A 57,671-nucleotide genomic window follows, 5' to 3' on the forward strand; every position below is an offset into this window, starting at 1 on the left:
GTTTACGAGTAAGAAGTGCGGCAAATACAAGTAGCGCAGTTCTAGGAAACTTAAAAAATGGCGAAAAAGTAACAGTGTTAGGAAAAGCAAATGGCTGGGCAAAAATTAGTTATCAAGGAAAAGAAGGCTATGTATCCTTAGAATTTGTGAAATTAGAAGCAGGAAAACAAGAAGAAAAGCCAGCGGAAAACATTACAAATGGAACACAAGAAGTAGGAATGATCAATGCGACAAGTTTACGAGTAAGAAGTGCGGCAAATACAAGTAGCGCAGTTCTAGGAAACTTAAAAAATGGTGAAAAAGTAACAGTATTAGGAAAAGCGAACGGCTGGGCGAAAATCAATTATCAAGGAAAAGAAGGTTATGTGTCGTTAGAATTTGTAAAATTAGAAGTAGGAAAACAAGAAGAGAAACCAGCGGAAGAGATTACAAATGGAACACAAGAAGTAGGAACAATTAACGCGACAAGCCTCCGAGTAAGAAGTGCAGCGAATACAAGTAGTTCAATTTTAGGAAACTTAAAAAATGGTGAAAAAGTAACAGTACTAGGAAAAGCGAACGGCTGGGCGAAAATCAATTATCAAGGAAAAGAAGGTTATGTGTCGTTAGAATTTGTAAAATTAGAAGCAGGAAAACAAGAAGAGAAACCAGCGGAAGAGATTACAAATGGAACACAAGAAGTAGGAACAATAAACGCGACAAGCCTCCGAGTAAGAAGTGCGGCAAATACAAGTAGCGCAGTTCTAGGAAACTTAAAAAATGGCGAAAAAGTAACAGTGTTAGGAAAAGCGAACGGTTGGGCAAAAATCAGCTATCAAGGAAAAGAAGGCTATGTATCGCTAGAATTTGTGAAATTAGAAGCAGGAAAACAAGAAGAAAAGCCAGCGGAAAACATTACAAATGGAACGCAAGAAATTGGAATGATCAATGCGACAAGTTTACGAGTAAGAAGTGCGGCAAATACAAGTAGCGCAGTTCTGGGAAACTTAAAAAATGGTGAAAAAGTAACAGTATTAGGAAAAGCGAACGGCTGGGCAAAAATCAGCTATCAAGGAAAAGAAGGATATGTATCATTAGAATTTGTAACACTCGGTAAAGATTCAACTGATCCAACGAATCCAGAGCAAGTAACAGAAGAACGAGCTGTTGTAAATGCTTCCCTATTAAATGTTCGTAAAGGCCCATCAACAGGTGCGGCAGCTGTTGGTCATTTAAAGAATGGAGAGACTGTTACAATTATAGGGAAAGAAAATGGTTGGGCAAAAGTCCATTTTAATGGTGGTGAAGGTTACGTTTCATTACAATTTTTAAAGGTTAAACAAGGTTCAACCTCTTATGAAATTGTTACTTCATCACAAAAGGTTCAAAAGCCAAATGAAGTAGAAGCAACGCAAATTATGCAAAATTTGAAAGAAGATGCGTATATTAAAAGCGACGGTAAAGTTGTAAATATGAAGCAAGGTTTCGTTCGTGCAAATGGTGTTATTAATATTTATGATATTGCGACAGGGAAGAAGCTCACATATGTAAAAGGTGGGGCCGACTTGAAATTTGTGAAAGCTGCTGGTGATCGTATTCATGTCCAAATTGATGGTATGACAGGTTACGTGAATATAAATGATGTTACATTACATCCGGCAATGACTGGTGAGAAAACATCGTATTATGCAACTAAAAATGGCAAGTTATATCATTATGTATACAACCCTGCAAATGGTAAATATGCAACGTATCAAATTGGTAATGCTCCGAAACATTTAAAAGAAGGGGAGCGTTACGAAGCTTTTGATAAGAAGCAAATCGGCGGACAAGATAGTTATCAATACTTTGAATATATGCCACTCCGTGCAACATCTACTTATACAGGAGATGAAATTGATAACTTCTTAAGCAAATCTAATGCAAATAGTCCACTTATTGGATTAGGAAAATATTTTGTAAGTGCAGCAGAGAAGTATAAGATGAATGCAGGATACTTAGTGTCACATGCAATTTTAGAATCTGGCTGGGGAACGAGCCGTATTGCACAAGATAAGAAAAATTTATTTGGTTTTAGAGCAGTAGACTCAGATCCATATAATGGTGCAACTGGATTTAAAACATGGGAAGAAGGCATTGATTTTTGTGCTGCATATATAGATAAACATTACTTAACACCGGATGGAAATACATACAATGGTGGAAACTTAGGTGATAAGGCAGAAGGAATGAACGTCATGTATGCAAGTGATGAAAACTGGGGTCAGCAAATTGCCTCACTTATGCATAGAATTGATTCCATGAATGGAAGTAAAGACTTAAATAAATATCGACTTGGAACGTTGAGAACAGGTTCCCCAGTATTCAAAAACTTAGCTGAAGGCCAGACTGGAACGACATCCCGGAACATTATGGTAGCTATTAAGAAAACAATTAACACACCACAAGGATTATATTATGAAATCGTTTCAGATAATAAAGAATACAACAGTGTCTACGTAAAAGCTGGGTCTGTAAATCTTGTAAATTCTTATTAAAGGAAAGCATCATCATTTCAATGCAGAAGAATGAAATTCATAATGTTAGAGGAAGTGGCAGTGTGAAAAAATATATCGCATTTGATATTGGTGGTACACAGATTAAATATGGGATTGTTTCAGAACTTGGGATATTATCAAATCATAAAACTATATTAACAGAGGCTCATTTAGGCGGAGAACAAATCGTTCAAAAGCTTATTAGTTTGGCGGAGCAATTAATGAATGAACATGTTGTTTCTGGAATTGGTATTAGTACAGCTGGAATTGTAGATATTCATAAAGGAATCATAACTGGCGGCGTGGATCATATTCCACGCTATGCCGGTATTCCTATTATTGATAGATTACAAACAGTATTAAAAGTTCCTATATCCATTGAAAATGACGTCAATTGTGCTTCATTTGGAGAGCAGTGGCAAGGTGTTGGAAGGGATGAAAGTAATTTCATTATGCTTACCCTTGGAACGGGAATAGGGGGCGCAATTGTTATTAATAAGAAACTGTACAGAGGTCATTCATTTAGTGCTGGTGAATGGGGAAATATGTTGATTGAAGGGAAGCCATTTGAAGAAGTTGCCTCGATTTCAGGATTAATTTATCTTGTGCGGAAGTATAAAGGTAGCGGTAATTGGAATGGTGAAACAATTTTTGAATTATATGATCAGAAGGATAAAGAAGTTATACACGCCGTTCAAATATTTTTTAAACATTTAGCAATTGGAATTAGTAATTTGGCTTATATCTTTAATCCACAAGCAATTATTATTGGTGGGGGGATTACTGATAGAGGCAATCGATTTTTAGAAGAAGTAAAGGCAGAGGTACGAAAATATTTGAATCCTGAAATTTATAGTAATTGCGAGATTAAACTCGCGCAAAATCGTAATCATGCAGGAATGATTGGTTCTATTTACCACTTCTTACATCATCATAAATAAATTATATGAATGTTTTCATATAACTGAGAATTTATCCTTTTTCTCACTAGATAAATAATGCTACAATATAAGAGAAGAATACAATATTTTCCGATTCGGAAAATGCTTTGTAGAAAGGAAGAAACTTCATGCCTATTATTTTAGAAAAAGGACAAAAGATCGATTTAACGAAAGGACAACCGAGAGTAGCGAAACTGCAGGTTGGCTTAGGCTGGGATCCAATTGGGCAATCAGGTGGGTTTCTGTCTTCTTTATTTGGAAGTAAACCAAGTGTAGATTGTGATGCATCTGTTGTTATGTTAGAAGGGGATCGTTTTTTAAACAAAAATGATCTAGTTTACTTCGGTAACAAACTTTCTACTTGTGGTAGTATCATTCATTCAGGAGATAATTTAACAGGTGAAGGTGCTGGTGACGACGAAACAATTTTCGTAGAATTACATAAAGTCCCGAGCCGTATTAATCGTTTAGTATTCGTTGTAAATATCTATGACTGTGTAAATCGTCGTCAAGATTTTGGGATGATTCGCAATGCATATATTCGTATTCAAAACCCACAAACAGGTGAAGAATTAGCACGTTATAACTTGTCAGATAATTACGCTGGCAAAATGACTTTAATTGCAGGGGAAATGTATCGAGACGGAAACGAATGGAAGTTTTCAGCAGTTGGAGAAGGAACACAAGATAAAAATTTAAGTGAGATTGTATCACGTTACCAATAAGATAAATTGAGGAGGAATCGTATATGGCATCAATTTCATTGAAAAAAGGACAAAAGGTAGACTTAACAAAAACAAATCCAGGTCTTTCGAAAGTTCTTGTAGGACTTGGTTGGGATACGAATCGTTATGACGGACAAAACGATTTCGATTTAGATGTTAGTATCTTCTTAGTAGGTGCTAACGGTAAAGTTTCAGGAGCAGAGGATTTCGTCTTCTATAATAATCCAAAAGGTGCGAATGGTGCTGTAGAGCATTTAGGAGATAACCGTACAGGTGAAGGTGAAGGCGACGATGAAACAATTAAAATAGACTTAAAAAATGTTCCTGCTCACATTGAGCGTATTTGTTTCACAATTACAATTTATGATGGAGAAGGCCGTAGCCAAAACTTCGGACAAGTTTCTAACTCTTTCGTACGCATTCTGGATGAAGAAAAGAATGCAGAATTAATTCGTTACGATTTAGGAGAAGATTTCTCTATTGAAACAGCTGTAGTAGTAAGCGAATTATACCGTCACGCAGGTGAGTGGAAATTCAATGCAATCGGAAGTGGATTCCAAGGTGGATTAGGTTCTCTATGTAATAACTTTGGTTTAGATGTAGAGTAATAGACTTATATATCCATCAGTGAAACGCATATATACTGATGGATATATTTTTTGAAATTAAAATATAGAGGTGAATATATATGGTTATTCAATTGCAAAAAGGACAGAAGATTGATTTAGGTAAGACAAGCCCTGGTTTAACAAAAGCAGTAATTGGTCTTGGATGGGATATTAAATCTTATGATGGTGGATCCGATTTCGATTTAGATGCATCTGCCTTTTTATTAGATGCAAATGGAAAATGTACGAAGGAAACTGATTTTATTTTCTATAACAATTTGCAGTCTCCTTGTGGATCTGTTCTGCATACAGGAGATAACCGTACAGGTGCAGGTGATGGTGATGATGAACAACTTGTTGTGGATCTGAAAAAAGTTCCAGCAGATGTGCACAAAATTGCAATCACAGTTACAATTTATGATGGAGAAGGCCGTAATCAAAACTTTGGACAAGTCGGAAACGCATTCGTTCGTTTAGCAAATGAAGAAACAAATGAAGAAGTTCTTCGTTTTGATTTAGGGGAAGATTTCTCCATTGAAACAGCAGTTGTCTTTTGTGAATTATACCGTCATAATGGACAGTGGAAGTTTAATGCAGTAGGAAGCGGTTTCCAAGGTGGTTTAGGTGCGCTTGTAAGAGCGTATGGCTTGGATGCATAAGAAGGGAAACGAACTTCGTTTCCTTTTTTTGACCTTTCTATAAATCTAGCAAAGAATAGGGGATAAAGGTAAGATGAGTATTTTGCAAGGAATCCTTGATACGTATGCTCAGTTTTTCGACTTGGACATGTGGATTAAAGTGTTGCAAGATCCAGTATCTTGGGGATTAATTGGTACACTTGTTGTACTTGAAGGCTTACTATCTGCTGATAACGCACTTGTGTTAGCAGTAATGGTAAAACACCTTCCAGAAGAAAAACGCAAAAAAGCATTATTCTATGGACTTATTGGAGCTTATGTATTCCGCTTTATTGCAATTGGAATCGGAATGTTCTTAATTAAATTGGCATGGGTAAAAGTGCTAGGTGCGCTTTACTTAGCTTGGCTTTCAATTAAATATTTCATTGATAAAAGAAAAGGAACTTCAGAAGAAGAGGAAGCTCATGGTGTGAACCAAAATAGTGTTCTCTTCAGAATGTTCGGTGTTTTCTGGGGAACGGTTGCGATGGTTGAATTAATGGATATCGCTTTCTCTGTAGATAGTGTACTTGCTGCATTTGGTGTATCGAATGAAGTTTGGATTCTGCTATTAGGCGGAATGCTTGGTATTTTAATGATGCGTGGTATTGCTGGTGTATTCTTAAAATTGTTAGAGCGTATTCCAGAATTGGAAACGACAGCTTACATTTTAATCTTAATTATTGCAGCAAAAATGCTATTGTCTGTCATTCATATTGAAGTAAGTCATACAGTGTTCTTTATTGTTTTAGTTGTAGCGTTTGGAGTAACATTTATAATTCACTACATGAAGAATGGTGGACAAGCTAGAGAAGAAGTTGCAGCTACTAAAAATGAACATAAATAATTGAAATGGGTTTGCTCGTTATGCGAGCGCCCATTTTTTATAACCAAAAATAGTTTATAATAGAAGAAAGACTTTAGAAAAAACGTAAATGTTTTTGGAGGTGAACTGTTGTGTTTTCACGTTTTACACTTCAACCATGTGCATTAAAAGATGAATCAGATTTAAAACAATTTGAAACGCTTTTAGAAAAACGCCCACAATATGAACTAACAGAGAATGAGATGAAATTTAGTTATTTAGCAAGTCGTATTCTTGGTGTTCCCAATGATGTAGATGAATATTTCAATGAGCTATTTGATTATAGTGAGGCGAAAGGGATCGAGGTTTTGCATGAACAAAATTTAAATAAGGTGATTGATCCCGAAAAACTGCGCCATATTCAAGAAGTTTTTGCATTACATCAAGAAGCGCCAAATGGACTTACAGTAAATAGGCTTGTAGCCCATTTGTCTGGAAAACAACTATTACCGCAAGTAGACAATCCTGATTTGCAGCATTATATACATACGACATTTATTTCTGTATTGAAATTGTATGAAAAACAGCATAATCAATCATTAAAAACAGAAGGGTTCCGTCGTTTCTTAATCGATATGATTAAATTAAGCGAAAATTATGTAGCGAAGTGGTTCTCTACGATTAATTATAAGAAACAAATGCCACGTATCGTTTGGTATGGTGATGCAACGGAGAGTCGTATATATTTCTTATACTTTCTTATTATGCTCGGTTGCGATGTACTTTATTATCACCCGGAAGGAAAAGATGGCTTTGAGAATATTGATGAAGCGGGAAGAACTTTTGTTGTGTCTCATTCAAGTCGTATTTCTCTTGAACCATTCCCCGATCGTCGCCGTGAGCGTGTTGCAACAGTAGCGTATCAGGCTTCGAAAGAAATTGAACAAGTACTTCACCACGATAATTCACTCTTGTACAAGCCGTGGCAATTCCGTTCGTATACACCTGTAGCACGTACATTAAAAACAACATACGATGAACTCTTTTTAATTACGAAAGAAAAGGCGTTTGTACGCCCAACATTCTTTGTTGAAAATAAACACATTTATATCCCTTCTTTATTTGCGAAAATATCAGGCGTTTCAAAGAATGATAAAGAATATTTTCAGCGATTAAAGGCTGTTACATCATTTGATAATAGTTTATTAATTAATACATTTCCGTTTACGAAAGAACAAAAAGCGAATTTCCAATATCATTATCGAGATGCATTGGATCGCGGGGGGAAGTTACATCCAGATTTAATTATGAATAGTCATTGGTGGCCACATAAGCGTTTACCAGAAGGATTACAACATGGTATTGCAGAGGCAATCATCCATGCGTGTGAAAGTGAAATGTGTAAACCAATTGCAAAAGAGACGAAACAAGATGTAGCATTATATGTCTTTGCACAGCTTTCTCAAATACCACCGAATATTTTAGAACAGCTTGAGAAATTTGATTATTCGCAAGAAGTGCCGAAAATTGTTATATTTAATAATGAGAAGAGCGGAGAATTAACTCGTTCTGATGCTGTTTTATTACTGTTTTTAAATCAAATTGGAGTAGATGTATTCCACTTTAATCCAACGGGGAGAAACGATATTGAACCGTATATTGAAGCAGGAGCATTTGATTCACATTGGCTTGAAGAAGTTAATTTTGATCTTGAGTTTCATGGTTCATCAGCCTATAAAAATTTATCACAAACAATAAAAGGACTATTTCGTCCGTTTTTATAAGGAAAGGGAGAATATCATATGAATAACCCAGTCGTACTAGATTCGAAAACAGAATTGAATGAGCAAACTGCACAAGATGTTCGCTTGCAACTTAGACAAGATGCGGAAGTACAACGTATTTATAACGCCGTAGATATTAAAGACCAATTAGAATTAATCGAGCTTGGAAAAGAGCCTTCTATGGAAATTTCACGTTTCGCAGATCAAATTTTACATACAATGTCTTTATCGAAAATAGAAGACTCTGGTGAATTATTAAAACAGCTTGGTAAAATTATGGATAGATTTGATAGTAAAGACTTTGCGGAAGAGAAAAGTGGTTTCTTCTCACGCATGTTCAAAAAAGCGGATAAAATGATTGAACAAATCTTTAGTAAGTATCAGACAATGGGTCGCGAAATGGATAAAGTATACGTAGAAATTACGAAGTATCAAGATGAAATGAAAAAATCAATTGGTACGTTAGATGGCCTGTATGAACAAAACTTAAAGTATTATTTAGATTTAGAAAAATACGTAGTAGCAGGGGAAATGTTATTAGAGCGTTTAAATACAGAGTTAGTTCCGATGTACGAAGAGCGCGTACGTAATAATGATCAGTTAGCAGGTATTGAATTAGAATCACTTAAAAACTCAGTTGAAATTTTAGAGCAGCGTATTGATGATTTAGAAAAGGCACGTATGGTGGCGCTATTAACAGCACCACAAATTCGTATGGTTCAACGTGGTAACAACAAATTAATTGGTAAAATCAATACAGCATTTATTACAACGATTCCTATCTTTAAAAATGGTATCATTCAAGCGGTAAATGCGAAGCGTCAAAAGCTTGTTGCAGACTCTATGGCTGAACTTGATCGCCGTACAAACGAATTACTTAAGAAGAATGCACAAAATATCGCGACTCAAAGTGTGGAAGTAGCGAGATTATCAGGTTCTTCTAGTATTAAGATGGAAACACTTGAGGAGACTTGGAATATTATTTCAAGAGGTATGCAAGAAACACAACAAATTGAAGAACAAAATAAACGTGAACGTGAAGAAAGCCGTAAGCGTATGGCTGCATTAACGGAGAACATCAAAAAAGAATTACAAGGATAAATGAAAAGGCAATGAGGAATATTCCTCATTGCCTTTTTTGTTTCGTTATTTGAAGGCAGTAAGGATCCCATCTCAAGATGCGGCTGTAAAGCAAAGAAGTTAGACGGGAATCGGGCTTTTAATCAGTGGAGGAAGGAACGAAATCCCCCCGCTGATTAAAGTTTCACTTTATTTTCTCTTAAATAATTTAATGATTTCATTCACAACAAGCGGAATGATACTTAATAAGAGAACAAATCCCCAATCTTGTATTGTTAATGCGTGTACACCAAATATATTTGCAAGAGGAGGGATGGAGATAATACAAACTTGCATAAGAACACCGATAAGAAGTGAGAAAACTAAATATTTATTTGTAAATATCCCGATTGAAAAAATTGATTTCGTTCTTGAACGTAAGTTGAATGAATGAACGAGTTGAGAAAAACTAAGGACGACAAATGCCATCGTTTGAGCATGTAATAGAGCGTCTTCATCAATTTGATCTGGGAAGAGAGGAAATAAATTAGTATCTTCTGTATAGAGCTTTGCCCCAACGATAAAGGCTGTTAATGTGAGAAGTCCAATTACAACGCCATTGAAAATAAGAAAAGGAACGCTACCGCTAAATAAGCTTTCTTTTGCATGACGTGGTTTTTCCTTCATTACATCAGGATCTTCGGGATCAACACCGAGTGATAATGCAGGTAGTGTATCTGTAATTAAATTTACCCACAGAATGTGAATAGGGCGTAGTGGTGTTGCCCAGCCGAGTAAAATAGCTAAAAATAAAGTGATAATTTCTCCAAAGTTACAAGAAAGTAGGAAGAGAATAGACTTTTTAATATTACGGTAAATATTTCTACCTTCTTCAACAGCTTTAACGATAGATGAGAAGTTATCATCTGTTAAAACTACATCAGCTGCGCCTTTTGCGACATCTGTTCCTGTGATTCCCATTGCTACCCCAACATCTGCTTGCTTTAAAGATGGAGCATCATTTACACCATCACCAGTCATGGAAACGATATTTCCTTTAGCGCGTAATGCTTTTACAATCTTCACTTTATGTTCTGGAGAGACTCTAGCAAAGACATTTAAATGATTAATTTTACTTGCTAGTTCTGTATCTGAAATGTTATCTAATTCAGTTCCAATCATAATTTCAGATTTTTCTTCAGCAATACCAAGTTCTTTGGCGATTGCAAAAGCGGTATCTTTATGATCGCCAGTAATCATGACAGTGCGAATACCAGCTTTTTTACATTCTGTAATAGAATCTTTTACTTCTGTGCGTGGAGGATCAATCATACCGACAAGACCGATAAATATAAGGTTTTCTTCGAGATGATCTATATCCACATGGTCTGTCTCATATTGTTTAAATGCGAATGAAAGTACTCTTAAAGCTTCTTGTGACATCGCTTGTGCAGCTTCTAATATTTGTGTTTTATGAGAATCTGTTAGGACCTCAACTTTGTTATTTATAAAGATATGGGTACAGTGAGGTAAGAGTTTATCAATGGCACCTTTAGTCATGCTATAGTAGCTTTCATCATATGTATGTACTGTTGACATCATTTTACGATTAGAATCGAAAGGCAGTTCGTTAACACGTTCATGTTTATTTTCTAAATTATCTTTTTGAATGTTAAAAGAGCTTCCGGCAACAAGAAGGGCAATTTCTGTAGGATCCCCTGTTTGTGATTCGTTACTATAAGAGGCATCGTTGCATAAAACCATATTTTCTAATAATAGATGGTGTACATCGTTATTTACGTTCAAATTTTCTAGCTGATTGTATGTTTGATCACTATAAAAATGAGTAACGGTCATTTTATTTTGAGTTAATGTTCCTGTCTTATCTGAACAAATAATTGTAACGGAACCAAGAGCTTCAACAGCTGGTAGTTTGCGAATGATAACGTTTTGTTTAATCATACGTTGAACGCCGATGGCAAGAACGATAGAAACGATAGCTGGTAAGCCTTCTGGAATGGCTGCAACAGCTAAACTAATAGCAGTCATAAACATTTCTAAAGTATCTCGTCCTTGTAAAAAACCGATGAGAAACATAATGACACAAATAGCTACAGCGACAAAGCCTAAATATTTACCTACTTGCGCTAAGCTTTTTTGAAGTGGTGTCATATCATCTTCAGCTTCATGCAAAAGAGTTGCGATTTTCCCAATTTGTGATTTCATTCCAGTTTCAACAGCAACACCGACGCCGCGCCCGTATGTTACTAGCGTTGACATAAAGGCCATGTTTTTTTGATCGCCTAGTGGTACTTGCTCATCCCTTTGCATGGAAGGGTTATAGATTGCATCTTTATCGACAGGGACAGATTCACCAGTTAGAGCAGATTCTTCAACTTTTAAGTTCGCAGTTTCAATAAGCCGTAAATCACATGGTATATATCGTCCGGCATCAAGCATAACGATATCACCTGGAACGACGTGCTCAGATGGGATCTCTTTTAGTTCACCATCTCGTTTTACGATAGCTTTTGGCGTGGCCATCTTTTTTAATGCTTCTAAAGCTTGTTCTGCTTTAGATTCTTGGATTACACCGATAACAGCGTTTAAAATCACAACGAGCGCGATAATACTTGCATCGGCCCATTCACCTACAAAGGCGGAAATAAGGGCAGCTATGATAAGGACATATACGAGGACGTCATTAATTTGGGCGAAAACTCGCTGCCATAAAGTACGTTTTTGTTTTGTAGCTAATTCATTAGGACCATATTGCTTTAAACGTTCATTTACGATTTCATCGGTTAAACCGTATTGTTCATTTGTTCCTAAATCGGTTAATGTTTGATCTTTCGTCTTACTGTACCAATTGCTCATAAGTAAGCACCCCCAGTAAAAACAGTTAGCAATGGTAGTGTGGCAATTTTTTTAGAGTAGTATGTATGGAGAAATAATCTAAGGTGAGGTTCTACTTTCATTGTACAGTATTTTAGAATGGGATGAGGAAAAGGGAAGAGTTGTCATGAATTTGTTGAAATTAAAAAGAGCCTCTCTTATGAGGCTCTTTGCTATTTTTTAATTAATGTACCTAATTCCTCTGTAATAGCTTGCATTTCACTAATGCTGAATGTTTCGCGCTTCATAACATGCTCATAAATGTCGCGTAAGTCTTCGTACATTTCTTCGTTAAAGCTAGCAGCTCTCATTGCTCCAGCATTAACCATGCGTAATTTTTCTTTAATAGCTTCTACCATATATTCAACGTTTTCTTCTGATTTTACGGATAAATCCACCGAAGTGTCCCCCTTTAAAATAACATAAGGATATCTTAACATTTTTTATCATTTTCGTTAATGAAACTTTTCAATCCTATTAAATTAGTAGGGATTTCCTTTATAATTAATAATTGGTTGTTTATACTATAAGTATATATTAAGAAATGCACCAAGAAGGGAAGAAACAAAAATATGGTTCAAGTATTGTTTGTTTGTCTTGGGAACATTTGTCGTTCTCCAATGGCAGAAGCAATTTTTCGAGAACTTGTCGTAAAAGAGGGACTCGAAGAGAAAATTGTCATTGATTCTGCCGGAACTGGAGATTGGCATATTGGTCATCCACCACATAAAGGAACACAAAAAATTTTAAAAGAAAATGAAGTCTCTTTTGAAGGAATTAAAGCACGTCAAGTAGAAAAAGAAGACTTAACAAAGTTTGATTATATTATTGCCATGGACAACAAGAATATAGCGGATTTAAAAAGTTTAGGTAAAACTGGAGGCTATATTGGTAGGCTGTCCGATTTTGTTCCAGGCGGTGGCTGGACAGACGTTCCTGACCCTTACTTTACAGGGAACTTCCAAGAAGTGTATGACCTTGTAACAGAAGGGTGTGAAAAGCTACTAGCTTTCATTCGAAATGAACAAGGAATATGAGGAAGCTTAGAAAGAAATACTTTCTAACATAAGAAATGAAAGGGTGAAGGAATATGGCAAAGAAAAATAATATTGCTCGAAACATTGCGATTGGTGTAGCTGCAGGTGTAGCTGTATCCATGTTAAAGAAAGAAAATCGCGAAAAAGTAAAAAATACAGCAGAAAAAGCAAAAACAAAGATGATTGAAATTGGTGAAAATGCGAAGATAAAAGAAAAAGTGCAAACTGTTACAGATAAAGGACGTGAACTTGCTGATTTCAATGTAGTAAAAGCGAAAGTAGCAGAAATTAAAAAATTGACGCCGTCTGTTGTAGAAACGTTAAAAGAAACGAAAGAAATTTTTAGTAAGAAAAAAGTTGAGCGAGAAGAAAAGCCAGAAACGATTGAAATTCAAGCTGTGTCCCCAAAGGTAGATGAGCTTAAAGCTGAAGAAGAGCCAGTGGTAGCTGAAGATGGCGGTATGAAAGAGGCACGTGAATTATTTATGAAGGACTCAAATGCAGAGGGAAAAAAAACTGAAGCATATATTGAGCTAAAGCAAGATAAAGAAGAGAAGAAAAGCGTTTAAAAATATATGAGAAAATTTTTAGAAAAAGCAAAAAGAAATCGCACTTTTTCGTTTGGGAAAGACTTATACGATCGAACGATGCGCGATGATGTAGCGGGCTTAGCAGCACAGCTCGCTTATTTCTTCTTGCTTGCGATTTTTCCTGGGCTTGTTTTCTTAATTACGCTTCTTGGATTTATTGACCTTCAAACAGAAAGTGTGCTCAACCTATTAGAACCGTACGTACCGGAAGATGCGATGAACTTAATTGAAGTAAACGTAGATAAAGTTGTAAATGAGCAAAACGGTGGTTTACTATCATTTGGTTTACTATCGATGCTATGGTTTGCTTCAAATGGAGTGAATGCGGTTATGAATGCTTTTAACCGTGCTTATGATGTAGCAGAAACCCGTTCCTTTATTAAAACAAGAGCTTTATCGATTGTGTTTACACTAGCGATAATTTTTATGATTGTGTTTGCACTGATTGTCCCGGTGTTTGGGCAAGTAATTGGGGCAGCTGTGTTTAAAGCAATTGGTTTATCGGATAGTTTTTCTTACGTTTGGAGTATTACGCGTTTAGTAGCGAGTTTCTTTGTTTTGTTCGCTTTATTTAGTTTCTTATATACGTTTGCACCTGATCGGAAATTAAAAAGAAGAGAAGTTATTTCAGGAGCAGTATTTGCTACTGTAGGATGGATTGTGGTATCGTACTCATTTGCCTATTATGTAGATAAATTTGCAAATTACGCTAATACATATGGTGGTCTTGGTGGTATCATTATTTTAATGTTATGGTTTTATTTGACCGCGTGGGTCATTTTACTTGGCGGAGAAATTAACGGTTTACTTCATCACTATAGAACGAGTGACAATAATTCCCGTAATGAAAAATAAACTTCTGTTCCATAATAAAAGGGAACAGGGGGGATATTTCATGAGCAATAATAAAAAGAACCACAATAATAAAAATAACACTAAGAAAAAGAGCAGTTCGCATCCAAAGCATAAAACAAGCAGCAGTGCGAACGGTCATAATAGCTACCATTAAAAAAATGGGTCCCTTATCAGGGACCCGTTATTTGTTTCCTTTTAATAATCGTAAGCCATTCAAAATTACAAGAATGGTACTTCCTTCATGCCCAATTACACCGAATGGAAGAGCTAAAAACTGTAGAAAGTTTGAACAAATTAGCATTGCAATGACAGCTAAAGAGAAGACAACGTTTTGCTTAACAATGCGATTCATTCGCTTTGATAGACGAATTGCTTGAGAAAGACGAGATAATTCGTTTTTCATAAGAACAACGTCTGCAGTTTCTAAAGCTACGTCTGTTCCTTCCCCCATCGCAACACCTATACTAGCGGTAGCGAGTGCGGGTGCATCGTTTATACCATCTCCAACCATTGCGACTGTGCCGTATTTTTCTTTTAATTGTTTTATCGTTTCAACTTTCGTTTCTGGTAGACATGATGCGTAATATTCTTTTATATTACTTTCAGCAGCAATTGCTTTTGCAGTTTCTTCATTATCACCTGTAATCATGATTGCTTCTACACCAATACTTTGTAAATCGCGAATAGCAGCTATTGTTTCTTCGCGAAGGGTATCTTTTAAAGCAATAAGCCCAAGAATACCATCTTCATCACTAATATAAACGACAGTTTTTCCCTCTTTTTCAAGTGAGGCAGAAATGCCATTATGAAATGTTTTTGTTTCTTCACCGATAAAATCAGCTTTCCCGATTTTATAAGCTTTGTTTTCTAATACTCCTTTTAGTCCAAAACCAGTTACATCTTCAACATTTTCTGGTTTTTTTAGCGTAATATCATAAGCGTGTCTTGCATATTTAACAATTGCTTCTGCTAAAGGATGTGTAGAGTGACTTTCAATCGTTGCTGTAATAGAAAGTACTTCACTTTCTGCTATGCCTTCTCGAACGTATACATCTGTTACAGTAGGTTTTCCCTGTGTTAATGTTCCAGTTTTATCAAAGGCAATCGCTTTAACTGAAGCTAGACGTTCTAAATGAATACCACCTTTAAAGAGAATCCCGTTTCTTGCTCCGTTAGAAATTGCTGATAAAGTCGCTGGTGTAATGGCAGCAACTAGTGCGCAAGGAGAAGCGACTACAAGCAAGATCATAGCGCGATAAAATGTTTCATTCCAACTCCAGTCAAGTAAGAAATGAGGAATGAACATCATAAGTGTGACAACGATTAATACACCTTTTACATATGTTCCTTCAAACTTTTCGATAAATAGTTGTGATGGTGATTTTTCACTTTGTGCACTTTGAACGAGACGAATAATCTTTTGGAATAATGTTTGATCGCTCGGCTTTGTAATTTTAACTTCAATAGCACCACGTAAATTTACGGTGCCGGCAAAAACTTCATCACCAAACTTTTTCTCATTTGGAATAGGTTCCCCTGTAATAGCTGCTTCATCAATATTTGTTTCACCATTATGAATTGTGCCATCAGCAGGAACACGCTCACCTGGCTTAATTAAGATAATATCGTTAATTTGTAATTGTCCGACTGGAATGCGTTCTTCTATGCCATTAGAAATACGCAATGCTTCTTCGGGTTGTAAGTCAAGAAGGGCTGAAATTTCTTTTTGGCTTTTGCTTAGTGTATAAGATTCCATTGCTCCACTTAATGCAAAGATGAAGATTAAAATCGCACCTTCTGCCCAGTAGCCAATAATTGCAGCACCGATAGCTGCAAAGAGCATGAGCATTTCAACATTTAGCTCTTTCTCTTCAATTGTGTCTTCGATACCTTCTTTCGCTTTTGCAAATCCCCCAATTATATAAGCAAGGATATAGAAAGTAATACCTGCATTTATTGCCTCATTTTTTGTGAATAACCAACCAGCTAAAATGAAAATACCAGATGCGATTGCAAATATAAGTTCATAATGTTTCTTTAATGTGTCCCATAAAGAGGGATGAGAAATATCTTTTGTTGCTTGTAATGTTTTTACTTCTGAGTTCATTAATACTCGCTCCTTCCGAATTCTTATTGAGAAAAAGAATCAAAATCGAAACCCCTATAAAACGACGAAAGCTGCCATCCATAATGGATAGCAGCATTTCTGTTGAATCTGATTTTAATAGTTATTATATTGTAATTATTCTATAGTATAGCATATGTTTTTATTAGATGATATGTTTTTGTTTCTATTATAGACTGAAAACTTGTGTTTTTGCACCTCCTTTGGTATATATGGATATTGTTCATAAAAAGATCGGAAAGGAAGACAGCAAGTTGAAGACAGAGAAATTTTTTACCCATCCGATTGGCGTATTTATTGCTGCAATAGTGGCAACATTTTTATGGGGAAGCGCATTTCCCTTTATTAAATTAAGTTATGCTGAACTTGGAATTCAGCCACATGAAGTCGGAGAGCAAATATTATTTGCTGGTTATCGATTTTTCTTATCAGGTGTAATGCTCTTATTCTTTTTTAAAGCGTTAGGAAAAGATATGCATTTCAAAAAAGGAACAGGGAAGCAGTTAGTACAAATCGGCTTGTTCCAAACTTTTCTTCAGTATATATGTTTTTATATTGGAATGAGTTATAGCTCAGGAATTGAAGGGGCGATTATTTCAGGAACATCATCCTTCTTTCAAATTTTAATCGCACATTTTTTATATAAAGATGATGCTCTAAATATGAGAAAAGTAATTGGAGTATCTATCGGTTTTTGTGGTGTGATTTTAGTGAATGTACCGAGTGATGGAAGTTTGTCATTCCATTTTGGAATCGGTAGTTTATTACTTCTTGGCGCAGCAATGATGTATTCATATGGAAATATATTAGCGAAAGAAGGTAGTAAAACGTTAGATATTGGGTATATGACAGCATACCAAATGATCTTTGGATCAATTGGGTTACTATGTATAGGTGCATTTCAAGTTGGAGTGATGCCATTTACATTTAACCTACATGCAATACTTATGCTTATATATTTATCTTTCTTATCGGCAGCGGGTTTCTGTATATGGAATACAATTATGAAGTATAACAAAGTAGGCAAAGTATCGATGTATATGTTCTTCATACCAGTGTTCGGCGTATTATTATCAAGTATGATTTTAGGAGAAGCCATTCATTCATTTGTACTATTTGGTTTAGCATGTGTCGCAGCGGGAATTATTGTGGTAAATCGTACTCCGGCTAAACAGAAAATTGAGCAAGAAAAACAGGTAGCATAGAGAACAGAAAATCTATTAAAATGGAAGAACAGTACTGTTCTTCTTTTTTTACGTAGAAAAAGGAGAACTGACTATATATAACGAAAAAAGATACAAATAAAGCATTTATTGAGGAGAAAATGTTATGAATGTACTTTACATTGTGTTAATCGGGCAAATAATTATTTTTTTAACAGGAGCAATTTATGCAATAGGACAGACAAAAAGAACAAGAGAAAATATGCCGTTACCTTTAGCAGTGCGTCTAATTCTTAGTTTTTCTTTAACAGGTAGTGCAATTTGGATATGGTTACAAGATCCATCGGTAGAGTACAGTACGTGGGTTGCACTCGGTATGACTTTATCCACTGTAGGGGATTTATTTATGGCAGGATTGATTCCGATTGGCCATCGATTAATTGGAGGAATGGTTACTTTCGCTCTTGCCCATTGTTTCTATGTGAAAGCATTTTTGCAAACAGGTATTTCATGGAGTGGTTTTTGGATCGGCCTACTTGTATACGGACTCTTTCTAATTATAGGATGGTTTTTCTTTATTAGAAATGAAAAGCAAGACAAGCTCTTTACAATAGGGGCTCTAATTTACGGTTTGTGGGTTGGAGGAATGGCATGTTTTGCATTCGCCTTATATTACGAGAATACAGGAATATGGTGGGTGCCAGCACTTGGTGGTTTATTGTTTGTGATTTCTGACTTTATTATCGGTGTTACAGATATCGGAGGGCGCAAATTGAAGTATGAACCACTTTGGATTTGGTTTACATATGTCGCTGCGCAGATGTGTATTGTATATGTGGGATTATAAAAAAGATACTCTCAAAAATAGTTGATGGACTATTTTGAGAGTATCTTTTTTCATTTCTATGCTACGATATTTTTTTGTTGCAGAGCAGAGAGGCTATAGTCATCAGCTGCTTTATAACCTTGAGCTAATAAATCATTGATGTAGAGTTTGTTGTAAATAAAGCAGAATACTAGGTTAGAGAATCCGAATGTAAACATGCTAGCGAGTAAGATAATTAAAAACCATTTCCAATCTCCGCGGAATATAGCAGGGAAAAAGCCAAAGAAAAATACAGTCCAACTAAAACCGATTTTTGCTTGTTTAATTTGACCTGTATTATCATTTTTTAACATAACTTTCATAAAAAAGAAATCCTCCTAGTGAATATGAATATTTGTATAAATAAAGACAAATATAGTATATCAAAATAATGTATATACGGATATTATTTTTTGTGCATTTGTAATATTTTTTATTTTTTTGTTTCTATATTCGGAATTTTATAGAAAAACTATCTGGGAAGTATTTATAATAAATGTAAAAAGAAAATGAGATGGTGGGATAATGCAAAAGAAAAGCCGATTGCGTGAGTTCTTTGAAGTATTTGCGATTGCATGTTTAATAGTTTTTTTTGCGAAAATTTTCGTGTTTTTTCCTACAACTGTAAAAGGGGCATCCATGAGGCCGACGTTACAAGATGGAGATAAAGTAATCATTAATAAACTTGCAAAACGATTTGAAAGTTATGAGAGATCGGACATTATTGTCGTGAAGACGGATAACTTCTATGTGAAGAGAATTATTGGATTACCAGGAGATGTAATTGAGATGAAAAATGATCAATTATATGTTAATCATCAAGTGAAAAATGAAGAGTATTTAAATAATAATAAAAAACAGGCAGAAAAATTACTTATCAATTTAACTGAAGACTTTGGACCGATTACAATTCCTAAAAATAAAATTTTTGTGATGGGAGATAATCGTTTAGTAAGTAGGGATAGTAGGAATGGCTTAGGCCTCATTGACAGAACAGAAGTATTAGGAAAACTAACGGCAGTGTATTATCCATTTGAACATGTGAAAATTGTAAATTAGAGATAAGAAAAACCAAGCAAATTAAGTTGCTTGGTTTTTCTTATTTAAACAGTTGGTGTTTCACTTTATTACTTCTTGTGAAGCAATGTTTTCATTGTTGCGGTCAATATTTAACATGAACTTTCGTTGCAACAATTGCAATTTAAACAGTGTTAAAGGATCATGATAAGTTTCTGGATTTGTTCTTAGCTTTGTTAATGTTTGCTCGTCTTCTTGTATTTCAAGTTGGGCCGCTTCTACATTTTGCTTCAATATGCTAAGAGGGTCTTTAAAGAACATCATGATATCACGTTCTAGCGCACCTTCAAATACTTCAAATTGAAGGAAGAATTGCTTCGAAATTGCATGAGCAACTTCTGTATAATCTTCTGTTTCAATATATTGTTTATACTTATTTGATAGCATAGATTGATTTTTTTGCATATTACCGAATAATTTCCCTGCACTTTTCAAGAAAAATTGTGTTGGTGTAAAGCGTAATAAAATATTGATGTTAGCCACTGTAATTCTATTTGTCATTCTTACAACATCTCTATTCCAGTCATCTAGTAATTTGAAATCACAAGGAAGATTAATACGCTCTTCTTCATAGAGTTTATTAAAGGTATCGCCCATTTCATCTAAATAAGCTTGCGCTTGAATGAATTCATTATGTGCAGTTTCAATCCATTCTTGAATGGATTGAGTAAATTTAGGAAGAAGCACTTGCTGTACATGTTTTTGAATTCTTTCATTCATTGCTACATTTAGTTCTTCATGGACTAATTTGAAATCACTATCCTCTTGAACGAGATCTGAGCAACTCTGTAACAATTCAGGAATTTGAGAATGTATATCCTGTGTAATTTCTTCTTTCGTTAAGAGATAAGATTCTGTAATAGAACGAACTTTATCTTTTTGAATGGCTGTAAGATTATTAATAAAACCATCAAGTTTAACTAAAATATGTTTGTTCCAACGGACTGATTTTACTAATGTATTTTCTAACTCCACACGTTCATTTAAAAGGTAGGCAATCGTCTTTTGGATAAACCATAACAATTTTTCAATACGTTCTTTTTCCATGTTGCGCTGAGCAAGGTTAGTGATAATAGAGTCTGTTACGTTGCCTAGTTGCTCACTACTCTCTTGTGAAGGAGAGTAAGGGAAAAAGTGTGCATTTGGGAAATGTACAAGTATTTTCTTTTTAATATTGTTCGTGATGTTTTCACTAGTAGTTGTATCAATTGTTTGTAAGACGAATTGAATTTGTAAATTTGGTACTTGCTCACGAATATATAATAATGTATCAAGCTCTTCATCATGTAATGGCGAAGCTGAATTTAGTACATAGATAAGACTATCTGCTGCCTGTAAGTATTCGAAATGAGAGCTGTTTTTGTTAAGTTGTCCATGCACAGTAGGTGTGACAAGGAATGAAAACTTATTTTTTCTTAAAAATCTACTCGGTAATTTAATTTCAATACATTTTTTCTCTAGTTCTGACTGAGAAGGTACAGCTTGTATGTTATGAAGTTCAGCAAAGTTTGGTATATTTCGTATATCTAACTCTGTAAACTCAGTTATTTCAGTTTGACTATTATCTTTAAATGTAATAGAAGTTGTTAGAGTTTCAGTTAATATATTTTCTCCTAGTATAGAGTTGATAAAGGCTGATTTATCATAATCACTAGTTCCTGCTACTAGAAGTTGTGTAACAGTTAAATCGTATAGCTCACGAACGAGTAGTGTGAATTGATGACCTAAATCTACATCATTCTTCTCAGCCCATACAGCAATCGTTTCAAATAATGCTGATACATCTGCCATATCAACATTTGCATAAGCTGATGAATTTGAAAGTAAGGCACCTGCGCTTTTTACGAGTAATGATTCTAGAGTTGTAGGTGAAACCTCGTTCCATGCTAATACTGCTGCAGAGACAAGTAAAGAATCTTCCGCTTTCGTTAAACTAAACCAATTCGTTAATAAATCTGGAACAAGTCCTTGTAATTCATGCATGAAATGTTGCCCAGTAATTAATTCAAAATACGTCTCTTGATAGCGGGCAGAAATTTCATTCCAATCGTCATTAGCGTCTACTTCAATATGTAAGAATAAGTGATTTATTGTTTGAATCCAAGGTAGATGTAATGATTCATTTTCATAGCTGTTCCAAAGTGAAATAACAAGCTCTTTAAATTGAACTTGATCAATTGTATATAAGGCTTTTAAAGATTCATAGAAATACTCAGGTTTAATTTTATTAGTAAAGCCTCTGTTCACATAATTTATTAACGTATCGAACCAATGTAATGATTTTGTTCGAATCCCTTCTTGAACCGCTAGTTCAATAGCATTATTCCAATCTTCTTGTTTCTCATAAAAGGATCGAGCGATTGCAGTAATATTCGGATAGTCTGGTTGGAATGAAACAGCTTCACTAATTGTTTTAAAAGCAAGACCTAAGCGGTTTTGATCGATGTAAAGAGAAAGAAGTTGTAGGGAAACTTCCATAGTAAGAGTCGTATCTTCTGATTGAATAGATTTATAAATTTCCTCTGCTTTTGGCAAGAAACCTAATTCGAAGTAAGCATCTGCAATATTCTTCATGGCCCAGAGAGCAAGTTCATTGTTTACTTTCTCCCATTTAAATATAGCTGCTTCAAAGTCTTTGTTTTGAAAGTAAACTTCACCTTGTGCGAAGCGAATATTAGATATATTGGAGAATTCATTTTTTGATTCATTTATATATGCTTCACCGAGTACTTCCGTTACCGGAATGGAAGTATCTTCTGTTAAAAATGTTTTATAGTAAACCTTTTGGATAAATTGTTTTTCAATGGTCATGTTCGTTCCCCCTGTATAATTTAGAAAAATGATGTTGTATGTAAAAGGGTACCTGTTACTCTAATAGGTAGAAGTTGCATTATATAGACCAAACTATGTTTTTGCTAGATATATCATTTTTCCTGAGAGTTAAACCGTTGCGAAAAGTAACTTTCCTTTATTGTAACAAAAAAACAAGCCTATGAATTTTTATTTTTTAATCCCGCTATTTGTGGGCAGTAAGACTCCCACCTCAAAATTTGGCGAATGCGAGGAAGTTAGGTGGGAGTCAGGCTACCCGTAAAAGCCCAATTGGTGTGGGCTAATAATCAGTGGGGATGGGCAAAACCCCCACTGATTAAAGTTTCACTTTATCTCTGTTAAAGGAATGAATAGAAGTAGAGTTCAATATAAAAACAATGTATATTGAATATGTATACCATGTTTGTCTTAAAGATAGAACGGGCACAATATGGAATAACGATCGTGCATAGGATGTGTCTTCCGAATGGAACAACATATTGGCGAGTTAATCTCACATTATGGGTATTTTGGAATTATTATAGCTTTAGCTGGTGGGATAGTCGGATTACCGATACCAGATGAGTTTTTATTGACTTTTATTGGTTATAATATTTCAAAAGGAGTTATGTCAGGAGCAGCTGCTTTTTTAAGTGGAATGGCAGGTGCGATGATTGGCATTACGTTAAGTTATATATTAGGTTTAAAACTTGGACTCCCTGTTTTAAAAAAATATGGTCCGAAAATTAGAATTAAAGAACATCATATTGAAAAAACACATATTTTATTTGAAAAATACGGCCCGTTTCTTTTAATTATTGGCTACTTTATACCAGGAGTACGTCACTTAACAGCATATTTTGCTGGGGTTTCGAATTTAACATGGTGGCGTTTTTGTCTGTATGCTTACGGTGGGGCGCTAATTTGGATAAGTGTTTTTATTGGCCTAGGTTGGAAGCTAGGAGAGAAGTGGCGCTTTGTTGAGTATAGTTTACATCATTATGGAATATGGATTTTATTTATTTCGGCAATTGTAACATTGATTGTGTGGATTTACATAAGGAATAGAAAAAACCGCTAATAATAGCGGTTTTTTAGCTGAAAGCAATAAATAATACACCAGCTGTAATAAAGACTACACCAATACCAGTCATAAAGTTTAACTTTTCACCCAATATAATCATCGCGAGAATAATGGAAAATACTACACTTAATTTATCGATAGGTGCTACTTGTGAGACCTTTCCTGTTTTTAGTGCAAGAAAATAAAATAGCCATGACGAAGCACCAGCGATTCCACTTAATGTGATAAATAGCAGTGCTTTTTTATTTAGGAGGACATCACCGATATTTTGAAATTTACCTTGAATAATAATAACTCCTACCATAAATAATGCCATAATTATAGAGCGAATAGTTGTTGCAACGTTGGCATCGATTCCATCTAAGCCAATCTTTCCAAAAATAGATACGAGGGCGGCAGCAATTGCTGATAATAGTGCGAATAATAGCCATGAACTCATAGTGAAATTCCTCCAATCTTACATTATTATACATGAAAATCATTCTCATGTATAAATGACGAAATAAACCCCCACCTTATATTTTTAATAAGGTGGGGGTTTATTATGCTACTCTGCGATTTCTTCATATAAAAAGTACGTTACATTATAAATATGTTCTACTTCATCGTCTGTCATAAATAATAATTCGTCACGTTCAATCCCTTTTTTCTTTTCAATAAACTCAATCATGTTTTTTCGTTCTTCTCTTTTCATCAATTTTATTTCTCCCCTCATCTGTTTTAATACAGTTTATTTAAGTTACTGCTATTATATAACAGAATCTTTAGAAAGTTCCACCTATTTTATTGTTTTTTTCAAAAGAACTTTTCGACAAAACAAGCCCACTTAAAAGGCTTGTTTTCGTTTTAAAGTCGTAAAAACTCAGGCTCGGTCGTACCGGCACTATCGATGTAATAAATTGTGTCGGGATTGATTTTAATTAGTACATAATTAGGATCTTCCGCACCAAGTAACCAGCGTTTTAAGCTATTAGTCCAAAATTTATTTTTTAGCGTTTGATCTTCTTCGATGGAAGCTATACCTTCAACTTCAATGTAAGCTTCATCTAATTTCTTTCCTTCTCGCCCAAGTAGTACATGTACATTTGGATTCTTTTCGATATCTGTTATCTTTTTTGAATTTCGATCTGTTGCAACATATAGTACAAAATCTTCGTGGAAAAACATCATAAAGGCGCCATGTGGCTTATCGTTACGTACAGTAGATAATACACCTGTTCGTTGACCTTGAATAATAGTTGCGATTTTTTCTTTTAAGTGCATGCTTTTAACCTCTTTTCAAATTTTTAATTCTTTCTGTCTAAACAAGACAATTTAAATATCTTTCATACTGTTTTCCTCAATCCGATTTTTTAAACGTAATTGTGATGAAATCGGACAAGTTAGGAGAAGAATAATAATAATATTGAGGAGAAATACATACGATGGAAGGGTGGAAAGCATGTTTAATAAAATATTTCTTATAGTAGCGCTTATAGGTGTACCACTTTCTGTACTCGGAAAAACACTTCATTGGCCTCAAACAATTATGTTTGCTGTATATTGCATTACTATTATCGCATTAGCGGGTTTTATGGGGAGAGCAACAGAAAGTTTAGCAATCGTTTCTGGGCCCCGGATAGGTGGCTTATTGAATGCAACTTTTGGTAATGCTGTTGAACTTATCATTTCAATTTTCGCACTTCAGGCAGGGTTAATTGAAGTAGTGTTAGCATCTTTAACTGGTTCTGTACTTGGAAACTTACTATTAGTAGGAGGCCTATCCTTCTTTATAGGAGGCCTTAAATATAAAAGACAAAGCTTTAATGTTTACGATGCAAGGCATAATTCAGCCTTATTAATATTTGCTGTTGTCGTAGCCTTTGTTATTCCAGAGATTTTTTCAATGAGTATGGATGCTGGAAAGACGTATCAATTAAGTATTGGTGTTTCTATTATCATGATCATTATGTATCTTGCTGCATTGCTATTTAAGTTAGTTACGCACCGCGGTGTATATCAACATAAAAGTGATGAAGTGGCGCACGAGGAAGAGCCTGAGTGGTCAAAAGGTAAAGCGCTACTCATTTTAGCGATAGCAACAATTGCGGTAGCGTATGTTTCAGAGGCACTCGTACATACTTTTGAAACGGTCGCAAAGTCATTTGGCTGGTCAGAGTTATTTATAGGGGTTATCATCGTTGCGATTGTTGGTAATGCAGCAGAACATGCATCTGCAATTATTATGGCGTATAAAAATAAAGTGAATATCGCAGTTGAAATTGCAGTAGGTTCTACATTACAAATCGCCATGTTTGTTGCTCCTGTATTAGTACTTCTCTCGATGTTTTTTGCACAAAAGATGCCGTTAGTATTTACAATACCAGAACTTGTTTCCATGATTACAGCTGTTTTCTTAACCATTGCTATTTCAAATGATGGGGATACAAACTGGTTTGAAGGAGGCACTTTATTAGCTGCGTATGTCATTATGGGAATTGGTTTTTATTTATTATGAAAAATAGGGATAACAATGAGTTTGAGGGAAAACAATAAATACAGTAATTTATATACCTTTACGTAGGAAGGAGCCAGACAGGTGAAACGAGTGTACAGCATATGTCTTTCAACTATGGTCTCGTTTATTTTATTATTTCCTAACAGTAGTTTTGCAAAGACGACAGTAGAAGTAAAAATGCCTTCATCTGTTTTAAATATTTCAAAAGACAATACATTTCCAAATGACGCACAAGATTTGCCGCGTTTACAGCCAAGTAAGTTTGCTCAAGAACTATTGAAAACAGCAAATATCAGAATTGAAAACCCAGATTTAATTCGTATGTTTAATGAAACGACGATTTCGAATGCACCACTTGCAGTAGGGTACCGTGCGAAAATTTATTTGGGGCAATGGGCATTAAATTATGAATCAATAGATACATCAATTAATTGGGAATATAAGCAAGTAAATCGAAATATATACGATAATCGCGGAGGGGATCGATTATATCCACTTCGCTACAAGCAAGAAACTCAAAAGACAATCGAAGGCGATTTAACAGCGGATATGAAAGATGCCTCAGATGTGAAAAAAATGATGCTTTTAAAAGCGCTTGAAAAAGTGCAATTGCCACTTTCATTTAAAACAACTATTGGTTATGGTACTGGGCATGAGCGCGTGTATAATATTAGTCCAAGTCAACTTGGATATTTATATGCGTATACACCGGCAGTAAATGAAAAAGGAAAAGTGACATTTGGGGAAGTATACCTCGTGTTAAAAGGAAATCAAAAAAGGCTTGTCGTGAAAAATATTACATCTCAAGGGATTGGAGCAGCTATTCCAATTCATGATCATTTATTTTTTAAATTTGTTTCTTCATCGCATTCACAATGAAATAAAAAACGTCAGCGCACAGGCTGACGTTTTTTATTTATAACATAATGTTTGATGTTTTTGATAAGAAATCTTCTTTCGGATAGTAGCTATTTTTTACAAGAACATTTGGTCCAAGACATTTCACAGCAGGACAATGACAACTTAATGATTTTGCTGTTTTTGAGTCACACCATTTGTCATAAGCTTCTTGTAGTGTATTTGTTTGCACATTACCTAGAAGAGGAACGTCACCGAAATCGGTCACGATAATATTTCCGTCGAAAATATTTACGTTTAAACGGGAACGGCCATCTGGATCGTTACGGACAGTTACATTTTTACTCTCATGTAATTTCTTTAGTGTAACTAAATCGCGTTCATCATCACTGCATGCATAGAAAGGTAATGTACCGAATAACATCCAGACATTTTCATCACGAATTTCCAGTAAATGTTCAATCGCATTTCGAATTTCGTCTTTTGTTAAAATTTCAAGTGTGCTAGCGAAGTCACTCGGATACATTGGATGCACTTCATGACGCTTACAGCCCATTTCTTCAACGATTTGACGATGAATATGTTCAATGTGTGGTAGGGTTCGTTTGTTCAGCATAGTTTCGGCTGATACGAGTACACCTGCATCTGATAGAGCTTTACTATTTGTAATCATTCTTTCGAATAATTTTGCGCGTTGTTCATAAGTAGGTTTACGCTCCATCATTGCAAATCCGCCTTCAACGAAGTCATCAATTGTTCCCCAGTTATGTGAAATATGCAATACATCTAAGTAGGGAATAATTTGTTCGTAACGTGCTAAATCTATAGTTAAGTTTGAGTTGATTTGAGTGCGAACGCCGCGTTCATGGGCATATTTTAAGAGTGGTGTTACATAGTTGTCGACGGATTTTTTTGAAAGCATAGGTTCTCCGCCTGTAATACTTAAAGAACGCAAATAAGGAATCTCATCTAATCGTTTTAATAAAAGCTCCATCGGAAGCGGATTTGGATCTTTCGGCTGTAATGTGTAACCAACAGCGCAATGCTCGCAACGCATATTGCATAACGTCGTCGTTGTAAACTCAACGTTTGTTAATAGTAGTTTGCCGTACTCTTCAAGGTCCATATACGCTTCCCATGGATCGTAAGAAGGAGTAATCGGCTTCATTATTTGTGATATCGTCATATGAAATACTCCTTTGACTATTGAAATAACAATTTGTCCATTCTCTATAATAGAAGAATATGTGCTTTTTATAAAGTGAAACTTTTTTGTGAAAAAAGAGAGAAGGCTTACATTATAATAAATTACTGTGACAAAATTGATGAAATTTCATGCCCATAGCAATCATTTTTGCGGTATAATAAAAGCAACTCGAATTAAAAGGAGAGTGCCTTCATGGGAAAAGCAATTCAAGATAAAGATTCACAATTAGTATATTTGAAAGAACGTTTAAATATGTTCATTGAAGTAATTGATACGATTGAACCCGAAGAGGTAGAATTAGAAGATGTAGATCGTCTTCTTGCAATGTTAGATGAACTAGAATTGAAATGTGAGCAATTTAAAAAAGACGAATAATATATTGAAACGGTTGCCAATGTGAAGTTGGCAGCCGTTTTTTTGTAAGGAACTTGTTTGATTAAATAGAAGGAATATAGAAAAAAAGGTATAATCAAGTTGTGAAAAATTTCATTAAACCTTTAATGGCGTGAAATAAATAAAAAGCTGAAGAGTATAACAATGGAATTTTCATTTCATAACGTTTTGGTAGCGTTCACAATTGAGGGGGAAGTAACAATGGAAAAGCTTCAAGAAAGCATGTATCAACTAATTGTTGAAACGTCAACGAACTTACCGAAAGATGTTCGTCGCGCAATTCAACAGGCGAAAGAACGAGAAAATGCAGGAACTCGCTCTGCAATGGCACTTGGCACAATTACAAATAACATCAAAATGGCAGATGATAATATCTCGCCAATTTGCCAAGATACAGGGATGCCAACGTTTAAAATTTATACACCGGTTGGTGTGAATCAATTAAAGCTGAAGGAAGCTATCTATAGTGCGCTTGAGCGGGCAACAAAAGATGGTAAACTTCGTCCGAACTCTGTTGATTCTCTTTTTGGAGACAATAGTGGAAACAATTTAGGACCAGGTACACCTGTTATTAAGTTTGAACAATGGGAAAAAGATTACATTGATGCGCGTTTAATTTTAAAAGGTGGCGGCTGTGAGAATAAAAATATTCAATATAGCTTGCCTTGCGAAATAGAAGGACTTGGACGAGCTGGACGTGATTTAGAAGGAATTCGTAAATGCCTTCTTCATGCGGTATATCAAGCGCAAGGCCAAGGGTGTAGCGCAGGGGTAATCGGCGTCGGTATCGGGGGAGACCGCACATCAGGTTACGAATTAGCAAAAAATCAACTATTCCGTACATTAGATGATGTAAATCCAGTTCCAGAATTACAAAAGCTTGAAGAGTACGTATTAGAGAATGCGAATAAGCTTGGTATTGGTACGATGGGATTTGGCGGAGAAACAACTTTACTAGGTTGTAAAATCGGAGTGTATAATCGTTTGCCAGCTAGTTTCTACGTATCTGTTGCGTATAATTGTTGGGCATATCGTCGTCTTGGCGTAACAATTCATCCTGAGACAGGTGAAATTATGGATTGGTTATACCAAGAAGGTGAAGATACACTTCAGCAAGACGCTGCGCAAGAACAAACAGAGCAACGTGAAATCGTATTACAAGCTCCAATTACAGAAGAGCAAATTCGTGAACTTCGTGTTGGGGATGTTGTTACAATTAACGGTATGATGTATACAGGACGTGACGCAATTCATAAACACTTAATGGATAATGATTGCCCAGTAGATTTAAATGGACAAATTATTTATCACTGTGGTCCAGTTGTAGTGAAAGATGAAAACGACAATTGGAAAATTAAAGCGGCAGGTCCAACGACAAGTATTCGTGAAGAGCCATATCAAGGTGATATTATGAAAAAGTTCGGTATCCGTGCTGTAATTGGTAAAGGCGGTATGGGTGCGAAAACATTAGCGGCATTAGAAGAACACGGTGGTGTGTACTTAAATGCAATTGGTGGTGCGGCACAATATTATGCTGAATGTATTAAAGAAGTGAAAGATGTTGATTTCTTACAATTCGGTATCCCAGAGGCAATGTGGCATTTACGTATCGATGGTTTTAAAGCAGTTGTAACGATGGATTCTCACGGTAACAGTCTACATGCTGATGTTGATAAAACATCACTTGAAAAATTAGCGAGCTTTAAAGAACCTGTATTCAAGTAAGTAGAAATGCATCTCGAATTATTCGAGGTGCATTTTTTGGTATATATAGAAAAACATGTTCAGCATGAAAGAAAGAGCAATAACAGAAACTACAGGTACGATTATATATGGAAAGGAGACTATTTATGAAATATAAATGGTTATATATAGGTCTCATTTTTTCAATTATGATGGCACTTGTTCCAGTTTCAGCATTTGCTTATACGAATACACCACATAACTGGGGAATCCCACGCCCTAAAAATGAAACGGTGCCAGATGCAGGGAAATTATATACAGAATTACTACAAAAAAATGGCGGTTTTTACTTAGGGGATACAAAGAAAAAAGACATATATTTAACGTTTGATAATGGGTATGAAAATGGATATACAGGAAAGATTTTAGATGTACTAAAGGAGAAAAAAGTACCAGCAACTTTCTTTGTGACGGGACATTATATAAAAACACAAAAAGATTTACTATTAAGAATGAAAAATGAAGGACATATTATTGGTAATCATTCTTGGAGTCATCCTGATTTTACAGCTGTAAATGATGCAAAACTTCGTGAAGAATTGACTAGTGTAACGGAAGAAATAAAAAAAGTAACAGGACAAAAAGAAGTGAAATATGTACGTCCTCCGCGAGGCGTGTTTAGTGAAAGAACGCTAGTTCTTACGAAAGAAATGGGATATTATAACGTGTTTTGGTCGCTTGCATTTCTTGATTGGAAAGTAGATCAGCAAAGAGGATGGCAATATGCTCATAATAATGTAATGACTATGATTCATCCAGGGTCTGTTTTGTTACTTCATGCGATATCGAAAGATAATGCAGAGGCACTAGCGAAAATCATTGATGATTTGCGCGAGAAAGGGTATCATTTTAAAAGCCTAGATGATTTAGTAAAAAGCAATCAACCGTAAGCATGTATGCTTGCGGTTTTCTCATGCTATAATGATGTGTAAAAAGGATGGGGAAACGTATGTGGAGCGAACATGTTACGTTAGAATATCCGTACCACTTTGAAGAAGTGCTAAAGCGTTTATCTTTCGACCCGTTAAACGTCATTCAGTTAGACGAGAAAGTAATTTATATCCCGCTTTCTATAGACGAAGAACAGATTGTTGTTCGGTTGCAGGGGATTGGTACTGTTCAAAATCCACAGTTTTGGCTCTCTAGTCAGACAGGAGATCAAGAGAAAGTAATGAGACGAATGAGGTCCATTTTTCACTGGAATGACCCGTTTCAAAATATACAAAATCATTTTTTAAACACATCATTACGTCCACTATTTGAAACATATGCTTATACTCCAATTATTTTAGAATTTGATTATTTCGCTTGTCTTCTTCGTTGTATTATTCATCAACAAATAAATTTGAAATTTGCTACTGTGCTAACAGAGCAATTTGTAAAACGATATGGGACAGAAAAAAACGGCGTTTTATTTTTCCCAACACCAGAAAGAGTAGCGAATATTCCAATAGAGGAATTGAGAGAGCAGAAGTTTAGTCAGCGAAAAGCTGAATATATGGTAGGATTAGCAAAGCATATTGTCGACGGTAAATTAGATTTAGCAAGGATAGAAAACGAAACAGAAGAAGAAGTATCGGCACAATTGTTACCAATAAGGGGTATTGGAGCATGGACAGTACAAAACTTTTTAATGTTTGGGCTTGGACGGAAAAATATGTTTCCGAAAGCAGACATAGGGATTCAGCGTGCACTTCAAGGTGTATTCCAATTAGAGAATAAGCCTGATGATGCATTTTTAGAAAAAGTGAAACAAGAGTGTGAACCATATTGCAGTTATGCAGCGTTATATTTATGGAAAAGTATAGAGTAGAGGTGTAATAATGATACAAAAGCAACAAGAGAGTAAGTTGGAAGTTGGTCAAACGTTTCCTGTGACAATTAAACGTCTTGGGATTAACGGAGAAGGCGTTGGTTATTTTAAGAGACAAGTTGTTTTCATTCCAGGGGCATTACCAGGAGAAGAAGTTGTTGCTGAAGCAACGAAAATTCAGCGTGGCTTCGCTGAAGCGAAAGTGAAAAAAGTTCGTAAATCATCACCACATCGTGTGAAAGCACCATGTTCAGTATATGAGGAGTGTGGTGGCTGTCAGCTACAACATTTAGATTATAAAGAACAATTAAATCAAAAGCGTGATATCGTTGTACAAGCATTCGAGAAGTACATGAAGAATAGTATGGAAGAGAAAATTCGTCCGACACTTGGTATGGAAAATCCATGGCATTATCGTAATAAGAGTCAATTACAAGTGGGACGTAAAGATGAAAAGGTTATTACAGGATTATATAAACAAAACTCACATCAGTTAATTGATATTTCTCATTGTATGATTCAACATAAAGCAACGAATGAAGCGACAAAGGTTGTAAGACGTATATTAGAAAAATTAAATGTCTCTATTTACAATGAGAAGAAGCAAAAAGGTTTAGTACGTACAATTGTGACACGTACTGCAGTTCAAACAGGGGAAGTACAAGTCACACTTGTTACAACAAAAGAAGAATTACCGAATAAAGAGCAATTTATCGCAGAAGTACAAAAACAGATGCCAACTGTTAAATCAATTATGCAAAACGTAAACTGGCGTAAAACATCTGTTATTTTCGGTGATAAAACATTTAAATTAGCAGGGAAAGAAGTAATTCAAGAAACACTTGGCGATTTATCATTTGAACTATCAGCTCGTGCTTTCTTCCAACTAAATCCAGAACAAACAGTTGTTTTATACGATGAAGCAAAAAAAGCAGCCGCTTTAACTGGAAGCGAGAAGATTGTGGATGCATATTGTGGTGTTGGTACAATCGGCCTTTGGCTTGCGAATGATGCAGCGGAAGTACGTGGTATGGATGTAATTCCAGAAGCAATTGAAGATGCAAAGAAAAATGCAAAACGCCACGGATTCACAAATACAAAGTATGAAGCTGGTAAAGCGGAACAATGGTTACCGAAATGGGTGAAAGAAGGCTGGCGCCCAGATGTGATTGTTGTTGATCCACCGCGTACAGGTTGCGATGATAAATTACTTGAAACGATTTTAAAAGTAAGACCGAAACAAGTTGTTTACGTATCTTGTAATCCGTCATCGTTAGCACGTGATGTGAATGTATTAATGAAGAGCTATGAAGTGGAATATGTACAACCTGTTGATATGTTCCCGCATACAGCTCATGTGGAGAATGTGGTTAGATTAACGTTGAAATAGAAGAATTAAAAATGTTGATGAAGTAACAATATGTTATAGTTCCCTCATATGGCAAAGCTATATGAGGGATTATATTTTTGGGCCTATTAAAGGCAAGGAGAATACGATGAACAATTATAAATTAACGATTCAGTATGACGGTGCGCGGTATAAAGGGTGGCAACGTCTTGGTAATAACGATAATACGATTCAAGGGAAAATCGAAAGTGTAATATCTGAAATGATCGGGAAAGAAATTGAGATTGTCGGCTGTAGTAGAACGGATGCTGGTGTACATGCTTTGAATCAAGTAGCTAACTTTAAGAGTGATGAGAAGTTAGTGGAACATAAAGTGAAAAAGTATTTAAATCAATATTTACCAAACGATATTAGTATTACGAATGTAGAAGAAGTGTCAGATCGTTTCCATGCTCGTTACAATTCTAAAGCAAAAACATATCTTTATAAAATTTGGAATGAAGAGCATACGAACCCATTTATGCGTAAATACAGCATGCACGTTAATAAGAAATTAAATGTGAAAAGCATGAAAGAAGCTGCGAAACATTTAGTTGGTTCACATGACTTTACTGCTTTTTCAAATGCGAAATCAAAGAAAAAGTCTATGGTTCGAGAAGTATATTCACTTGATGTGATGGAAGAGGCTGGATTTGTACAAATTAGAATAAGTGGTAACGGCTTCCTTCATAATATGGTACGAAAAATTGTTGGGGCATTAATTGAAGTTGGATTAGGACAATTAGATGCTGAAGCAATTCCACACATTTTAGAGGCGAAACAACGTAATCAAATTAATTGTCTTGCTGAGGCAAGTGGGTTGTATTTGGAGAAGGTTGAGTTTTAATATTAAACAAAAAAATCGAGCTGAGTGAGCAGGCTCGATTTTTTATTTTAAAACATTTTTAGATTAAGAAGATTTCTCTCTCTTCATACGCAACTTCAAATTCCAAAAAGCAGCAAGCATAATAGCTGCAAACGAGCCGCTAATTGTTCCTAATAGCTTTGCATAAGGAAAGCTGCTCATATCAGTATTAATGAATAACATCATACATAGAACGGCAGGAAGAAGGTATAAGTATTGTAATAACTTTAACTTTTTATCATTACTCATATATATCGCCTCTTTCTAGCATGTTATATGTTTATTATAACATATTTTACCAAATGTTAGTTTGCACTTGGAGAAAGGTTCATTTCATATGTGTAAATGCAGTTTTTTAATTCGATATTGTAAATTTTGTCTACTCAATCCTAAAAATTTTGCGGCTTGTGAGATATTACCATTATTCTCTTTAAGAATTTGATTGATGTAGTTCTTTTCCATTTCTTCTATTGTGTGCTTTAAAGTTTTAGGTGCATCAGTATTGTGACTAGTTAGGGAAGCTTGCATATTGAATTCTTTTTTTATTAGTTCGCGAAAGCGAGTTGGTATATGAAAAGCTGTAATGATATGTTCATCTTCTATTAAGTTCATTGAACCTTCAATTATATGTTCCAATTCTCGTACGTTTCCGGGCCAATCGTATGCATAAAAAAATTCTTTTACAGTTACATCTACATCCGTTACGCCGAGCCCAAATTGAATGTTATACTTTTCGATAAAGTGCTGAACAAGAGCTAAAATATCTTCTTTTCGTTCCCGTAAAGGTGGAAGGCATAAAGTAACGACACTTAATCGGTAATATAAGTCTTCCCTTAATCGATTGTGTGTAATAGCTTCAAGAGGGTCTTCATTAATAGTTGCTATAATGCGAACATCAATTTCTTTTTCTTGTGTGCCCCCAATTCTTCGTATTGTTTTTTCTTGTATAGCTCGTAGTAATTTAGCTTGAAGCGCTGGGCTTAATGAGTTGATTTCATCTAATAACAAAGTTCCTCCATTTGCTTCTTCAAATAAACCAGGTTTATCTATTGCCCCTGTAAAAGCACCTCGGTTCGTACCAAATAATAAGCTTTCCATTAGGGTATCAGGTATAGCTGCACAGTTTTGTGAAATAAACGGTTTGGTTGAACGTTGACTTTCATTATGGATGCTTTGTGCAAATAGCTCTTTGCCAGTTCCTGTTTCTCCTACGAGAAGTATGGATGAGGGAGTACGAATTACTCTCTTTGCTTCTGCAATGACCGATTGAATAGCTCTAGAATCACCGATTATGTGATTAAAGGTAAACTTAGTATTTTTTTTTCGAGAAAGGTTCGTTTTCATTGTTTGTTTTAAGTGACTAATCTCTTTTGAGATTTCAATAGCGCCTTTAATTTTTCCATTTTCTATTATAGGGAAAGTATTGTTAATCGTCGTAATTTCTTGTCCTTTATTGTTAAAGTATGTTTGTTTTATATTTTTGTTTGTTTTTCCGAATTTTAATGCCTCTATAAGAGTACTATTTTTATTTTCTTCAAATGCAAATACTTCTAAAGGATTTTTATATAGCACATCTGAGCGGTCCATTGATTCAATTTCCATCATTTTGCGGTTATAAATAATCGTTTTACTTTCCTCATTAATAATATGAATCCCGATATCGAGTTCATTGAGTAAAGTTTCATATAGCATGTTCATTTCAATAATTTGTTTAAAATTAATTTCTTCTGTATGCATGTATCATCTTCTCCTCGTTTCACCCTATGAAGACTGACTTTTTATAATTTTATTAAAATTCTCATAAAATCGCAAAAATTTTTTGCTATTTTTCTCTTAAAACTTTTCAAACGATAGAAAAATTTTGCGGTTAGGCAGATTTTTTTGAGCCAAACTCTCATTTTATATACGAATTGGAGGTTGGTACGTATTTTGCATAAATAATAGTCGAAATCTCTAGAGGAGGGAATATGAATCTTTATAGGATATGCAACGTTCCAGTGCCAATTAATAAGAAGGAGGAGTTTATAAAGTGAAGACGGTTATAGAAGGCGTGTATAGTCCTTGTTACGGGAAAGTAGAGAAGTTATTTGTTACTGAAAGTTCTTACGTATACGAGTGGGAGAAATTAGCGTTAATTGAAACAATAGATAAACAGAAAGTAGAAATTAAGGTAGGAATCAGTGGTTATATCGAATCATTAGAAGTAGTAGAAGGACAAGCTATCGCTGATCAAAAATTATTAATAACAGTCAGGGATGACCTTTTAATAACAGGTAGTGATTAATATAAGTGATATGTGTTTTTGCTCTTTTAAATATTTTTTTCCTATGAAGGATTTTAAAAGCGCTTACATTAAATGGGTTTGCAAAGTGAAAAGGGGGGATTTATATGATGGATCAAAACCAAGGATTAAAAAAAGAATTAAAAAGTCGGCACATATTTATGATTGCACTCGGAGGAGTTATTGGTACCGGACTATTTTTAGGATCCGGTTATACAATTCATGAAGCTGGGCCTGGAGGAGCAATTGTAGCGTATCTTGTTGGTGGATTTGTTATGTATTTAACGATGCTTTGTCTTGGGGAGTTAGCAGTTGCGATGCCCGATGCAGGATCTTATCAAACGTATGCTACAAAACACATTTCTCCCGCAGCGGGTTTTGTAGTGGGATGGATGTCTTGGTTAAACTGGTCTGCTACGATAGCCATTGAATTAATTGCAGTTAGTATTTTAATGAAACGTTGGTTTCCAGATGTACCTTCGTGGATTTGGTGCGTAGTGTTTGCAGTGCTGCTCTTTGCTATTAATGCACTATCTTCAAGAAGTTTTGCGGAAGTGGAATTTTGGTTTGCAAGCATTAAAGTAATTACAATTATAGCATTTATTATTTTGGGCGGGGCAGCGATGTTTGGTTTTTTAGATATGAAAGGAAATGAACCAGCACCGATGCTTTCTAGTTTTACTGATTATGGTGGATTGTTTCCAAATGGATTAACAGCTATTTTAGTTACGATGATTGCGGTTAACTTCTCCTTCCAAGGAACAGAGCTAGTTGGTATTGCAGCGGGAGAGAGTGAAAATCCAGAGAAAACTATCCCGAAGGCAATTAATAATACAGTTTGGCGCATACTTGTTTTCTTTGTACTATCTATTTTTATCCTTGCGGGATTATTTCCGTGGCAGCAAGCGGGAGTGATAGAAAGTCCATTCGTAGTTGTATTTGATAAAATTGGTATTCCTTATGCGGCAGATATTATAAATTTTGTTATTATTACAGCGGTACTATCAGTTGCGAATTCAGGGCTATATGCAACTTCTCGTATGCTATGGTCTATGTCTAATCAAGGAATGATTAGCCCGATTTTTAGTAAGTTATCTAAAAATGGTGTTCCTATTTATGCATTGATTGTAAGTACAATTGTAAGTTGTCTCTCATTACTATCAGGTATTTATGCGGAAGATACAGTTTATTTATGGCTTCTTTCTATTGCTGGGTTCGGAGCGATATTAGTTTGGGCATCTATTGCTCTATCTAACTTATTAGCTAGAAGGTCATACATTAAGCAAGGTGGAGATGTTAAGGACTTGAAATTTAAAACACCATTGTATCCATTTGTACCACTTCTTGCATTAACATTAAATTTAACAGTAATAGTTGCTATGGCTTTTATCCCAGAACAAAGAATGGCATTATATTGTGGCATTCCATTTATGATAGTTTGTTTACTGTTTTACCGTGCTACAAGAAGTAAGAAAGTTAAAATAGAACGTATTGAAAAGACGAATACAACAGAATTAGAAAGTTTGTAGTGGTGAATTATGTAGAGACTGTAAAATTGTAAACAGTCTCTTTTTTTGTGAAAATAAAGCTGGAAACATACTATGTATGCAAAGGGGAATTAGCGATGAATCAAGAAGTTTCACAGCTGCTAAAACAGATAGATTTAAGAAAAGAAGAGTTAATAGAACTTACAAAAGCATTAATACGTTTTGAGACACCAGCACCACCAGCGAGAAATACAAATGAGGCGCAAGAATTTGTTGCGGAGTTTCTAAGAAAACGAAATTTTAGTATTGATAAATGGGATGTATATCCGAATGATCCGAATGTTGTTGGAGTCAAAAAAGGAGTAGAAAGTGAGTCGTACAAAAGTTTAATTATTAATGGGCATATGGATGTAGCTGAAATATCGACAGATGAGATGTGGGAAACAAATCCTTTTGATCCATTTATTAAAGACGGTTGGTTAGTTGGACGAGGTGCGGCAGATATGAAAGGTGGACTAGCTGGAGCTTTATTTGCTATTCAGCTTTTACAAGAAGCTGGCATTGAACTACCAGGAGATTTGATCTTTCAATCAGTAATTGGAGAAGAGGTTGGAGAAGCAGGGACACTTCAATGTTGCAAAAGAGGTTACGATGCTGATTTTGCAGTCGTAGTGGATACGAGCGATTTACATATGCAAGGACAGGGCGGCGTAATTACTGGATGGATTACTGTGAAAAGTCCGCAAACGTTTCATGATGCAACACGTAGACAAATGATCCATGCTGGTGGTCGTTTGTTTGGCGCGAGTGCAATTGAAAAAATGATGAAAATCATCCAAAGTTTACAGGAGCTAGAACGTCATTGGGCGGTAATGAAAACATATGAAGGATATCCATCAGGAACGACGACAATTAACCCAGCGGTTATTGAAGGTGGGCGTCATGCAGCATTTATTGCGGATGAGTGTCGATTATGGATTACAGTTCATTTTTATCCAAATGAAACGCATGAACAAATAATTGAAGAAATAGAAGAGTATATAGGAAAAGTGGCAGCGGCGGATCCATGGTTAAGTGAGAACCCACCACAATTTAAGTGGGGCGGAGAATCAATGATTGCTGATCGAGGTGAGATTTTTCCTTCTTTAGAAGTAGATAGTAATCATCCAGCCATTCAGAAGCTAAGTTCTGCGCATGAAGCTATATTGAATAAAGTCGCAACTTTAGATATGTCTGCTACAGTAACTGATGGGGGATGGTTTAGTGAGTTTAACATTCCAGCTGTTATTTACGGACCAGGTACATTAGAAGAAGCTCATTCTATAAATGAGAAAGTTGAAGTTGAGCAGTTAGTTGAGTTTACAAAAGTAATTATTGCTTTCATATATGAATGGTGTCATACGAAAAAATAAGAGAATAATACATTTTTTGATTGAACTATTCCAGAGGTAAATGTACACAACATCTGAAATAGTTCTTTATGCTTTCCTATGTTTTTCGTTGGACTTTAGTCAATTTTTCTTTAGCTAATTCAACAGCAATCGCATCATCTAAGTAGCCAATTGGAAAAAGATAATCGGGGATAATGTCTGTTGATAAAATGAAATATAGTAAGGCGCCGCCAAGAATTGCCCGTTCTTCTTCTGAGATGTTTTCCTTGCAAAACTGTTGATACATATCTGTTAATTGTTCAATGAAAGGGCCAGCGCTATCAATTTGTTCTAGTTTACTTGCGAAACTTTCATGAATACGTTTTTCACCTTCGGTTGTTTTTGCGTAGCGTTCGTAATTTTCAAGCTCTTGCTTTACGCGAGTCGTTGTGTAATCGAAGTCAAATAAGTTAGAGGACTGTAATGTTTGTTGAATTGTATCAAGAGATGTGTACATATCTGTTTTTTCTTTGTTTATGTGCGGAGAATCAGGATACATTTCATCAAATAACAATTGGGGTGGAACTTGTAGGCATTCTGCAAATTTCTGTAGGTGTTTCTGTTTCGGTTGTTGTTTTCCATTAATAATTCTTGAAATTGTCGCAGGATCAATATTTGTAAGTGTTCCTAATTGTCTCATAGATAAGGCGCGTTCTTTTAATAATTTTTTTATTAATGTACCAAGTCGATCATTTGGATTTTCATTAGACATAGTATAGGCACTCCTTTTTCGAATTTTATTATTGAAAAAATGTTGAGTGTTTATTACAAGTATATGAAACGGACAGGCACAGTTGCTCAACATTTTCATAATATGCATGGAAAAGTGAGAAAAGAGGTGACTGTGCAATGAGTACAGCAGGTTTATTGTCAATTTTATTAATCGGAATTGCTTCTAATTTAGATAATGCGGGTGTAGGAATTGCTTACGGTATTCGTAAAATCCGGATTTCATGGTTTAATAACTTTGTCATTGCATTTTTTGGATTTTTATTTACTTTATTAGCTGGATTTTTTGGGAATTGGATTTCATTATTTATTTCAGATTTTACGGCAAATCTTATCGGGGCAGCTGTGCTAGGAATAATTGGTGTGTTTATTTTATGTCAGCCATTTTTCAGTAAAAAAGAAACAGTAGAAAATAAAGATGATGGTGTACTTATGGGGATTTTACGTAATCCAGAAAAAGCGGATTTTGATGGTTCTAAAACAATTAGTTTTTCAGAGGCACTTGTATTAGGAGTTGCATTGTCAATTAATAATATTGCAGGTGGATTTGATGCAGGGGTAACAAATTTAAATCTTTGGCTTACAGCAATTATTTCTGGGATATTTAGTTTCATTTGCATTAGTGGGTTTGCGTATGTTGGGAAAAGATTTTTAGCGGAATATTTAGGGAAATGGGCAACAGTTATTGCAGGGGTGTTATTAATTCTTATTGGAATAGATCAACTATTATAAGAAAAGTAAAAAGCAATATTCGAGTATTTCCTTGGAAATACATCAAAGGGCTGCATATATCGACAGTAGTTTTTGCATACTAATTATTGAACGCTTTAATGAAAGGGGAATCTATATGGGACGTGGAAAATCATTTGATCATAAGAAAAAAGGTGATCATAAGCCTCCTAAAGGTGCTTTCATTCATAAAGATGTAAATGAACATACTTTAGAAGAAGAAGAGCTACCTGTTAATATTGAAACGTATAAAAATAGTTTGAAAAAACATTAAAAGCACCTACATAGGTGCTTTTTAGCGTATATCTTCAATTAGTTGTTCAGATTCTTCGTGCATGCTGTATTCACTTAAAACTTGAATACAAAGCCATTTTAGCTCTTCAATACTATGCTCAAGTTCTTCAGGCAGCACATGGTGAATATCTTCAAGTCCCATTCCGAAATGAATAAGTTCTAATACTTGATCATCGATGTTCCGATCCATTAATAGTTCAAGCACTTCTAAATTGAATATGTATCGGTGTGCTTCATCGAGTGAAACAACTTTTAGCTTCAAACTTTCTACAATACTCAATATAAAAAGAAGAATTGTTTTTTCAAGAACAGGTTGTTTCGCCATTTGAAATATAAGTTTCATCTTTTACACCTCCACATATAGCGCTAGGTTGTACTATATTATTCAGGAGGGGGGAGCAAATATGCATAATAAAGAGAAAATTTCCTTAATGTTTTTGGGCAGCGTATTAATGCCTAGTGGAACTGAAATTTTCATGAAATAAAAAATCCTGCTAGTATAGCAGGATAACTTCCGAATTAAAATATGCTCCAACTTTCTTGAGCAGAAAGGAGTTCAAGAATTTTAAAACCAGCGATACTATTTCCGTTTGCATCTAAAGCTGGTCCGAAGATCCCGATTCCCATTTCACCTTTTACGCAACCGAAAATACCACCGGCTACACCACTTTTCGCAGGGATTCCAACACGTATTGCAAATTCACCAGATTCGTTATACATTCCGCAAGTAACCATAAATGTTTTACAAATCTTTGTAATATGTTTTGGGATAATTTGTTTCTTCTTATATGGATCATATCCGTCCATTGCAAAAATTAAACCAATACGTGCTAAATCGATACAGTTAACCTCAATTGCACATTGACGTGTATATAAATCCATAAGTTCTTCAATATCGCTATCAATAATACCGTTTTGTTTCATATAGTAACAAAGTGAACGGTTTAAGTAAGCTGTCTCTAATTCAGAAGTGGCAACTTTAGAAGAATAATTAATAGTAGGATTATCTGTTATATCACGTACAAATCGAAGAATGCGTTCCATCTTTTCTTCGTTATTATTACCAGCAAGCATACTTGTAATAGCTAATGCACCTGCATTAATCATTGGATTAAGAGGTTTGGAAGGGCTTGTTGTTTCTAGTTTAATAATAGAATTAAATGGATCACCAGTTGGTTCCATTCCGACTTTAGAAAATACATATTCTTCACCACAATCTAAAAGGGCAAGGGCAAGTGTAATTACTTTGGAAATACTTTGAAGAGTAAATAATGTTTGTGAGTTACCAGCATGAATATATTCTGTCTCTTTATGGAAAATGGCAATACCTAAATCATCTGGATTTGCATTTCCTAGTTCGGGGATATAAGTAGCAAGTTTTCCTTTTTTCGTATATGGTTTTACTTGTTCTAACAACTGTTGTAAGTTGTTTGTTTCAATGCACTGCATAGTACCAACGCTCCTATTTCGAATTGACTAAGTTTACTATTCCCGATATGCTCGAAAATAAATAATAACATGAAAAAGTGGAATGATAAAACGAAAGTTATCTGTGCTATAATAAGTTTTTTTGCCTGTATATTTTGTAGTTAGTAAGGAGAATTTCCCTTTTATATAACAGTTTGGAAATAGAAAACTTATCCATAAAAAGTTCGGAAATAAAAGCTACACATCTATACAACTATATGTTATTATGGATATGTAATAGAAAGCGTTTTCTAAAGCGTAATTATAATGATAACGATTTCACAAATTTGATAGGGGGAATTAAAATGTTGCAGTTTTTACAACGTATTGGTAAAGCGTTAATGCTTCCAATCGCCGTGCTACCAGCAGCAGGATTATTGCTTCGTTTAGGGCAACCAGATGTATTTGATATTCCTGTTATGGCACAGGCCGGTGCAGCTGTTTTTGATAATTTAGCACTTATTTTTGCAATTGGTATTGCAATCGGTCTTTCAGTTGATGGTAGTGGTGCCGCAGGTCTTGCAGGTGCAATTGGTTATTTGGTTATGAAAAACAGTATTGATGCACTTAGTAAGGGATATTCTACTGCAGAATTACAAGATAAATTAGGTAAAGTTCAAGATTTAATAGGTAATAGCGCAAATGTAGATCCATCTAAGCTTGCAGATACAATGACACAAGTATCTAAGGCAGCCGAATTATCGACTAAAGTGGATATGAAAGTTTTAGGTGGTATTATTGTCGGTGTTATAGCAGGATTCCTTTATAATAAATTCCATAAAATTAAACTTCCAGAATGGTTAGGTTTCTTTGCTGGAAAACGTTTCGTTCCGATTGTTACATCGGTTGTGATGCTAATATTAGGAATTCTATTCGCACAAATTTGGCCAGCGATTCAAAATGGAATCGATGCATTAGCGCATGGAATTGTTAATTTAGGTGCAATTGGTTCAGGTCTATTCGGTCTATTAAACCGTCTATTAATTCCAATTGGTTTACACCACGTAATGAACACATACTTCTGGTTCGTGTTTGGTGACTTTACAAATGCAGCAGGTAATGTTGTAAATGGTGATATCGCTCGTTTCCTTGCAGGGGATAAAACAGCAGGTATGTTTATGACTGGTTTCTTCCCAGTTATGATGTTCGGTTTACCAGCAGCATGTTTCGCAATGATTGCAGCTGCTAAACCAGAAAAACGTAAAATGGTTACAGGTATGTTAGGTGGTCTAGCATTAACTTCATTCTTAACTGGTATTACAGAACCAATCGAATTCTCATTCATGTTCTTATCACCAGTATTATATGGTATTCATGCAGTATTAACAGGTCTTTCTTTATTCATTACAACAACACTTGGCATTCACGATGGTTTCACATTTAGTGCCGGTGCAATTGATTACTTCTTAAACTTTGGTATTGCAACAAAACCAGTGTTACTAGCGGGAATCGGTTTAATTTACGCAGCAATTTACTTCGTAGTATTCTACTTCTTAATTAAGAAGTTCGACTTAAAAACTCCTGGTCGTGAAGATGACGATGAGTTAGTTGAAGATGGTGATGCACCAGTTGCTGGTTCAATTGGTGAAACTTATGTAGCTGCTTTAGGTGGAAAAGACAATTTAACAGTTATTGATAACTGTGCAACGCGTCTACGCCTACAAGTGAAAGATGCAGGTTTAGTAAATGAACCAGCATTAAAACGCGCAGGTGCAAAAGGTGTTATGAAATTAAGTAACACAAGTGTGCAAGTTATCGTAGGTACAAATGTTGAGTCTGTTGCTGACGATATGAAAAAGCACGTATAAATAATTAGATAAGAGGATATCCCGAAAGATTGATAATAACGGTCTTTTAGAGGATATCCTCTTTTTTTATGTTAAAAAAATAACGCGAATCTTACTTTTGTAAATTTTCTTTTTCTTTTTTGTACATATAGGTTGGTAATATGTTCGGTGCGTGATAAAGTAGGGATGACATAGAATGGAGTGTCTTTAATCTACAGAAATGATGTGGAAAAAGTCTTGTGTAGATGAATTAAATTATCGGTAAATAAGGGGAAAAAGGTAATCATGGATCAGGAAAAAAATACTATTAATGGGAAAGCAAATCGGTCGATTGTATACATAAAAAGAACAATTATTCTAGCCCTACTATTTTCACTTGTATATTTCATGTATACAAAAATTGTTGCGCATCATAAAAAAGAGGAAACTTTAAAAGCAGCAGCAGAAATGAAGAAACAAGAAGAGATAAAAAAGCAAGAAGAAATGAAAAGGCAAGAGGCTCAAAAACAAAAAGAACTGAAAGAACAGGAAGAACTAGCAAAGCAAGCACAAGTAATTGAGAAGCAGGCAGAAGGACCACCTCAAGAAATTAATGAAAACGCTCAATTGGATCAATATTTGCAGGGCACAGGTTTTAGTGGGACAGCCATTATTGTGAAGAATGGGAAAGTCCTTTTGAATAAAGGATACGGTATGGCGAACAAAGAGAAGCAAGTACCGAATAATTCAGAAACAACTTTTTATATTGGCTCTATTTCGAAGGCGTTTGTAGCGACTGCTATTATGCAATTGAAAGATCAAAATAAATTACAAGTAGAGGATACGGTAGCGAAGTATATTCCGGATTTTCCTCAAGGTAATGCTATTCAGCTAAAACATTTATTAACACATACATCAGGAATTCCTGAATATGAGCAGGGAAAAGATGATATTTCTCATGAGGAATTGATAAGGCGAATAGGAAACCAGAAGCGTATTGGGGCTCCAGGAGAGAAATGGAAGTATTCAGATTCGAATTACTCCATACTTGCCTACATTGTTGAAAAAGTAAGTGGGCAACCATTAGAAGAATATATTAAACAGCACATCTTTGCTACTGCTGGTATGAAGCATTCTGGTTTTGGTAAAGCGTTAGAACAAACAAGATTCCCATCAACTGGTTATAAAATAGTAAATAATAATATGACAACACCTAATATTCCGAGCATGTCACAACTATATGGTTGCGGTGATATATATACAAGCGCGCATGATTTATATTTATTTAATGAAGCGTTATTCTCTGGAAAATTAATTTCAAAAGAGAGTTACAATCAAATGTTTACAGCTGTGAAAAAGGATTATGGATTTGGATGGTATGTAGATCCGGGAAGTTATTCGAATCACGGTGTAATGCCAGGTTGGAATTGTTTAAATGGATTTAGTAAAAATGGAAGTGTGTATGTTGTTTTATTATCTAACATTCAAAATAACATAAAATCCTTTGGTAAAGTGAATAATGACATTTACACGATGTTACGAAAAATAGAAGTGTAAAAGACTGTCCTTTTTGGATAGTCTTTTTTTTCAAAGAAGCGCTTGGAAATAGAAATAGAGGAGTTATATAGCGGTTCTGGAGGAGTGCTGGACTTAAAAGCCCACACTGATTAAAGCTTCACTTTATCTTATTGTGAAAAGAAGTGTACCTAATAGGTACACTTCTTTTCAGTCTGCTATAAAAAACTATAACAGATTAGGAGATAAGAGTATTACAGCTCTACAATGGGTATCGTTCTTATATTACAAAATAGGACTCGTATATAAGGGTACAAAAAAATACAATCAAAGAAAGGGCTAATTACAAAGGATTTAAAATGAAGTTTACACTATGTATATAGTAGTTTGCTCAACATTTCACAAACATGTCACAACTATTTCGTCCACTTCCGAAAAAAAGTAGTATTCTAAGTGTGTAAGCTGTTATATAAAAAATCTTAGTCCTGTACTAATCAAAAATGGAGGAGATTAGGATGACTCAAGTATTAGAAAACGTAAAAAACGCGTGGGAAAACTTTAAAGGTGAAAAGTGGAAAGCAGAGATTGATGTTCGCGATTTCATTTTAAATAATGTAAACGTTTACGAAGGAGAAGACTCTTTCTTAGCGGGAGCAACTGAAGCAACGAAAAAACTTTGGGATCAAGTAATGGATTTAACAACAAAGGAACGTGAAAACGGTGGCGTTCTTGATATGGATACAAAAGTTGTTTCTTCTATTACATCACATGAACCAGGATATTTAAATAAAGATATTGAAAAGGTAGTCGGTTTCCAAACTGATAAACCATTTAAACGTTCTTTACAACCATATGGTGGTATTCGTATGGCAGAACAAGCTTGTGAAGCTTATGGATATGAAATGGACAAAGAACTTAGTAGTATTTTCAGAGACTGGCGCAAAACTCATAACCAAGGTGTATTTGATGCCTATACACCAGAAATGAAAGCAGCTCGTAAATCAGGCGTTATTACTGGTCTTCCAGATGCATATGGACGTGGACGTATTATCGGTGATTATCGCCGCGTAGCGTTATATGGTATAGACCATTTAATTGAAGCGAAAAAAGCTGATTTTAATTTAACTGGTGGTGTAATGAGCGAAGAGACAATGCGTTTACGCGAAGAATTATCTGAGCAAATGCGTGCACTTCAAGAATTAAAACAAATGGCTGCTTCTCATGGCTTCGATATTTCTAAGCCAGCAACAAATGCACAAGAAGCATTCCAATGGTTATACTTCGCTTATCTTGCAGCAATTAAAGAACAAAACGGGGCAGCAATGAGCCTTGGACGTACTTCTACATTCTTAGATATTTATATTGAAAGAGATTTAGCAAATGGTACTTTAACAGAAGAAGCAGCACAAGAAATTGTTGACCATTTCATTATGAAATTACGTCTTGTGAAATTTGCAAGAACACCTGATTATAATGAACTATTCTCTGGAGATCCAACTTGGGTAACTGAATCTATCGGTGGTATTGCACTAGACGGTCGTCCATTAGTAACAAAGAACTCATTCCGTTTCTTGCATACATTAGATAATTTAGGGCCAGCACCAGAACCAAACTTAACAGTTCTTTGGTCTAAACAATTACCACAAAACTTTAAAAACTACTGTGCGAAAATGTCTATTAAAACATCAGCAATTCAATACGAAAATGATGACATTATGCGTCCAGAATATGGTGATGACTACGGTATTGCTTGTTGTGTATCTGCAATGAGAATTGGTAAACAAATGCAGTTCTTCGGAGCACGTGCAAACTTAGCAAAAGCATTATTATATGCGATTAACGGCGGTAAAGATGAAAAATCAAAAGGTCAAGTTGGTCCTGAGTACGCACCAATTACTTCTGAAGTATTAGATTATGAAGAAGTTATGCATAAGTTTGATATGACAATGGAATGGTTAGCGGGTCTATATTTAAACACATTAAATGTTATCCACTACATGCACGATAAATATAGCTATGAACGTATTGAAATGGCACTTCATGATACAAACGTTCTTCGTACGATGGCAACAGGTATCGCGGGTCTATCTGTAGTAGCAGACTCTTTAAGTGCAATTAAATATGCAAAAGTAAAACCAATTCGTGATGAAAATGGTATTGCAGTTGATTTCGAAATCGAGGGAGATTTCCCTAAATACGGTAACAATGATGATCGTGTAGATGAAATTGCAGTAAATCTTGTGAAAACATTTATGAATAAGCTTCGCAAACATAAAACATATCGCAATTCTGTTCATACAATGTCAATCTTAACAATCACATCTAACGTTGTATACGGTAAGAAAACTGGTAACACTCCAGATGGACGTCGTACTGGAGAACCATTTGCACCAGGTGCAAACCCAATGCATGGCCGTGATACAAAAGGTGCATTAGCGTCATTATTATCTGTAGCTAAATTACCATATGAAGATGCACAAGATGGTATTTCTAATACATTCTCTATTATTCCAAAAGCGCTTGGTAAAGAAGATGATGTACAAGTACGTAACTTAGTATCTATGCTTGATGGATACGCAATAAAAGAAGGACATCACTTAAATATTAACGTATTTAATCGTGAAACATTAATGGACGCAATGGAGCATCCTGAAAAATATCCACAATTAACAATTCGTGTATCTGGTTACGCTGTTAACTTTATTAAATTAACTCGTGAACAGCAAATTGATGTAATTAACCGTACAATGCATGAAAGCATGTAAGTAAAAAAGTGCCCCTCTGCTTTTAATATATGGTGGAGGGGGCTGTTTCAATAAAGGAGGAAGTAACATGGTAAAAGGAAGAATACATTCTGTAGAGTCTTGTGGTACTGTTGATGGCCCAGGGATTCGTTATGTCATATTTACACAAGGGTGTTTATTACGTTGTCAATATTGTCATAATGCTGATACGTGGGAGATTGGTAAGGGAAAAGAAATAACAGTTGAAGAAGTGATGCAGGATGTGACATGTTACCTTCCATTTATTGAAGCTTCCGGAGGCGGTATAACGGTTAGCGGTGGAGAGCCACTACTACAGTTAGACTTCTTAATTGAGTTGTTTAAAAAGTGCAAAGAAGCTGGTATTCATACAACAATCGATTCTTCTGGCGGTTGTTATTCTGAAGAACCAGAATTCCAAAGCAAGCTAAATATTTTAATGGATTATACAGATTTAGTTTTATTGGATTTGAAGCATATTGATTCAAAGAAACATCGTAAATTAACCGGGAAACCCAATGAACATATTTTACAATTTGCTCGTTATTTATCAGACAGAAAGAAACCAATTTGGGTAAGACATGTATTGGTTCCTGGCGTTACTGATGGTGAAGAAGATCTGCAAAAATTATCAAGCTTTATTCAAAGCTTATCTAATGTTAAGAAAGTGGAAGTGTTGCCATATCATAAGCTAGGTGTCTATAAATGGGAGGCACTTGGACATAAGTATCCACTTGCGGATGTGAATCCACCGACAGAAGAAAATGTTGAACATGCGAAACATATTTTAAAAGCAGTCTAATCCATATATTGGATTAGGCTTTTTGTTTCTTCATAAGAAAATATAGAGTATATATTTAGAAAGGAGTATACTGAAAATAGAATATCCATATTTTTGTAAAGAATAAGCGGAGAAATTTACATAATTGTAAAGGGAAATCAAAATAGTAAAAAGAATTAAGAAGTAAAAGAATGAGTATCATGGAATATAGAACGTTTGTAAGTTATTGCGAAAGCTCTTATAGGAAAGTATAATGTAAAGATATGAGCACAGATAGGATTAAGGGGTCAATCTTATATGCTTTGCATATCCACGACAGGTACATAGCTAACAGGAGAGTATTGGAATCCGAGTATGTAATTTTTAAGGAAAATGTTTTTCCTATTGTCGTATATGCAATATGGAGAAACAAAAAGCTAGGAGTGGATTTGTTTGATAAAAAACCCCAAGGTTTTAATATTAACTGCACATTACGGTAACGGTCATGTGCAAGTAGCAAAAACATTAGAACAAACATTTCGCCAAAAAGGAATCAAAGATGTAATCGTGTGCGACTTGTTTGGAGAATCACATCCAGTTATAACCGATATTACGAAATATTTGTATTTAAAAAGTTATACGATAGGAAAAGAATTATATCGTTTGTTTTATTACGGTGTAGAAAAAATTTATGATAAGAAAATAGCATCTTGGTATGCGAATTTTGGGAGAAAACGTTTGAAGTCGCTCTTACAGGCGGAGAAACCGGATATTGTTATCAATACCTTTCCAATCATCGCTGTACCAGAATTGAAAAAACAAATAGGTATTTCTATTCCTGTTTATAACGTATTAACGGATTTTTGCGTGCATAAAATATGGATTCATCGAGAAGTAGATCGTTATTTTGTAGCAACTGATCATGTGAAAAAAGTGATGGTTGATATTGGTGTGCCTTCAGAGCAAATTGTTGAAACAGGGATTCCGATTCGTAGTAGTTTTGAGCTAAAGATAAATCCAGAAATTATATATAATAAATATCAGTTATGTAAGGATAAAAAGATTTTACTAATTGTAGCAGGTGCTCATGGTGTGCTTGGGAGTGTAAAAGAACTATGCCAGTCATTTATGTCAGTACCAAATTTACAAGTAGTTGTCGTTTGTGGGAAAAACGAAGCTTTAAAGCAGGATTTATTGGGACTACAGGAGAAAAGTTCTGATGCTTTAAAAGTATTTGGTTATGTTGAAAATATTGATGAGTTATTCCGTGTTACTTCTTGTATGATTACGAAGCCAGGTGGTATTACATTAAGCGAAGCAGCAGCATTACAAGTACCTGTCATTTTATATAAGCCTGTCCCAGGACAAGAAAATGAAAATGCGTTGTATTTTGAAAGAAAAGGGGCTGCAGTTGTAATCCGTGATGACAGTGAGGTTTTTGCAAAAACAGAGGCGTTATTACAAGATGATATGAAGCTTCTCCAAATGAAAGAAGCCATGAAGAGTATTTATCGTCCTGAACCGGCAGGTCATATCGTGGATACAATTTTGGCAGAAAATCATGCAGAGCCGAATCATATACCTATTAAATCACCAGCTCTTGCCGAATCTTTTACTTAATATGAAACCCCTCTTTTAAACTTTTAAAGAGGGTTTTTTATTATTTTAACAAAAATAAACGTGCATTATTAACTTATCCACAAAGGATTGCGTTTTTATTAGACAGTAAAGTCGGAATATTAACAACTATATCCACATAGTCCACAATTTTTAGAAAAATATCCACAATTCTTACATTTGGTATTCGTTTAAATAAATGAATTTGTAAAATGTTTTTTGAATTTATGCACAATTGTACAGGTGTTGTGGATAAAGTTGTCCACAGAAAAAGGTTCCTTATTTATAAGGAACCTTTTTCAATTCTATCCTATCACTTAGAAAAAATTATGTAATGAAAATGAATAATTAGGGGGAAATCTTCTAATTATTCATTTTCACTTTAAATACCTTTTGAGCGATAACCCGCTGCACGATCTGCTTTTCGGAATTCTCGTTGATAGAGAACTTCTTGTGTACTAGATAATGTGTTTTTTGCTTTATCACGTTTCTTTTTATCCATTACAAATCACCTCGTGTCCTAAAGTCACTATCTATCGTTTCCAAAGACATGGGGTGATATACATATATGTTAAACTAGTATTGATTAATTATCATTTCTGAAATTTTAGATTATGCTTCTTTTAATTGGTGTGCTTCTTGGAAGGCTGTATCTCGCATTGTTGCAAGTGTATATTGATCTTTTGGAATTTCATATAAGTTATATACTTCTTCATGCGCGTTAATTTCATCATAAACGGCTTTTCTTGTTTCGTTTGCTAGATTTACATATTGTAGTTTTTCGGCAGCTTTAATAGAACGGATATTTATTTTACGAATACGCATAAAGATCGTTTCAATATCTAATTCATAGAAAAGTTCGCTAAAAAATGAATCTTTTGCCAATTTATTATATCCTTTACCATGATATGGTTTGCCAAGCCATGTCCCGAGGAATCCGGCTTTTTCTTGCACATCAAATAAAGTAATCGTGCCGATGGGGTTACCCCATTCATCTAAAATTGTGCGTGAGATCAATTCTCCACGCTCTTCGGCTTCAATTGTTTGTTTCGTTAAAAATAAATATTCTTCATAAGAATAAGCCTTTTGACGCACAAAAGGGAAGACAGCTGGATCCACCATTAACTCGTATAGAACGTGGCTGTCGTGTAAGTCGCGTTTTTTCAACATACTAACTCCTCCTCACACGAGGGTAGCATGACGAAAAAACACCCCACCCTCGAAATTTTTATATCAATCTTTAAAAAATTTCGGGGTGGGAATCGAACCCACTAGAACCAGTTTATAACGCTGGTGGCGCACCATTTGCCTTCCCCATTCATCAATTTGAAAATGATAATCACGACACAAATTGATTATGGTTTCATTCAGTTTATAATCGTATAATACTTTATCTAGTCAAAAAAATAAACTAGTTTTTTTTATTTTTTTTGTAAATTATTTTTCCGTCAATCATCGTGAGTACAGGCTTGGCTAAATAATGGAAAGGATGGTGAGTCCACAACACGAGATCAGCATCTTTTCCAACTTCAATGCTTCCAATTCTATCCTCTAAACGTAAATTTCGAGCTGGAAAAATAGTGATTCCTTCCAACGCTGTTTTTTCATCTAATCCTTCTCTTACTGCAATGGCAGCGCAAACATTTAAATATTGAATAGGTGTATAAGGGTGATCTGTTGTAATAGAGACTTCTATTCCACTTTTCGATAATATATGGTAAGTATCCCATGTTTTGTTTTTAAGTTCGATTTTTGAACGTCGTGTAAGAGTAGGGCCAACTGAAATCTTTAAATTGTGTTTCGAAAGTTCCTCAACAATAAAGTGTCCTTCAGTACAATGTTCAATACGTAAATCAAGATTGAATTCTGTCGCAAAGCGTAAAGCAGAATTAATATCATCTGCACGGTGAGCGTGGATACGTACCGGTATTTCCCGGCGGAGTGCTTTTAAAATAGGAAGCATTCGAAAATCAGCTTCATGTCCGTAGTGTTGTGCTTCGTAGAAGGATTCTCGAAGCAAGCCCATAATTCCCATACGTGTAATTGATTCTTTTGTTCCGTTGCTATGGACCTTTTTAGGGTTTTCTCCAAAGGCAATTTTTAAACCAGCAGGTTCTTGAATAATCATATGATCAATACAAGTTCCAGCGGTTTTTATGACACAAGTAGTACCCCCTATAATGTTTTGGCTTCCAGGCATAACGTGAACAGTTGTAATTCCATTTTGTACAGCATCTTGAAATGCAATATCAAAAGGATGGATTCCGTCTAAAGAACGGATATGTGGTGTTGAAACTTCAGATGTTTCATTCGCATCATTGCCAGCCCAACCGGTACCTTCATCGTAGAGGCCAAGGTGAGTATGGACATCAATAAATCCAGGTAGGAGATGAAGAGCTCGTGCATCTATAACGGTCATATCTTGAGTAGGATCAATATAAGGTTTAACCGCGGTGATTCGTTCTCCTGTAACGAGTACATCTCCTTGAAACTTTTGGGATGTAATAGGATATACAATGGCTTGTTTGAGCAGTATTTTCATAGATACCTCATTTCCGTCACCTTGTAATGTGTGTACTATAAGTTTAGACAAAGCAACTGAAAGGTTTTTCGTGTAGTAATGCTCCGGAGTCTAGAAAATGAAAGTTTTGGAGGGGATAAAGTAAAGGGGATTCATCCCCCACTGATTATTAGCCCTCACAATCGGGCTTTTACGGGCAGCTGGTCCCCGCCAAACTTCTTTGCTTTACAGTTGAATTTTGAGGTGAGATTCTTATCGTCTGCAAATAGCGGGATAAGTTCCCTTTAAAACTGTATTTTAGAAGTACTACATTGTATGCAAGAGTATATTTTGTAATGCATGGTTTATTGTTGGAAATGTGTATTGATATCCATATTCAATAGCTTTATTAGGTAATACATGTTGTCCTTCTAATACGAGTATACTCATCTCACCGAGTAAAGCGCGAAGTACAAATGGAGGAACAGGTAACCAATGAGGTCGTTCGGTTATAGTGGCAATGGTTTTACCGAATTCTTTCATCCTTATCGGTGTTGGCGCTGTAATATTAAGAGGCCCGGCAATGTCTTTTTTGTGTATGATGAAATCAATCATGCGAACGACATCATCTAAATGAATCCATGATAACCATTGGTTTCCAGATCCAATTGTACCTCCGATATATAATTGATAGGGGAGGTACATTTTTGGAAAAGCGCCTCCATCTGCCCCTAATACGACTCCAAATCTTGCATAGATAGTTCTTATTCCAAGGGAGCGGGCTTTAGATGCTTCTTGCTCCCATAAATATACTGTATTTGCTAAAAAGTCATTCCCAGGAGTCTCTTGTTGTTCTGTAAAAGATTCGGTTTCAGATGTTCCATAGTATCCAATAGCACTTGCGTTAATAAATGTGTGTGGTTTTGTTTTGAGTGCTTGCAATTGTTTAATGAGCCCTGTTGTTGTTTGAATCCTACTATTTAAAATTGTTTCCTTTTGTTTCTTTGTCCATCTACTATTAATAGACTCCCCCGCTAGATTAATAATTACATCGATAGAAGAGAGGGGAAAAGTGTGTAAGTCAGGTGTCCATTGTACGTATTGAAGGTTAGGATTTGAAGTTTCATCTACCTTTTTTCGAGTAAGAATATAGACGGTATATCCCTTTTGAATAAAAAAACTAGAAAGGTATTTGCCTATAAAGCCAGAGCCACCAGAAATTGCGATTTTCACAAGAATTTCCTCCTCATTATATATATTCTTGAAAAGCAAAAATGTTTCTTGACTATGTTAAAATAATAGAGAGGTGAGAGTATGGCTGTCATTACAAAAATAGAAGTACAAAAACGATCGAAAGAACGATTTAATATTTATATTGATAAAGGTCAAGGTGAAGAGTACGGATTTAGTGTAAATCAAGTAATCTTAATGAAACATGGATTACAAAAAGGTTTAGAAATTGATGAAGTAGAGTTAGGAAATATTTTGTACAATGAAGAGGTACAAAAAGCATATTTACAAGCCATTTCCTATTTATCATATCAGATGAGAACAAAACAAGAAGTAGAAGATTTTTTACAAAAAAAAGAAGTGGGGCAGGCCATCATCTCTGAAGTCATTTCGAAATTATTACATGATCGATATATTAATGATAAAGAGTACGCCACTTTGTATGTACGAACGCAAAGTAATGTAAATCAAAAAGGCCCAACTGTTATTAGAAGAGCGCTGATAAGTAAAGGTGTTCAGGACCTAATCATTACACATAGTTTACAAGAGTATCCAAAGGAGAAGCAAATTGAAAATGCTTTAGTTCTTATAGAAAAGAAGAAAAAATCTTATCAAAAGCATTCATTTTTACAAATGAAACAAAAGTTAGAAGAAATGCTTGTTCGTAAAGGCTATTCTAGAGATGTGATTCAAATTTGTCTTGAAGAATTGAAAGACGAAAAAGATGACGAAAAGCAGCAAGAAGCGTTACACTATCATGGGAATAAATATTATGAGAAATATAAGAAGTATGATGGATGGACATTCGAAAATAAGATGAAACAAGCGTTATATCGAAAAGGATTCTCTATTGATGAGATAGAGATATTTTTGCAAATGAAACGAGAAGAAGGATGAGGGAATAAGATGAATATACCAAAACGCTACAGTGAAATGACACCACATGAGCTTCGAGAAGAAATTGGGGTTTTGAAGGAGCAAGCAGTAAAAGCTGAGCAACTTGGAATTGTAAATGAATTCGATGTATTAATGAGAAAGATGGCTATGGCTCGTGCTTATATGACTGATATAAACAAATTCCATATTGGTGAGACATATGAATTAGTAGAAGAACCTGGTATATTATTTAAAATTACGTATTTCAATGGGGTATTTGCTTGGGGATATAAGCAAAATGATAATGAAGAGATTGGAATACCAATTTCCTTGCTGCAGGAAAAATAAAAACCAGAGAGTGAATATCTCTCTGGTTTTCATCTTTGGTAGGCGTTAAAGGAGATAGGAGATTCTAAAATTGGCGTTTTTTAGATTCATTTGCCAATATAATGAGAGACTGGGTTTGTTGCGTCTGTCCGTTAACTTGTGCTTTCGCATGTTTCGGACGAGTCCACGTATGGTTAAATAATTCAGAACGACTATCTAAATGGTCACGGTAGCTCATCTTTATCACCTCGTGTAGGAAGTTAATTTAGTTTAGTTTAGTTTGTACTACTCTTCCTGCTGATTTGCAGCACGCATACGTTCTTGTGGGTGCGTGTTAATTGTGCCGTTAGGTCTTTTCGAAGCGAAGCGTGATTTCGCCTTCGGCTGACCTTCGATTTTGCTGTTATTTTTTGATTCAGACCAAAATTCGGCTTGTCTACCCATTAAGAACGCCCCCTCATTATCAGTTGATACCTCTTTAAGAAGTATCAATTATAGAATGTGCAAAATAGAAAAAACTATCCTTTAGAAATTAAGGGAATAAATAGGTAAAAGGAGAATAGAACATGAATGATATTTATGAAGCATTAACAAAAGAATTATTAGATAAGAATGACAACCTTTCTTACGCACAAGCTCGTGCATGGGTTGAATTACTGTGGGAAGATTTTCAAACAACTTATGCTAAATCAGGCCGTTACCAAGGTGATGAAATGACTGAGCAAGTGGTACGAACATGGATTAATAATCATGGAGGGCGCCTTCATGAAATGCGTACAAATAATCCGAAGTATAGCCATTTGATCAATCAAGAAGATCATTTGAAACATTAAAAAAAGCGACTTAGGTCGCTTTTTTTAATGTGGGAGCAATTCCAGTTTCTTTCGAAGTTTTTCTTCGCTGAAAATCCACCCTGTATATGAACTAATAATATTTAAATTTTGATCGAGCTGAACGATTGCAACGAATGGATAATAATCTTTACTTCGATACCGTAAATCAATGAACCGAACTTCAGAATAGTTATCATAATCGAAAATATCCCAGCGGTATACAGGCGAGAAAGATAAGAAAGCAGAGATATTTTCATCCCGCACAGCAGCTTGCATAATGGCAGTATTCGGGAATGGTACACGATCAAATTTATCGTATACAAGAATGTTACCGCGGTGCCATCTTGCGACGTAGTAATGTTCAGTTGTAACGACGGCTAAATGATAATGATAAAATTTGTAAGAGGGAGAAATAATTACTTTCTCTACATTTTTGAAACGTTTGTATACTACACTTTTGATATTTCGATGCATCATAATGCGGCCGATGTAGTAAACAAACATTAATATATACGCTGCTAAAGCAGTGTATCCTTTATGTGCTCCGACAAGCATACAGGCGATAGCGAGTATATGGATAAAGAAAATGACAGTATCGAACGTATTAATTATGCCGAGTGCTACCCATTTTCTTGTGAAGGGCCGTAATGCCTGTGTACCATAGGCATTGAAAATATCCACAAAGACA

57 protein-coding genes and 1 pseudogene (1 of these 58 running past the window's edge) are annotated in these 57,671 nt (G+C 35.2%); 37 read left to right on the forward strand and 21 right to left on the reverse strand.

All coding sequences use genetic code 11. The features are described from left to right. The 8 genes from MR109_RS23505 to MR109_RS23540 all read left to right on the forward strand — a co-directional run. Positions 1 to 2,516, forward strand: a 2,516-nt coding sequence (locus MR109_RS23505; protein WP_242274085.1) for an SH3 domain-containing protein, incomplete at its 5' end; no start/stop codon positions are given. A 62-nt stretch (positions 2,517 to 2,578) separates the two neighbouring features. Further along, positions 2,579 to 3,457: an ROK family protein gene (locus tag MR109_RS23510; protein WP_048375620.1), complete on the forward strand. Its 879-nt coding sequence runs from the start codon at positions 2,579 to 2,581 to the stop codon at positions 3,455 to 3,457. Between the two features lie 128 nt (positions 3,458 to 3,585). Beyond that, the gene (locus tag MR109_RS23515) at positions 3,586 to 4,182 is read left to right on the forward strand and encodes a TerD family protein (protein ID WP_002029589.1); all 597 of its coding nucleotides are present in this window, start codon (positions 3,586 to 3,588) and stop codon (positions 4,180 to 4,182) included. 23 nt (positions 4,183 to 4,205) lie between these two features. Beyond that, positions 4,206 to 4,790 carry a TerD family protein gene (locus tag MR109_RS23520; protein WP_002029588.1) on the forward strand — a complete coding sequence of 195 codons (585 nt, stop codon included), beginning with the start codon at positions 4,206 to 4,208 and terminating at the stop codon, positions 4,788 to 4,790. An 80-nt stretch (positions 4,791 to 4,870) separates the two neighbouring features. After that, complete coding sequence (locus MR109_RS23525; RefSeq protein ID WP_178941198.1) at positions 4,871 to 5,449, forward strand: TerD family protein; 579 nt, start codon at positions 4,871 to 4,873, stop codon at positions 5,447 to 5,449. A gap of 73 nt (positions 5,450 to 5,522) precedes the next feature. Continuing rightward, the gene (locus MR109_RS23530) at positions 5,523 to 6,314 is read left to right on the forward strand and encodes a TerC family protein (RefSeq protein ID WP_242274087.1); all 792 of its coding nucleotides are present in this window, start codon (positions 5,523 to 5,525) and stop codon (positions 6,312 to 6,314) included. 110 nt (positions 6,315 to 6,424) lie between these two features. Next, positions 6,425 to 8,056, forward strand: a complete 1,632-nt coding sequence (locus MR109_RS23535) for a YceG family protein (protein ID WP_242274089.1) — start codon at positions 6,425 to 6,427, stop codon at positions 8,054 to 8,056. A gap of 18 nt (positions 8,057 to 8,074) precedes the next feature. Next, the gene (locus MR109_RS23540) at positions 8,075 to 9,157 is read left to right on the forward strand and encodes a toxic anion resistance protein (RefSeq protein WP_044739901.1); all 1,083 of its coding nucleotides are present in this window, start codon (positions 8,075 to 8,077) and stop codon (positions 9,155 to 9,157) included. 168 nt (positions 9,158 to 9,325) lie between these two features. Here MR109_RS23540 and MR109_RS23545 read toward each other — a convergent pair whose 3' ends face one another. Together MR109_RS23545 and MR109_RS23550 are read right to left on the reverse strand one after the other, a co-directional pair. Next, a complete protein-coding gene (locus MR109_RS23545; protein WP_242274091.1) occupies positions 9,326 to 11,992 on the reverse strand; it encodes a cation-translocating P-type ATPase in 2,667 nt (888 codons plus the stop codon). A gap of 191 nt (positions 11,993 to 12,183) precedes the next feature. Beyond that, positions 12,184 to 12,408, reverse strand: a complete 225-nt coding sequence (locus MR109_RS23550) for a DUF1128 domain-containing protein (protein ID WP_000366197.1) — start codon at positions 12,406 to 12,408, stop codon at positions 12,184 to 12,186. A 174-nt stretch (positions 12,409 to 12,582) separates the two neighbouring features. Between MR109_RS23550 and MR109_RS23555 the strand changes: the two genes are divergently transcribed. Genes MR109_RS23555 through MR109_RS23565 form a run of 3 tightly spaced genes read left to right on the forward strand, consistent with a single transcriptional unit; the run spans position 12,583 to position 14,492 of the window. Beyond that, positions 12,583 to 13,047 carry a low molecular weight protein-tyrosine-phosphatase gene (locus MR109_RS23555; protein WP_002174706.1) on the forward strand — a complete coding sequence of 155 codons (465 nt, stop codon included), beginning with the start codon at positions 12,583 to 12,585 and terminating at the stop codon, positions 13,045 to 13,047. A gap of 53 nt (positions 13,048 to 13,100) precedes the next feature. Then, complete coding sequence (locus MR109_RS23560) at positions 13,101 to 13,616, forward strand: DUF4075 domain-containing protein (protein WP_002174707.1); 516 nt, start codon at positions 13,101 to 13,103, stop codon at positions 13,614 to 13,616. Positions 13,617 to 13,622: 6 nt separating this feature from the next. Further along, positions 13,623 to 14,492 carry a YihY/virulence factor BrkB family protein gene (locus MR109_RS23565; protein ID WP_048375628.1) on the forward strand — a complete coding sequence of 290 codons (870 nt, stop codon included), beginning with the start codon at positions 13,623 to 13,625 and terminating at the stop codon, positions 14,490 to 14,492. A gap of 181 nt (positions 14,493 to 14,673) precedes the next feature. On the opposite strand, the gene MR109_RS23570 is transcribed toward MR109_RS23565, so the two are convergent. Further along, on the reverse strand, positions 14,674 to 16,599 hold the full coding sequence (locus tag MR109_RS23570) for a heavy metal translocating P-type ATPase (protein ID WP_071718685.1): 1,926 nt from the start codon (positions 16,597 to 16,599) through the stop codon (positions 14,674 to 14,676). Between the two features lie 272 nt (positions 16,600 to 16,871). Between MR109_RS23570 and MR109_RS23575 the strand changes: the two genes are divergently transcribed. Beyond that, positions 16,872 to 17,822 carry a DMT family transporter gene (locus tag MR109_RS23575; protein WP_002174710.1) on the forward strand — a complete coding sequence of 317 codons (951 nt, stop codon included), beginning with the start codon at positions 16,872 to 16,874 and terminating at the stop codon, positions 17,820 to 17,822. 124 nt (positions 17,823 to 17,946) lie between these two features. Beyond that, the gene (locus MR109_RS23580) at positions 17,947 to 18,627 is read left to right on the forward strand and encodes a lysoplasmalogenase (RefSeq protein WP_002174711.1); all 681 of its coding nucleotides are present in this window, start codon (positions 17,947 to 17,949) and stop codon (positions 18,625 to 18,627) included. Between the two features lie 56 nt (positions 18,628 to 18,683). Here MR109_RS23580 and MR109_RS23585 read toward each other — a convergent pair whose 3' ends face one another. Continuing rightward, the gene (locus MR109_RS23585) at positions 18,684 to 18,968 is read right to left on the reverse strand and encodes a hypothetical protein (protein WP_048375633.1); all 285 of its coding nucleotides are present in this window, start codon (positions 18,966 to 18,968) and stop codon (positions 18,684 to 18,686) included. A gap of 199 nt (positions 18,969 to 19,167) precedes the next feature. Here MR109_RS23585 and lepB point away from each other — a divergent pair, with 199 nt between their 5' ends. After that, the gene (lepB, locus tag MR109_RS23590) at positions 19,168 to 19,704 is read left to right on the forward strand and encodes a signal peptidase I (RefSeq protein ID WP_033719749.1); all 537 of its coding nucleotides are present in this window, start codon (positions 19,168 to 19,170) and stop codon (positions 19,702 to 19,704) included. Positions 19,705 to 19,764: 60 nt separating this feature from the next. Here lepB and MR109_RS23595 read toward each other — a convergent pair whose 3' ends face one another. Beyond that, a complete protein-coding gene (locus MR109_RS23595) occupies positions 19,765 to 22,533 on the reverse strand; it encodes a tetratricopeptide repeat protein (RefSeq protein WP_242274093.1) in 2,769 nt (922 codons plus the stop codon). 487 nt (positions 22,534 to 23,020) lie between these two features. On the opposite strand from MR109_RS23595, the gene MR109_RS23600 reads away from it, so the two are divergent. After that, positions 23,021 to 23,614, forward strand: coding sequence for a DedA family protein (locus MR109_RS23600; protein WP_071718688.1), 594 nt, complete (start codon positions 23,021 to 23,023; stop codon positions 23,612 to 23,614). Positions 23,615 to 23,627: 13 nt separating this feature from the next. Here the strand turns inward: MR109_RS23600 and MR109_RS23605 are convergent, their stop codons facing one another. The 3 genes from MR109_RS23605 to MR109_RS23615 all read right to left on the reverse strand — a co-directional run bounded on the left by MR109_RS23605 (position 23,628) and on the right by MR109_RS23615 (position 24,880). Further along, positions 23,628 to 24,056 carry an EamA family transporter gene (locus MR109_RS23605; protein ID WP_002115869.1) on the reverse strand — a complete coding sequence of 143 codons (429 nt, stop codon included), beginning with the start codon at positions 24,054 to 24,056 and terminating at the stop codon, positions 23,628 to 23,630. 108 nt (positions 24,057 to 24,164) lie between these two features. Next, complete coding sequence (locus MR109_RS23610) at positions 24,165 to 24,311, reverse strand: BH0509 family protein (protein WP_000817786.1); 147 nt, start codon at positions 24,309 to 24,311, stop codon at positions 24,165 to 24,167. Positions 24,312 to 24,463: 152 nt separating this feature from the next. Continuing rightward, positions 24,464 to 24,880: a pyridoxamine 5'-phosphate oxidase family protein gene (locus MR109_RS23615; RefSeq protein ID WP_048375638.1), complete on the reverse strand. Its 417-nt coding sequence runs from the start codon at positions 24,878 to 24,880 to the stop codon at positions 24,464 to 24,466. Between the two features lie 178 nt (positions 24,881 to 25,058). Between MR109_RS23615 and cax the strand changes: the two genes are divergently transcribed. Next, positions 25,059 to 26,114, forward strand: a complete 1,056-nt coding sequence (cax, locus tag MR109_RS23620; protein WP_141548809.1) for a calcium/proton exchanger — start codon at positions 25,059 to 25,061, stop codon at positions 26,112 to 26,114. 81 nt (positions 26,115 to 26,195) lie between these two features. Then, a complete protein-coding gene (locus MR109_RS23625; RefSeq protein ID WP_025148707.1) occupies positions 26,196 to 26,993 on the forward strand; it encodes a YfkD famly protein in 798 nt (265 codons plus the stop codon). 37 nt (positions 26,994 to 27,030) lie between these two features. On the opposite strand, the gene yfkAB is transcribed toward MR109_RS23625, so the two are convergent. Beyond that, entirely contained in the window at positions 27,031 to 28,158 is a 1,128-nt protein-coding gene (gene yfkAB, locus MR109_RS23630) for a radical SAM/CxCxxxxC motif protein YfkAB (RefSeq protein WP_002174719.1), read from the reverse strand. A gap of 213 nt (positions 28,159 to 28,371) precedes the next feature. Here yfkAB and MR109_RS23635 point away from each other — a divergent pair, with 213 nt between their 5' ends. The 6 genes from MR109_RS23635 (at position 28,372) to truA (ending at position 34,362) form a co-directional block, all read left to right on the forward strand. Then, positions 28,372 to 28,554: an SE1561 family protein gene (locus tag MR109_RS23635; RefSeq protein ID WP_002174720.1), complete on the forward strand. Its 183-nt coding sequence runs from the start codon at positions 28,372 to 28,374 to the stop codon at positions 28,552 to 28,554. A gap of 219 nt (positions 28,555 to 28,773) precedes the next feature. Beyond that, positions 28,774 to 30,297, forward strand: coding sequence for a class I fumarate hydratase (gene fumA, locus MR109_RS23640; RefSeq protein WP_082148039.1), 1,524 nt, complete (start codon positions 28,774 to 28,776; stop codon positions 30,295 to 30,297). Between the two features lie 125 nt (positions 30,298 to 30,422). After that, positions 30,423 to 31,205, forward strand: a complete 783-nt coding sequence (gene pdaA, locus MR109_RS23645) for a delta-lactam-biosynthetic de-N-acetylase (RefSeq protein ID WP_242274095.1) — start codon at positions 30,423 to 30,425, stop codon at positions 31,203 to 31,205. 59 nt (positions 31,206 to 31,264) lie between these two features. Further along, positions 31,265 to 32,128 carry a DNA-3-methyladenine glycosylase family protein gene (locus MR109_RS23650; protein ID WP_048375646.1) on the forward strand — a complete coding sequence of 288 codons (864 nt, stop codon included), beginning with the start codon at positions 31,265 to 31,267 and terminating at the stop codon, positions 32,126 to 32,128. A 10-nt stretch (positions 32,129 to 32,138) separates the two neighbouring features. Then, the gene (gene rlmD / locus MR109_RS23655; protein WP_071718691.1) at positions 32,139 to 33,518 is read left to right on the forward strand and encodes a 23S rRNA (uracil(1939)-C(5))-methyltransferase RlmD; all 1,380 of its coding nucleotides are present in this window, start codon (positions 32,139 to 32,141) and stop codon (positions 33,516 to 33,518) included. 106 nt (positions 33,519 to 33,624) lie between these two features. After that, positions 33,625 to 34,362, forward strand: coding sequence for a tRNA pseudouridine(38-40) synthase TruA (gene truA / locus MR109_RS23660; protein ID WP_071718692.1), 738 nt, complete (start codon positions 33,625 to 33,627; stop codon positions 34,360 to 34,362). A gap of 63 nt (positions 34,363 to 34,425) precedes the next feature. On the opposite strand, the gene MR109_RS23665 is transcribed toward truA, so the two are convergent. Both MR109_RS23665 and MR109_RS23670 read right to left on the reverse strand, forming a co-directional pair. After that, the gene (locus MR109_RS23665; RefSeq protein WP_002174726.1) at positions 34,426 to 34,629 is read right to left on the reverse strand and encodes a hypothetical protein; all 204 of its coding nucleotides are present in this window, start codon (positions 34,627 to 34,629) and stop codon (positions 34,426 to 34,428) included. Positions 34,630 to 34,713: 84 nt separating this feature from the next. Next, on the reverse strand, positions 34,714 to 36,117 hold the full coding sequence (locus MR109_RS23670) for a sigma-54 interaction domain-containing protein (RefSeq protein WP_048375653.1): 1,404 nt from the start codon (positions 36,115 to 36,117) through the stop codon (positions 34,714 to 34,716). Positions 36,118 to 36,409: 292 nt separating this feature from the next. Here MR109_RS23670 and MR109_RS23675 point away from each other — a divergent pair, with 292 nt between their 5' ends. The 3 genes from MR109_RS23675 to MR109_RS23685 all read left to right on the forward strand — a co-directional run bounded on the left by MR109_RS23675 (position 36,410) and on the right by MR109_RS23685 (position 39,560). Then, complete coding sequence (locus MR109_RS23675) at positions 36,410 to 36,664, forward strand: biotin/lipoyl attachment domain-containing protein (RefSeq protein WP_000859494.1); 255 nt, start codon at positions 36,410 to 36,412, stop codon at positions 36,662 to 36,664. A 104-nt stretch (positions 36,665 to 36,768) separates the two neighbouring features. Continuing rightward, positions 36,769 to 38,190: an amino acid permease gene (locus tag MR109_RS23680; protein ID WP_025148700.1), complete on the forward strand. Its 1,422-nt coding sequence runs from the start codon at positions 36,769 to 36,771 to the stop codon at positions 38,188 to 38,190. Positions 38,191 to 38,285: 95 nt separating this feature from the next. After that, the gene (locus MR109_RS23685) at positions 38,286 to 39,560 is read left to right on the forward strand and encodes an acetylornithine deacetylase (RefSeq protein ID WP_242274097.1); all 1,275 of its coding nucleotides are present in this window, start codon (positions 38,286 to 38,288) and stop codon (positions 39,558 to 39,560) included. A 76-nt stretch (positions 39,561 to 39,636) separates the two neighbouring features. Here the strand turns inward: MR109_RS23685 and MR109_RS23690 are convergent, their stop codons facing one another. Continuing rightward, on the reverse strand, positions 39,637 to 40,290 hold the full coding sequence (locus MR109_RS23690) for a helix-turn-helix domain-containing protein (protein ID WP_048375657.1): 654 nt from the start codon (positions 40,288 to 40,290) through the stop codon (positions 39,637 to 39,639). A 137-nt stretch (positions 40,291 to 40,427) separates the two neighbouring features. Here MR109_RS23690 and ytaF point away from each other — a divergent pair, with 137 nt between their 5' ends. After that, positions 40,428 to 41,039 (forward strand): sporulation membrane protein YtaF, encoded by a 612-nt coding sequence (gene ytaF / locus MR109_RS23695; protein WP_071718695.1) that lies wholly within the window; start codon positions 40,428 to 40,430, stop codon positions 41,037 to 41,039. A 115-nt stretch (positions 41,040 to 41,154) separates the two neighbouring features. Then, the gene (locus tag MR109_RS23700) at positions 41,155 to 41,310 is read left to right on the forward strand and encodes a hypothetical protein (protein WP_000532412.1); all 156 of its coding nucleotides are present in this window, start codon (positions 41,155 to 41,157) and stop codon (positions 41,308 to 41,310) included. A gap of 21 nt (positions 41,311 to 41,331) precedes the next feature. Here MR109_RS23700 and MR109_RS23705 read toward each other — a convergent pair whose 3' ends face one another. Together MR109_RS23705 and glsA are read right to left on the reverse strand one after the other, a co-directional pair. Further along, a complete protein-coding gene (locus MR109_RS23705; RefSeq protein WP_002174732.1) occupies positions 41,332 to 41,673 on the reverse strand; it encodes a DUF3969 family protein in 342 nt (113 codons plus the stop codon). Between the two features lie 176 nt (positions 41,674 to 41,849). Further along, positions 41,850 to 42,779 carry a glutaminase A gene (gene glsA, locus MR109_RS23710; protein WP_002174733.1) on the reverse strand — a complete coding sequence of 310 codons (930 nt, stop codon included), beginning with the start codon at positions 42,777 to 42,779 and terminating at the stop codon, positions 41,850 to 41,852. Between the two features lie 323 nt (positions 42,780 to 43,102). On the opposite strand from glsA, the gene nagE reads away from it, so the two are divergent. From nagE to MR109_RS23735, 6 genes and pseudogenes are all read left to right on the forward strand, one after another. Next, on the forward strand, positions 43,103 to 44,605 hold the full coding sequence (nagE, locus tag MR109_RS23715) for an N-acetylglucosamine-specific PTS transporter subunit IIBC (protein WP_242274098.1): 1,503 nt from the start codon (positions 43,103 to 43,105) through the stop codon (positions 44,603 to 44,605). Between the two features lie 264 nt (positions 44,606 to 44,869). Continuing rightward, the gene (locus MR109_RS23720; RefSeq protein ID WP_242274100.1) at positions 44,870 to 46,120 is read left to right on the forward strand and encodes a serine hydrolase domain-containing protein; all 1,251 of its coding nucleotides are present in this window, start codon (positions 44,870 to 44,872) and stop codon (positions 46,118 to 46,120) included. 106 nt (positions 46,121 to 46,226) lie between these two features. Beyond that, positions 46,227 to 46,441, forward strand: a pseudogene (locus MR109_RS30450) (hypothetical protein). A 152-nt stretch (positions 46,442 to 46,593) separates the two neighbouring features. Continuing rightward, positions 46,594 to 48,843 carry a formate C-acetyltransferase gene (gene pflB, locus MR109_RS23725; protein ID WP_242274101.1) on the forward strand — a complete coding sequence of 750 codons (2,250 nt, stop codon included), beginning with the start codon at positions 46,594 to 46,596 and terminating at the stop codon, positions 48,841 to 48,843. 67 nt (positions 48,844 to 48,910) lie between these two features. Continuing rightward, positions 48,911 to 49,642, forward strand: a complete 732-nt coding sequence (gene pflA / locus MR109_RS23730; protein WP_002174737.1) for a pyruvate formate-lyase-activating protein — start codon at positions 48,911 to 48,913, stop codon at positions 49,640 to 49,642. A gap of 411 nt (positions 49,643 to 50,053) precedes the next feature. Then, on the forward strand, positions 50,054 to 51,220 hold the full coding sequence (locus tag MR109_RS23735) for a diglucosyl diacylglycerol synthase (RefSeq protein WP_048375668.1): 1,167 nt from the start codon (positions 50,054 to 50,056) through the stop codon (positions 51,218 to 51,220). A gap of 379 nt (positions 51,221 to 51,599) precedes the next feature. Here MR109_RS23735 and MR109_RS23740 read toward each other — a convergent pair whose 3' ends face one another. The 4 genes from MR109_RS23740 to MR109_RS23755 form a co-directional block, all read right to left on the reverse strand. Then, positions 51,600 to 51,719, reverse strand: coding sequence for a YfhE family protein (locus MR109_RS23740; RefSeq protein WP_002174739.1), 120 nt, complete (start codon positions 51,717 to 51,719; stop codon positions 51,600 to 51,602). A 110-nt stretch (positions 51,720 to 51,829) separates the two neighbouring features. Next, entirely contained in the window at positions 51,830 to 52,387 is a 558-nt protein-coding gene (locus MR109_RS23745) for a GNAT family N-acetyltransferase (protein ID WP_048375670.1), read from the reverse strand. A 241-nt stretch (positions 52,388 to 52,628) separates the two neighbouring features. Then, positions 52,629 to 53,759 (reverse strand): amidohydrolase, encoded by a 1,131-nt coding sequence (locus MR109_RS23750; RefSeq protein WP_002174740.1) that lies wholly within the window; start codon positions 53,757 to 53,759, stop codon positions 52,629 to 52,631. 285 nt (positions 53,760 to 54,044) lie between these two features. After that, on the reverse strand, positions 54,045 to 54,950 hold the full coding sequence (locus MR109_RS23755) for a TIGR01777 family oxidoreductase (RefSeq protein WP_242274103.1): 906 nt from the start codon (positions 54,948 to 54,950) through the stop codon (positions 54,045 to 54,047). Positions 54,951 to 55,031: 81 nt separating this feature from the next. On the opposite strand from MR109_RS23755, the gene recX reads away from it, so the two are divergent. Then, on the forward strand, positions 55,032 to 55,844 hold the full coding sequence (gene recX / locus MR109_RS23760; RefSeq protein ID WP_025148689.1) for a recombination regulator RecX: 813 nt from the start codon (positions 55,032 to 55,034) through the stop codon (positions 55,842 to 55,844). A gap of 9 nt (positions 55,845 to 55,853) precedes the next feature. Next, positions 55,854 to 56,171, forward strand: a complete 318-nt coding sequence (locus MR109_RS23765; RefSeq protein ID WP_002174743.1) for a YfhH family protein — start codon at positions 55,854 to 55,856, stop codon at positions 56,169 to 56,171. Between the two features lie 64 nt (positions 56,172 to 56,235). Here MR109_RS23765 and MR109_RS23770 read toward each other — a convergent pair whose 3' ends face one another. Both MR109_RS23770 and MR109_RS23775 read right to left on the reverse strand, forming a co-directional pair. Continuing rightward, positions 56,236 to 56,388: a YpzG family protein gene (locus MR109_RS23770; protein ID WP_033795415.1), complete on the reverse strand. Its 153-nt coding sequence runs from the start codon at positions 56,386 to 56,388 to the stop codon at positions 56,236 to 56,238. 47 nt (positions 56,389 to 56,435) lie between these two features. Next, a complete protein-coding gene (locus MR109_RS23775; RefSeq protein WP_002113845.1) occupies positions 56,436 to 56,594 on the reverse strand; it encodes a small, acid-soluble spore protein K in 159 nt (52 codons plus the stop codon). Positions 56,595 to 56,716: 122 nt separating this feature from the next. On the opposite strand from MR109_RS23775, the gene MR109_RS23780 reads away from it, so the two are divergent. Further along, positions 56,717 to 56,983, forward strand: a complete 267-nt coding sequence (locus MR109_RS23780; protein WP_071718699.1) for a YfhJ family protein — start codon at positions 56,717 to 56,719, stop codon at positions 56,981 to 56,983. Positions 56,984 to 57,007: 24 nt separating this feature from the next. Here the strand turns inward: MR109_RS23780 and MR109_RS23785 are convergent, their stop codons facing one another. Next, a protein-coding gene (locus MR109_RS23785; protein ID WP_002174746.1) for a metal-dependent hydrolase crosses the window boundary here: on the reverse strand, positions 57,008 to 57,671 show its 3' portion. Its footprint extends 317 nt past the window's final position; 664 of the gene's 981 nt are visible here — the last part of the coding sequence; the start codon falls outside the window, past its right edge; its stop codon occupies positions 57,008 to 57,010.

It is taken from the genome of Bacillus cereus group sp. BfR-BA-01310, assembly GCF_022664325.1.
GTDB lineage: Bacteria > Bacillota > Bacilli > Bacillales > Bacillaceae_G > Bacillus_A > Bacillus_A paramycoides.

What these genes read in the sequence shown, in the direction of transcription:
- pflA (WP_002174737.1), top strand. Translation starts at nt 48,911, where the DNA reads ATGGTAAAAGGAAGAATACATTCTGTAGAGTCTTGTGGTACTGTTGAT.
- MR109_RS23565 (WP_048375628.1), top strand. Translation starts at nt 13,623, where the DNA reads ATGAGAAAATTTTTAGAAAAAGCAAAAAGAAATCGCACTTTTTCGTTT.
- pflB (WP_242274101.1), top strand. Translation starts at nt 46,594, where the DNA reads ATGACTCAAGTATTAGAAAACGTAAAAAACGCGTGGGAAAACTTTAAA.
- MR109_RS23780 (WP_071718699.1), top strand. Translation starts at nt 56,717, where the DNA reads ATGAATGATATTTATGAAGCATTAACAAAAGAATTATTAGATAAGAAT.
- MR109_RS23530 (WP_242274087.1), top strand. Translation starts at nt 5,523, where the DNA reads ATGAGTATTTTGCAAGGAATCCTTGATACGTATGCTCAGTTTTTCGAC.
- MR109_RS23615 (WP_048375638.1), bottom strand. Translation starts at nt 24,880, where the DNA reads ATGCACTTAAAAGAAAAAATCGCAACTATTATTCAAGGTCAACGAACA.
- MR109_RS23680 (WP_025148700.1), top strand. Translation starts at nt 36,769, where the DNA reads ATGATGGATCAAAACCAAGGATTAAAAAAAGAATTAAAAAGTCGGCAC.
- MR109_RS23650 (WP_048375646.1), top strand. Translation starts at nt 31,265, where the DNA reads ATGTGGAGCGAACATGTTACGTTAGAATATCCGTACCACTTTGAAGAA.
- MR109_RS23740 (WP_002174739.1), bottom strand. Translation starts at nt 51,719, where the DNA reads ATGGATAAAAAGAAACGTGATAAAGCAAAAAACACATTATCTAGTACA.
- MR109_RS23610 (WP_000817786.1), bottom strand. Translation starts at nt 24,311, where the DNA reads ATGAAAAGAGAAGAACGAAAAAACATGATTGAGTTTATTGAAAAGAAA.
- MR109_RS23750 (WP_002174740.1), bottom strand. Translation starts at nt 53,759, where the DNA reads ATGAAAATACTGCTCAAACAAGCCATTGTATATCCTATTACATCCCAA.
- ytaF (WP_071718695.1), top strand. Translation starts at nt 40,428, where the DNA reads ATGAGTACAGCAGGTTTATTGTCAATTTTATTAATCGGAATTGCTTCT.
- MR109_RS23605 (WP_002115869.1), bottom strand. Translation starts at nt 24,056, where the DNA reads ATGAGTTCATGGCTATTATTCGCACTATTATCAGCAATTGCTGCCGCC.
- cax (WP_141548809.1), top strand. Translation starts at nt 25,059, where the DNA reads ATGTTTAATAAAATATTTCTTATAGTAGCGCTTATAGGTGTACCACTT.
- MR109_RS23690 (WP_048375657.1), bottom strand. Translation starts at nt 40,290, where the DNA reads ATGTCTAATGAAAATCCAAATGATCGACTTGGTACATTAATAAAAAAA.
- fumA (WP_082148039.1), top strand. Translation starts at nt 28,774, where the DNA reads ATGGAAAAGCTTCAAGAAAGCATGTATCAACTAATTGTTGAAACGTCA.
- rlmD (WP_071718691.1), top strand. Translation starts at nt 32,139, where the DNA reads ATGATACAAAAGCAACAAGAGAGTAAGTTGGAAGTTGGTCAAACGTTT.
- MR109_RS23545 (WP_242274091.1), bottom strand. Translation starts at nt 11,992, where the DNA reads ATGAGCAATTGGTACAGTAAGACGAAAGATCAAACATTAACCGATTTA.
- MR109_RS23580 (WP_002174711.1), top strand. Translation starts at nt 17,947, where the DNA reads ATGAATGTACTTTACATTGTGTTAATCGGGCAAATAATTATTTTTTTA.
- MR109_RS23720 (WP_242274100.1), top strand. Translation starts at nt 44,870, where the DNA reads ATGGATCAGGAAAAAAATACTATTAATGGGAAAGCAAATCGGTCGATT.
- MR109_RS23670 (WP_048375653.1), bottom strand. Translation starts at nt 36,117, where the DNA reads ATGCATACAGAAGAAATTAATTTTAAACAAATTATTGAAATGAACATG.
- MR109_RS23540 (WP_044739901.1), top strand. Translation starts at nt 8,075, where the DNA reads ATGAATAACCCAGTCGTACTAGATTCGAAAACAGAATTGAATGAGCAA.
- MR109_RS23765 (WP_002174743.1), top strand. Translation starts at nt 55,854, where the DNA reads ATGAATATACCAAAACGCTACAGTGAAATGACACCACATGAGCTTCGA.
- nagE (WP_242274098.1), top strand. Translation starts at nt 43,103, where the DNA reads ATGTTGCAGTTTTTACAACGTATTGGTAAAGCGTTAATGCTTCCAATC.
- MR109_RS23745 (WP_048375670.1), bottom strand. Translation starts at nt 52,387, where the DNA reads ATGTTGAAAAAACGCGACTTACACGACAGCCACGTTCTATACGAGTTA.
- MR109_RS23520 (WP_002029588.1), top strand. Translation starts at nt 4,206, where the DNA reads ATGGCATCAATTTCATTGAAAAAAGGACAAAAGGTAGACTTAACAAAA.
- MR109_RS23555 (WP_002174706.1), top strand. Translation starts at nt 12,583, where the DNA reads ATGGTTCAAGTATTGTTTGTTTGTCTTGGGAACATTTGTCGTTCTCCA.
- MR109_RS23700 (WP_000532412.1), top strand. Translation starts at nt 41,155, where the DNA reads ATGGGACGTGGAAAATCATTTGATCATAAGAAAAAAGGTGATCATAAG.
- MR109_RS23585 (WP_048375633.1), bottom strand. Translation starts at nt 18,968, where the DNA reads ATGAAAGTTATGTTAAAAAATGATAATACAGGTCAAATTAAACAAGCA.
- MR109_RS23600 (WP_071718688.1), top strand. Translation starts at nt 23,021, where the DNA reads ATGGAACAACATATTGGCGAGTTAATCTCACATTATGGGTATTTTGGA.
- MR109_RS23705 (WP_002174732.1), bottom strand. Translation starts at nt 41,673, where the DNA reads ATGAAACTTATATTTCAAATGGCGAAACAACCTGTTCTTGAAAAAACA.
- MR109_RS23560 (WP_002174707.1), top strand. Translation starts at nt 13,101, where the DNA reads ATGGCAAAGAAAAATAATATTGCTCGAAACATTGCGATTGGTGTAGCT.
- MR109_RS23635 (WP_002174720.1), top strand. Translation starts at nt 28,372, where the DNA reads ATGGGAAAAGCAATTCAAGATAAAGATTCACAATTAGTATATTTGAAA.
- MR109_RS23595 (WP_242274093.1), bottom strand. Translation starts at nt 22,533, where the DNA reads ATGACCATTGAAAAACAATTTATCCAAAAGGTTTACTATAAAACATTT.
- MR109_RS23665 (WP_002174726.1), bottom strand. Translation starts at nt 34,629, where the DNA reads ATGAGTAATGATAAAAAGTTAAAGTTATTACAATACTTATACCTTCTT.
- pdaA (WP_242274095.1), top strand. Translation starts at nt 30,423, where the DNA reads ATGAAATATAAATGGTTATATATAGGTCTCATTTTTTCAATTATGATG.
- yfkAB (WP_002174719.1), bottom strand. Translation starts at nt 28,158, where the DNA reads ATGACGATATCACAAATAATGAAGCCGATTACTCCTTCTTACGATCCA.
- MR109_RS23525 (WP_178941198.1), top strand. Translation starts at nt 4,871, where the DNA reads ATGGTTATTCAATTGCAAAAAGGACAGAAGATTGATTTAGGTAAGACA.
- MR109_RS23570 (WP_071718685.1), bottom strand. Translation starts at nt 16,599, where the DNA reads ATGAACTCAGAAGTAAAAACATTACAAGCAACAAAAGATATTTCTCAT.
- glsA (WP_002174733.1), bottom strand. Translation starts at nt 42,779, where the DNA reads ATGCAGTGCATTGAAACAAACAACTTACAACAGTTGTTAGAACAAGTA.
- MR109_RS23515 (WP_002029589.1), top strand. Translation starts at nt 3,586, where the DNA reads ATGCCTATTATTTTAGAAAAAGGACAAAAGATCGATTTAACGAAAGGA.
- recX (WP_025148689.1), top strand. Translation starts at nt 55,032, where the DNA reads ATGGCTGTCATTACAAAAATAGAAGTACAAAAACGATCGAAAGAACGA.
- MR109_RS23770 (WP_033795415.1), bottom strand. Translation starts at nt 56,388, where the DNA reads ATGAGCTACCGTGACCATTTAGATAGTCGTTCTGAATTATTTAACCAT.
- MR109_RS23775 (WP_002113845.1), bottom strand. Translation starts at nt 56,594, where the DNA reads ATGGGTAGACAAGCCGAATTTTGGTCTGAATCAAAAAATAACAGCAAA.
- truA (WP_071718692.1), top strand. Translation starts at nt 33,625, where the DNA reads ATGAACAATTATAAATTAACGATTCAGTATGACGGTGCGCGGTATAAA.
- MR109_RS23685 (WP_242274097.1), top strand. Translation starts at nt 38,286, where the DNA reads ATGAATCAAGAAGTTTCACAGCTGCTAAAACAGATAGATTTAAGAAAA.